This window comes from Streptomyces sp. JJ66 (assembly GCF_019303495.1).
In the GTDB taxonomy this organism is placed as follows: domain Bacteria; phylum Actinomycetota; class Actinomycetes; order Streptomycetales; family Streptomycetaceae; genus Streptomyces.
This window is the reverse complement of record NZ_JAEVFI010000010.1, coordinates 13,995-71,665: the sequence shown is the minus strand read 5'-3', so window position 1 is coordinate 71,665 and position 57,671 is coordinate 13,995. Positions and strand designations below refer to the sequence as shown.

Genomic DNA, 57,671 nt, shown 5'->3' with positions numbered 1-57,671 from the left:
TGATGGTGCTGTGCATCGTCTTCGGGCCGGTCGTCTCCGACATCCCGATGGCCGCCCTGGTCGCGGTGATGATCCTGGTGTCCGTCGCCACCTTCGACTGGCACTCCGTCCGCCCGCGCACGCTGCGCAAGCTGCCGGTGAGCGAGACCGTGGTGATGGCGGTGACCGTCGCCGTCGTCGTCGCCACGCACAACCTGGCCATCGGCGTCGTCGTCGGCGTCCTCACCGCGATGGTCGCCTTCGCGCGCCGGGTGGCCCACCTGGCGGAGGTCTCCGGCGTGGTGGACCCGGACGGCAAGCAGGCCGTCTACGCGGTCACCGGCGAGCTGTTCTTCGCCTCCTCCAACGACCTGGTCACCCAGTTCGACTACGCGAACGACCCCGACGACGTCGTCATCGACCTGTCCGACGCCCACATCTGGGATGCCTCCTCGGTGGCGGCGCTGGACGCGATCGAGACGAAGTACGCGCAGCGCGGGAAGAAGGTCACCATCGTCGGCCGCAACGAGCCCAGCGCGGCCCTGCACGACAAGCTCGCGGGCCAGCTCACCGGCGGCCACTGACGGCGTGGGGCGTGCGGGCCGCGCCGCCCGCACGCCCCCTGGCAGCACCCCCTGGCAGCACCCCGCCCCGCACCCCCGGCCGCGCCGTCGCGGAGGAGGTGGCGGAGGAGTTGGTGTCCTCCGCGTGTATCCGGCCAGTTGTGGGCACAAGGAGAGTGCACTACGACGAAAGGGACGCCCCATGGAAATCTCCGGCCTGCTCACGGCCATCGTGATCGGCATCGTCATCGGCGTGCTCGGTCGGCTCGCGCTACCCGGCCGCCAGCGCATCGGCGTGATCTGGACCATCCTCGTCGGCATCGCCGCCGCGCTGCTCGGTACGGCCATCGCCGCAGGGCTCGGCGTCGCACAGACCGAGGGCATCGACTGGTGGGAGCTGTTGATCCAGGTCGCGCTGGCGGCTGGTGGCGTGGCGCTCGTGGAGCGCCTCAAGGGCGGTCGGTGAGCCGCAGCAGGGGCAGGAACTCCTTCACCGGTCCGGGCGTTGCGTAGTCGTCCCGTGACGGGACGCACACGCGGCCCTCGCGTGCGCACACCACGGACCAGGTGAAGGAGAGTGAACGCCACCATGGTGTTCAAGCGGTTGCTCGGCTCGCTCGGCATGGGTGGGCCCACGGTGGACACGGTGCTGGAAGCCGGGCCCGCACTGCCGGGAGGTGAGCTGCGCGGCGAGGTGCGCATGCGCGGCGGCGGCACCGACTACGAGATCGAACAGGTCGAGCTGGAGCTGGTCGCCCGCGTCGAGGCAGAGCACGAGGAGGGCGAGGAGCACGGCATCGTCGGCTTCGCCCGGTTCACCGTAGGCGGCGGTTTCCGGCTCACCGAAGAGGCCGAGGAGAGCGTGCCGTTCGCGGTACCGCTGCCGTGGGAGACACCACTCACCGAGCTGCACGGCCAGCCGCTGGGCATCGCCTTGGGCCTGCGGACCGCCCTGCACGTGGCCGGAGCGCGCGACCAGGGCGATCTCGACCCCATCGCCGTCGCGCCCCTGCCCGCACAGGAGGCCGTGCTCGAAGCCCTCGGCCAGCTCGGCTTCGGCTTCACCTCCGCGGACGTGGAGCTGGGCCACATCCACGGCACCGGACAGCAACTCCCCTTCTATCAGGAACTGGAGCTCGCGCCCGCCCCGCGGTTCGCCCACGCGCTGCACCAGTTGGAGGTCACCTTCCTGGCCGCCCCGGGCGGTGTCGAGGTGGTGCTGGAGGGAGACAAGCGCAGCTCCGGGCTGTTCGGCGGCTCCACGGACGTGCTGCACCGGCACGTCATCGCGCACGAGGACGTCGCCCGCCGCGACTGGGTCGCCGAGGTGGACTCGTGGGTGTCCGCACTGGCGGAGCACCACGCCGGGCCCGGGCACCCCGTACAGCACGGCGGCACCCACCACTCCGGTCTCGGCGCGGGCGCGGTCGGCATGGGCGCGGTCGGGCTGGCCGCCGGTGTGGCCGGGGGTCTGGTGGCGGCCGAGATCGTGGACGAGATCGGCGACGCCTTCGAAGATGACGAAGCAGAGGACGGCGAAGCAGGCGACGAGGACTGAGGCCCGGCCCCCGGCCAGGCGTCCCCGGCGGGTATCCGTACGCCCAGCCGAGCCATGAGCGTAGGCGACTCAAGTTTGTGTATGCTGGATGCGTCAGGATGGAGCCGCCGGTATGAAGGAGGAGCGCCGCACGTGGATGCCGAGCTGACGAACAAGAGCCGGGACGCGATCAACGCGGCCAGCAGCCGCGCCCTGACCGACGGGCACTCCGACTTCACCCCGGCCCACCTGCTCCTGGCCCTGCTGGAGGGCGAGGACAACGAGAACATCCAGGACCTGCTGGCGTCGGTGGAGGCCGACCAGGCCGCACTGCGCTCCGGTGCCGAGCGGCTGCTCGGCGCGCTGCCCCGGGTGCAGGGCAGCACCGTCGCCAAGCCACAGCCCAACCGGGAGCTGCTCGCCGTCATCGCGGACGCGGCCCAGCGCGCGAAGGAGCTGGGGGACGCGTACGTCTCCACCGAGCACCTGCTCATCGGCGTCGCCGCGAAGGGCGGGCAGACCGGTGAGGTGCTGGAGGGGCAGGGCGCGAGCGCGAAGAAGCTGCTGGCCGCGTTCCAGGAGGCGCGCGGTGGCCGCCGCGTCACCACCGCCGACCCGGAGGGCACCTACAAGGCGCTGGAGAAGTTCGGCACGGACCTCACCGCCGCCGCGCGGGACGGCAAGCTGGACCCGGTCATCGGCCGGGACCAGGAGATCCGCCGCGTCGTGCAGGTGCTCTCGCGCCGCACCAAGAACAACCCGGTGCTCATCGGTGAGCCCGGCGTGGGCAAGACGGCCGTCGTCGAGGGCCTGGCGCAGCGCATCGTCAAGGGCGACGTGCCGGAGTCGCTGCGCGACAAGCGGCTGGTCAGCCTGGACCTGGGCGCGATGGTCGCCGGGGCGAAGTACCGTGGCGAGTTCGAGGAGCGGCTGAAGACGGTCCTGGCCGAGATCAAGGACAGCGAGGGCCAGATCGTCACGTTCATCGACGAGCTGCACACCGTCGTCGGCGCGGGCGCTGGTGGCGATTCGGCGATGGACGCGGGCAACATGCTCAAGCCGATGCTGGCCCGTGGCGAGCTGCGCATGGTCGGCGCGACGACGCTGGACGAGTACCGCGAGCGGATCGAGAAGGACCCGGCGCTGGAGCGGCGCTTCCAGCAAGTGCTGGTCGCCGAGCCCACGGTGGCCGACTCGATCGCGATCCTGCGCGGGCTCAAGGGGCGCTACGAGGCGCACCACAAGGTGCAGATCGCCGACAGCGCGCTGGTGGCCGCCGCCACCCTCTCCGACCGCTACATCACCTCCCGCTTCCTCCCCGACAAGGCCATCGACCTGGTGGACGAGGCCGCGTCCCGGCTGCGCATGGAGATCGACTCCTCACCGGTGGAGATCGACGCGCTCCAGCGCTCGGTGGACCGGATGCGCATGGAAGAGCTGGCGCTGGCCAGCGAGTCCGACGCGGCCTCCGTCGAGCGGCTGGAGAAGCTGCGCCGCGACCTGGCCGACCGGGAGGAGGAGCTGCGCGGCCTGATCGCCCGCTGGGAGAAGGAGAAGCAGGCGCTCAACGCGCTCGGTGAGCTGAAGGAGCGCCTGGACGAACTGCGCGGCCAGGCCGAACGGGCCGAGCGGGACGGCGACTTCGACACCGCGTCCAAGCTGCTCTACGGCGAGATCCCGGCCGTCGAGCGGCAGTTGGAGGAGGCCGCGCGGGCCGAGGCGGAAGCGGAGGCGGCCCCGGCGAAGGACGCCATGGTCAAGGAGGAGGTCGGCCCGGACGACATCGCCGACGTCGTCGCCTCCTGGACGGGCATCCCGGCCGGCCGCCTGCTGGAAGGTGAGACGCAGAAACTCCTGCGCATGGAAGAGGAGCTGGGCCGCCGTCTGATCGGCCAGAGCGAGGCCGTGCGGGCGGTGTCCGACGCCGTCCGCCGCACCCGCGCGGGCATCTCCGACCCCGACCGGCCCACCGGCTCGTTCCTCTTCCTCGGCCCCACCGGCGTCGGCAAGACGGAGCTGGCGAAGGCGCTCGCGGACTTCCTGTTCGACGACGAGCGGGCGATGGTCCGCATCGACATGAGCGAGTACGGCGAGAAGCACTCGGTGGCCCGCCTGGTCGGCGCCCCGCCCGGATACGTCGGCTATGAGGAGGGCGGCCAGCTCACCGAGGCCGTGCGGCGCCGCCCGTACACCGTCGTCCTGCTGGACGAGGTGGAGAAGGCGCACCCGGAGGTCTTCGACATCCTGCTCCAGGTGCTGGACGACGGACGCCTCACCGACGGCCAGGGCCGCACCGTCGATTTCCGCAACACCATCCTCATCCTCACCTCCAACCTCGGCAGCCAGCACCTGATGGACCCCCTGTCCAAGCCCGAGGACCAAAAGGAGAAGGTGCTCGCGGCGGTGCGCGCCGCGTTCCGCCCGGAGTTCCTGAACCGGCTGGACGACATCGTCGTCTTCCAGGCGCTCAGCGGCGACGAGCTGGAGCGCATCGCGCAGCTGCAGATCGACGCGCTCCAGCGGCGCCTGGCCGACCGGCGGCTTACGCTGGAGGTGACCGAGACCGCCCGGCACTGGCTGGCGGTCGAGGGCAACGACCCGGCGTACGGCGCGCGCCCGCTGCGCCGCCTGGTACAGACCGCGATCGGTGACCAGCTGGCCCGGGAGATCCTGAGCGGCGGGGTGCGCGACGGCGACACCGTCCGGGTCGATGTCACCGGTGACGGGCTGGTCGTCGCACCGGCCGCCACGGACTGACCGCGCAGCCCGGCCGGGCACCCGCCGCACGGGGCGGCTGCCGTCGCAAGGGGCGGGCGCGCCGCACCGAGAGGGCGCCCGGCCGGGTTGCGGTGACCGGGCCGTCGTGGGGGAGGATGGCCGAAGCCGTACGAAGGGAACACCTACGTGAGCATCGACCCGTCCTCGATTCCGAACTTCGGGGGCCAGGAACCTCAGCAACCGCAGCAGGGTCCGCCTCAGGGGCCGATCGTCCCGGACCAGAACCTGGTCAAGCAGCTGCTCGACCAGATGGAGCTCAAGTACGTCGTTGACGACGAGGGCGACCTCGCCGCGCCGTGGGAGAAGTTCCGCACGTACTTCATGTTCCGCGGGGAGAAGGAGCAGCAGGTCTTCTCGGTGCGGACGTTCTACGACCGGCCGCACTCGATCGACGACAAGATCAAGATCCTGGAGTCGATCGACGACTGGAACCGCCGCACCCTGTGGCCAAAGGTCTACACCCACACGCATGACGACGGCACCGTCAGGTTGATCGGCGAAGCGCAGCTGCTCATCGGCACCGGCGTGTCGCTGGAACACTTCGTGTCCAGCACGGTGAGCTGGGTGCGTGCGTCGATGGAGTTCGACAAGTGGCTCGTGGACACGCTCGGTCTGGAGAAGGACGCCGAATCCGGCTCCGACGGCACCGGCGGCCCGGACAGCACCCCCGGCACCGGCCCGGACGGCGACGAGAGCTGACCTCCCCGAAGCACCCGCAGCACATCGCGGACGGCCCCGGGCGGGCATGCCCGCCCGGGGCCGTCCGCCGTACCCGGAGAGGAAGCGCCCGCATGCGACGACGCCCCCCTGCCCCCGCCCTGCCCCTGGCCGCGCTGGCCCTGGCCACCGCGCTGACCCTCACCGCCTGCGGCAGCGAACCCGCGTCCGAGGCGGGTTCGGTCTCCACCTCGCCGTCCGCACCGGCGTCGGAACCCGGCCCCCAGACGCACTCCCCCACGGCCCCACCGGCGTCCCCCTCGGTGCCCGCGTCACCGACCACGGAGTTCAGCGCCCAGAAGGTGAGCGGCGAGGGCGACAACTTCACCACCCGCCCGACCCTGCGGAACGTCATGCTCACCGAGCACGACGGCTACGACCGCCTCACCTTCACCTTCGAAGGCGGCACCCCCGGCTACATCGCCCACTACATGGACCCGCTCGCCCACGGCGGTCGCGGTGACGTCACCGAGGTCCCCGGCGAGCACGGCCTCAAGCTGGTCCTCGTCGGCATGCCGCGTGAGGCGAACGTCCCCTTCGACGGCGAGCCGACGGACACCGTGCGCGGCGTGGCGGGCATGGGCGTCTTCGAGGGCGAACTGGGCGTCGCCATCGGCGTCGAGTCGCAGGACGGCTTCCGCGTCACCCCCGCCGCCGGCACCCTCACCGTGGACATCGCCCACTGACACCCGCCCCCGGGGCGGCAGAGGGCCATACCGTCGCGGTTCTCCGGCACCGGCTGTGGGGCGCACGCTCTGTCCGGGCCGTCTGCCGACCGTACCAACGGGCTCGGGGCCGCAGCTCTTTCCGTCCTATCCTGGGTCCACACGGGAAGGAGTCGTTCATGAGCGTCGACGCGATCGTGCACACCGAGTTCCCCGAGGGGTACACGGTCCTGTTCGGGGCCGACGGAAAGGTGATCATGACCCCACAGAGCGAAGAGCACTCCAGCACCATCAGATCAATGCAGATCGACTCCGCTCTGACCCTCGGCCGTCACGCGAAGGTCACCTCCGACGTCTACATCGATTTCCCCGCTGACGAGAACTCCGCCCCCGACCTCGCGATCCTGCGTGAGGACGCGCGTAAGGAAGGCAAGCGCTACAGCTTCGAGGACGTCCTGCTGATCTCCGAGGTCGTCTCGACCTCCTCCGCGCGCAAGGACTACGACGACTGCACCGCGAAGTACGGCCGCTACGGCATCCCGGTCTACCTGGTGGTAGACCCCTACGCCCAGGAAGTCGTCCTGCACACCCAGCCGACCGGCACCGGTTACATCGCGGCGCACACCCACCAGTACGGCACGGGCAAGCTCCCCATCCCCCTGGCCGACGGCCGCACTTTCACCCTCGACCTCGACGAGCTCCCGCACCCCGAGCCCGAGGCGGACGCCCGCTGACCAAGCCCCCCGGTGCGGCCACTCCCGTGCCGCTGCGACGTGTGTGAAGCACTCGGCCGACAGCGGGGAGGCAGCCCGGACGGCGGGAGACATGTCGCGGGTCTCTGACCGCACCGTGGAGATCGGACGGCACCCACACGGGGGACGGCGCTCACGACGGGCGACAGGCTACGAGTTGACCGGGCTTCCGGAGTCGTGTTCCTGCCTCGTGGGCAGTCCGTGAAACCCTGCCCCTTCCCCTGCTCGATCTGCAAGGCGAAGGGGCGGCAGTGAAGCTCTCACACCCTGTCGCCCGCTTCGCTGGTCCGTTTCGCGTTGGCGATCTGAGGGGGCGACAGGGTTTCTGCCGCACGCTTGCCGCGCTCGGCAAGCTCCACTGTCCCCTGCTCCACCGGGGCAGGGTCCACTCACAACGAGGAGAAAGAGAGGGTGACTACATGCCGCTGAACGTGCACACGTACGACGCGCCTCGCTGACGCCGACAGCTGGCGCGGCATCCCCTTCGCTGGGGGCGGAGGGGCGGGGCATCAGTGTGTGCGCAGTTTGGACAGCCTTCTGATGGCTTCTTCCACCACGTCGGTCCGCTTGCAGAAGGCGAAGCGGACGAAGGGGGCGCCTTCGGCGCGGTGGTCGTAGAAGACGGCGTTGGGGACGGCCACCACGCCGCAGCGCTCCGGCAGGGCTCGGCAGAAGGCGACGCCGTCGCTTTCGCCGCCCAGGGGGCGGATGTCGGTGGTCACGAAGTACGTGCCGGACGGCCGGTACACCGTGAAGCCCGCCTCCGCGAGGCCGTCCGCGAGCCGGTCGCGCTTGGCGCGCAGTTCGTCGCGCAGACCGGTGAAGTACGCGTCGGGCAGCGCCAGCGCCTCGGCGATCGCGTACTGGAACGGTCCGGCGGAGACGAAGGTGAGGTACTGCTTCGCCGAGCGGACGGCGGTGAGCAGTCCGGGCTCGGCCGTCACCCAGCCGACCTTCCACCCAGTGAAGGAGAAGGTCTTGCCGCTGCTGGAGATCGTCACCGTGCGGTCGCGCATGCCGGGGAGGGTGGCGATGGGCACGTGGTCGCCGTCGAAGACCAGGTGTTCGTACACCTCGTCGGTGACGACCAGCAGGTCGCGCTCGCAGGCCAGGTCCGCGATCGCCGTCAGCTCGGCGCGGCTGAGCACGGTGCCGGTGGGGTTGTGCGGGGAGTTCAGCAGGAGCAGGCGGGTGCGGTCGGTGACGGCGGCCCGCAGCTTGTCCAGGTCCAGCCGGTAGAACGGCGTTCCGGTGGACGTGTCCGGGTGCAGCGTGACGGGGACGCGGGTGCCGCCCGCCAGGGCGATGGACGCCGCGTAGGAGTCGTAGTAGGGCTCCAGCGCGACCACCTCGTCACCGGGTTCCACCAGGGCCAGCAGCGCGGCGGCGATGGCCTCGGTGGCCCCGGCCGTGACCAGCACCTCGGTGTCCGGGTCCCACTCCAGGCCGTACCACCGCCGCTGGTGCGCGGCCACGGCGTGGCGCAGCTCGGGGACGCCGGGGCCGGGCGGGTACTGGTTGCCCCACCCCTTGCGCAGCGCCCGTACGGCGGCCTCCCGAACCTGCTCGGGGCCGTCGGTGTCCGGAAAGCCCTGGCCGAGGTTGATGGCCCCGGTGCGCTGGGCGAGCGCCGACATCTCGGCGAAGATCGTGGTTCCGAACTCCGCGAGGCGGCGGTTCAGCAGCGGTCGTCCCATACCCGGCATCCTCCGGGAAACCTCTGAGCTTGCTCAAGTGTGCTTTGCCATAGAAGCGGGAGGGGGATGTCCCGGTCAGGTCTGCCCTGTCGGGGGGCGGGGCAGGATCGAGGGGGGAATCGGCATGAACATGTTGTTCGTCATGATCGCCGCATTCAGCATGGTCTTCCTGATGATCGTCATCACGGTAGTCATCTGGGCTGTCCTGAGCGGACGTAACGGGTCACGCGTGGGCGGCAACGGTGCCAGCGGATCGCACGGTGGAGGCTGGAGTAACAGCGACGGGGGCTGGGGCGACTGCGGCGGAGGCGGCGGTGGAGGAGGAGGAGGCTGCGGCGGAGGCGACTGAGGAACCACCCGCACCGGTACCGTCGCCCCGCCCACGCACCCCGGGCGCGTCCTCGGGTGCCTGAGGGTCGCCGCGGTCCGGGAAGGCCGCGTCTCCTCGCGACGGCACGCTCCAGGCGGAGCTGGTCGCCACTGCGGCCGGACGGGGGTTGACCGGCACGGCGTGGAGTCACAGGTCGGTGGGCGCTACCGGGAAGCGTCCGGCCCCAGCGCCGTGCGGAGGGGCTGCGGCGCGTCCCGGCGCGCTCCGCCGACTGCGCCAGCCGCGGGGAACGGCCAGGCTTTCGCGGGCCGCAGCACCGGCGAGAGGTCCCGGCGGTGGCCCCGGGGGTCAGGAGTGGCGGGTGGGCGGGCGATATGCCAGGGACAACTGCCTTGCTGGGTGGGGTGGTTGGGAGTAGCGAGGAGAAGCGGGTGAACACGTGATCAACACCGCCCTCTCGGGTATGGAAACGGCCCGAAGTTGGGTAAAACCGCTGTGAACTTTGCTGGGATCGTGGTTCGGTGATGGTGTGTCAGGAGCCCGTGTGGGCACGCGCCGCCGGCGAACAACTGAGATCCACCTGGCTCATCCCCCGAGGAGTGCCCGGCCACCCTCTACCGGCCCATCCTCCCCACGTGCTTGCGGAGCCGACCATGCTCACCACGCTGAACACCGCCTACACCGACACCCGGGCCGCCGACCTCGCCTGGGCCCTCGGCCATGCGCCACTCCCCGCGCTGGCCACCCTCGACCTGCGGCTCGGTCGCGCGCGGGTGCAGTTGCGTCTGCTGGGGGCGTCGCATCAGGTGCTGCTGGACGAGGACAGCGGCAGCTGTTCGGAGACCGTGGCGTGCATGCCGGGCCGCCGCAGCGGCAGCCCGCTGCCGGTCGGTGTCTCCCGGCGGCTCGGGGCCTGGGAGTACGAGTTCGCCGCGCGGGTGGAGACGCTCTCGCGCAACTCGTTCTCCGGCCGGGCGCAGGAACTGCTCGCGCTGGTCGCCGACCACCCGCACGGGCTGGCCGGAACGTTCCCCGGCGACCCGTACGCGTTCACGGCCCTGCTCGTCCAGCGCGTCGGCCAGCAGGTGTGCTGGCGCACCTGGCACGCCTATCCGCAGGAACGGCGTCTGGTCGCCACCCGCAGCCGCGTCGCCGTCCGCGCGCGGGAGGGGGCGCGGGAAGGCGCGCTGGCCTGACGCGGGCCTGGACGCCCCGGGGTCCCTCGGGGCGCCATCCGCTTCCCGGACTTCGGGAGCGGAAATCCACCCTTGAGGGTGACACTGCGGAGGTTTAGCGTCACGTAGCGTTCCCCGCATGATCGACCAGCCCGTGTCCGGACGGCCGGTGCGGCCCGAGGGCACGCCGGGATCGGCGGCGGACGCGTCGTCCGTGCGGCTGCCGGTGTCAGCGAGGGCCGGCCGCTTCCTCGTCCTGTGCGCGGTGTTCGTCTGCGCCGCGTGCGGGCTGGTCTACGAGCTGGCCCTCGTGGCGCTGGCCACCTACCTCACCGGTGACTCGGTGACGCAGGCGTCGATCGTGCTGTCGGTCATGGTGTTCGCCATGGGCGTGGGCTCGCTGCTGGCCAAGCGGCTGCGCTGCCGGGCCGCCGTCGGCTTTGGGCTGATCGAGTCCCTGCTCGCACTCGTCGGCGGCGGCTCGGCGATGGCGCTGTACGCGTGCTTCGCCTGGTTCGGCGCCTCCCGCCTGGCCCTGGTCGCCTTCTCCCTCACCATCGGCGTGCTGATCGGCGCCGAGATGCCGCTGCTGATGACGCTGATCCAGCGCATCCGGGCGCAGGACGCGGGCGGCGCCGTCGCGGACCTGTTCGCCGCCGACTACGTGGGCGCCCTCGTCGGCGGGCTGGCCTTCCCGTTCCTGCTGCTGCCGCTGTTCGGGCAGCTCACCGGCGCGCTGCTGGTCGGCGGGGTGAACGCCGTCGCCGGGGGCGCGCTCGTGCTGTGGCTGTTCCGGCACGACCTCACCCGCGCCGCCCGCGCCGCGACGGTGCTCGCCTTCGCCGCGACGCTGGCGCTGCTGGCGGCGGCCGCCGTGCTGGCCGGGCCGTTCGAGGACGCCGCGCGCCGCGCGGTGTACGGCGCGGACGTCCGGGTCGCGGTGCGCACCGACGTGCAGGAGATCGTGCTGACCCAGACCGGCGGGCCGCGCCCGGCGAGCGCCTGTGGGCTGGAGCTGTACCTCGACGGGCGGCTGCGCGTCTGCGGCGCGGACGAGGCCCGCTACCACCAGGCGCTGGTCCACCCGGCGATGGCCGCCGGGCCGCGCGGACGCGTGCTCATTTTCGGCGGCGGCGACGGCCTGGCCCTGCGCGAGGTGCTGCGCTACGACGACGTCGGCTCGGTCACCGTCGTGGACCTCGATCCCGGCGTCGTGGCGCTCGCCCGCACCGATCCGCGACTGAGCGCGCTCAACGGGGACGCCTTCGCCGACCCCCGGGTGCGCGTCGTGACCGCTGACGCCTTCCGCTGGGTGCGGGCCTGGCCCGGCACCGGCGAGGCGCCGTACGACGTCGTCCTGTCCGGGCTGCCCGATCCCCGGCTGGCCGAGGCGACGCGGCTGTACTCGCAGGAGTTCTACGGCATGCTGCCGCGTGCCCTGACTCCGGACGGGCGCGTCGCCGTGCACGCCGGGTCGGTACGCGGCTCCGGGCACACCTTCTGGACGGTGGCGGCCACGCTGCGCTCCGCCGGTCTGCACCCCGTCCCGTACGCCGTGGACGGGCGGCTCACCGGCTACCCCGCCGACACCGACCGCGCCCCGCGCACCCGCGCCGACGGCGGCCAGCCACCCGCCGACTGGGGCTTCCTGCTCGCCGCGCCCGGCGGCCCGCCGCCGCTCACCCTCGCCCCCACCGCGCCCGCCGACAGCACCCTCACCCCCGCCGACCTCACCCACGCCGCCGCCACCGCGCGGCGGCACCGCGCCACCGGCCTGCCGCCCTCGACCCTGCTGCACCCGCGCTACGACGGCTGAGTCCACCACCGCCTGACGTGGCGCCCGGTGTGCGGAAAGCGCGCGGGATCGGGCATCAGACCACCCGTACGCAGGTAGGCTCCGGGGCATGGAGCACGAGGTGTACGTACCGTTTCCGGTCGGCCCGGTCCGGGCGGCGCTCGCCGAGCCCGAGCGCGTCGCCCGCTGCGTACCGGGGTTCCAGCCCGACGCGTCCGAGGAGCCCCGGGCTCCGGAGGGGGAGACGGCGGTGACCGGACGCCTGCGGCTCCGCATCGCCGGGTCCACCATCACCTACCGTGGCACGCTGGCGATCGCCGCCGCCGAAGACGGCTTCCACGTCACCGGCGAGGGCACCGAGGCCCGCGGCCAGGGCAAGGCTCACCTCACCCTGACGCTCACCCCGCGCACCGCTTCCTCGCCGGACGCCGGGGCGGGCACCGCGCTCGCCTGCACCGGCGGCGTGCGGGGCACGGGCCGCCTGACCGAGGTCGAGGCCAGGCAGCGCGCCACCGCCGGACGGCGGCTGCTGGAACGGTTCGGCGAGGCGCTGGCGGAGAGTCTGGCCGCCGACCCGCCCGCCGACGACAACGCCCGCGTCATCCCGGGCATCCCGGCCCCGGAGACACCCCCGGGGACGCCGGAGCCGGACCCGGCCGCCGAACCCGCGGGCGATTCCGGCTTCGACCCGCCCGTCCCCGCGTCTTCGCTTGATCCGCTCCCCGCCGAGGAGCCCGCGGGGCTGACGCCGCCCGTGCCCGCCGAGGCGGCGCACGCGCGGCGCACCATGATCGGCCGCAGCGCGGAGGAGGTGGACCACGCGCCGCCGCGCGGGCGTTACGCCCCCGTGCCCGCCCCGGAGACGGTCTCCACCACCGCCGCGCTCCGCTGGGCCGCTCCGGCGGCGGCCCTGGCCCTGGCCTCGGCCGTCGCGGTGACTCGCGTCCTGCGCCGCCGCCGCTGACCACCGCCCGCGCCGCCGCGTCCGTCCCCGTCCCGTGTCGCGTGCCCACCCCGGCCCGCCCCGGAGCCGGGAGCACGCACCACCCGTGCCCGCCGCTGGCAAGGCCCGCCCGTCAGACGGCTGCGGCCTCGGCGAACAGGGCCCGTCCGGCGGAGGCGGGGAACGGGCGGCCCAGGACCCGCCCGTCCCCGCTGCCCACCGACATGACGCCGACCACTGTGCCGGATTCGGTCGCCGTGTCGTAGTCCTGGAGCCAGGGCCCGCCGCTGGCGCCCTGGGTGAGCGGGCACGGCCGCAGCAGCAGCCCGCCGACGTTGGAGGCGTGCGCGGTCTGCTCGGTCAGCAGCTCGGCGCCGCCCAAGCAGTGGGCGAGCGTCTCGCCGTCGTAGGGCGGCGCGGCGGGGTAGCCCATCGGGAGCACGGGTTCGCCCGCGTCCACGGGGGCGAAGGCGAGCCGGTTGGCGCCGTAGGTCTGCTGGATGCTGCGCCCGGCGCGCTCCTCGACCGTCACGAAGGCGTAGTCGTGCGGGAGTATGGCGTCCAGCTCGCGGTTGACGTCCCAGCCTGGCGGCGTGTGGTAGGAGACGACCTTCCACCCCTGGTCCACCACCGCGCTGGGGCCCGCCGGGTCGCCGGGGTAGTCGGGGGCGAACCACGCCTGGCGCGGGACGGCCGGGTGCTCCGGCGAGGTCAGGCAGTGCGCGGCGGTGGCTATGACGCTGCCGCTGGGCGAGTCCACGATCGCGCCGGAGCAGACACCCAGGCGCCCGTCGCCCAGGTCCGTGACCAGTTTGCCGACCGTGGCGACGCTGGGGGACGCCCACGGCTCGCCCTGCGCACCGGCCGCGGTGACGCCCAGGTGTGCGGGCAGGTCCGCGCGCGGGCCGGTGGCCCCGGCCAGGGCCAGCGCCGCGAAGACGGTGGCCAGGCCCGCTGTCGCCGTGCGTATGTGCTCCATCACCTCACCGTGTGCGGTGCGTGGTGCTTCGGCCACCGCTCACGGCCGACCGGGTTACCTGGCAGCGGGCTACCGGCCGCGGGCTCCTTCCACCGGCGGGGCGGACGCTGGCGGCGGCGCGCTCCCGCCGCTCCGGCCCCGGCCTGCGTTCTCCACCCCCAGCCCGCGTTCCCGCCCGTCCGTGTTCCGGCCCCGCCCGCGTTCGCCGCCCGGCCACGCCTTCCTGCCCCTGCCCGTACCATCCCCGGGAGCCCGGAACGCGGGAACAGCTCGTGCGAGGAACGTGCCCTGATCGCGCCCCCGGAGGATGATGGGAGAGGTCACGGCCGACGCGAGGCGGGCGGGAAGGAGGGCGGGGATGAGTCCTGAGGGAGGCTGGCTCCCCGGCTCGGCGGAGCGCATCGGGCAGCGCGGCCGCACGGGGTGGGTGGAGGCGGGTCCGACAGCTCCCGGCGGCCTGCTCGACGTGCTCAGCGTGGCGACGTTCGTCCTCGACGACCAGGGCCGCATCGTCTTCTGGAGCCCGCAGGCCCAGGCCCTGCTCGGCTACCCGCCCGAGGAGGCGCTGGGCCAGTACGCCGCCCGCCTGCTCGTGCCGGAGGAGCACTTCGAGCTGGTGCTGCGCCTGTTCCGCGACATCATGCGGGACGAGCACGGCAGCTGGGATGGCAGCTTCCCCGTGCTCCAGCGCGACGGACAGACCCGCGTGCTGGAGTTCCGCAACATGCGCCTGCTGGACGTCCTCGGCGACACCTACGCGCTCGCCCTGGCCACCGACCAGGCCACCCTGCGCCGCGTCGAACGGGACCTGGCGCTGTCGGTCCGGCTGGTCGAGCAGTCCCCGATCGGCCTAGCGATCATGGACACCGACCTGCGCTACCTCGCCGTCAACCCCGCGCTGGAGCGCATCAACGGCCTGCCCGCCGACAAGCACATCGGCCACCGGGTGGGCGAGACACTGCCGTTCCTGGACGTGGAGGGCATCGAGGCGGCCATGCGCCGGGTGCTCACCACCGGCGTCCCGCTGCTGGACCAGTACACGGTCGGGCGAACGCCGGCCGAGCCGCAGGAGGAGCACGCGTGGTCGGTGTCGTTCCACCGGCTGGAGGACGCCGCCGGCCGCGTGCTGGGCCTGGCCACCTCCGTCGTGGACGTCACCGACCGGCACCGGGCCGCGCGGGAGGCCGACCGGGCCCGGCACCGCCTGGCCGTCGTCGCCGACGCCTCCGTCCGCATCGGCACCACCCTCGACCTGGAGCAGACCGCCCGCGAACTCGCCGACGTCGCCGTGCCCGAGCTGGCCGACGTGGCCGCCGTGGACGTGCTGGACACCGCGCTCACCGAACGCCGCTCACCGCCGACGACCTCGGGCCCCGCGGTGTTCCGCGCCCTGGCCGTCAACGCCGCGTACCCCACGGAGGCGGTGCGCGCCGCCGACCCGCCCGGCGAGCTGGCCCGCTACGACGCCGACCGCCTGGTCACCCAGTGTGTGCGCACCGGACGGCCCGTGCTCGTCACCCACGTGGCGGATGACAACCTGCGCTCCATCGCCCGCGACCCCGAATCCGCCACCCTGCTCGCCCGCGCCGGGGTGCACTCCTACCTCGCGGTGCCGCTCATCGCGCGCGGCGAGGTGCTCGGCGCGCTGGACCTCAAACGCGCCCGCAACCCGCTGCCCTTCGACGCCGACGACGTCGCCCTCGCCTCCGAGCTGGCCGCCCGCGCCGCCGTCTGCATCGACAACGCCCGCTGGTACGAGCGGCAGCGCAACGCCGCGCTCACCCTCCAGCGCAGCCTGCTCCCCCAGCACCCCCCGCACCTGACGGGCCTGGAGGTCGCCTCGCGCTACCAGCCAGCCGGAGCGGCCAGCGAGGTCGGCGGCGACTGGTTCGACACCCTGCCGCTGTCCGACGGCAAGACGGCGCTGATCGTCGGCGACGTGATGGGCAGCGGCATGACCGCCGCCACCACCATGGGCCGCCTGCGCACCGCCACCCAGACCCTGGCCGAACTGGACCTCGACCCCGCCGAGCTGTTGCGCCACCTGGACAAGATCACCGCAGGCATCGACAACTACATTGCCACCTGCCTGTACGCGCTGTACGACCCGCGCACCGGCGCCTGCTGCGTGTCCAACGCGGGCCACCTGCCGCCGGTGCTGCTGCGCGAGGGCTGCCGCCCGGTCCTGGTGGACCTGCCCAGCGGCGCCCCGCTCGGCGTGGGCGGGGTCGGCAGCGTCACCTTCCGCAGCCAGACGATCCCGCTGCACCCCGGCGACCAGCTCGTGCTCTACACCGACGGCCTGGTCGAACGCCGCGACGTGGACATCGACGTCCGTCTGGAGACGCTGCGGCACATTCTGGACGGTCCCCTCCGCCCGCTGGAGGAGACCTGCGACCTGCTGCTGGAACACCTGCGCGGCCGCGACCGGGACCAGGACCACGACGACGCGGCCCTGCTGGTCGCCCGGGTGGCGACGCCCTGACGCGACCGTGACGCCTTGACGTTCGCGACGCGCTGACGCCCGCGACGCCCTGAACCAGCTGCCGCCGCGCGGGTCGCAGTGGCAGCCGTGCCACCGCGCCGCCACCGCGAAACCGCGACGGGTGGGCGGCCGCGCCGGGGCGCCTACTCGCCCCGGCGCGGCGCGGGCCGCCAGACGACGAGCGCCCCCGACTGCTGGACGTCCTCGTAGCGGACCAGATCGCGGCGGTAGGAGGCGTGCACCTGCTGCTCGCGCTGCCGCATGGCCACCGCCGCGCCGTCCACGGCCTGCTGGAGTTCGGCGACGCGCGACCGCAGCGCCGCCACCTGGTTCTCCAGCTCGATGATGCGCTTGATGCCGGCCAGGTTGATGCCCTCGTCCTGGCTGAGCCGCTGCACCTCGCGCAGCAGCTCGATGTCGCGCGCCGAGTAGCGGCGGCCCCGGCCCGCGGTGCGGTCGGGGGAGACCAGGCCGAGGCGGTCGTACTGGCGCAGCGTCTGCGGGTGCAGCCCGGAGAGCTGTGCGGCGACCGAGATGACGTAGACCGGGGTCTCCTCCGTCAGCTCGGGGGCCACCCCGCGAAAGCGGGGACTGTTCGTGCCTCCACCTCGGCCGTCCACCTCAGTCTCCCTTCGCGGCCTGGAACAGCGCCGCCCGCGGGTCCTCACCGGCCATCGCCTCACGGTAGGACTCCAGGGCCTCGCGCGCCTTGTCGTTCAGCTCCTTGGGCACGGCCACCTCGACGGTGACGAGCAGGTCGCCCCGGGAGCCGTCCTTGCGCACGGCGCCCTTGCCGCGCGCGCGCATCGTGCGCCCGCCCGGGGTACCGGCCGGGAGCTTGAGCTTGACCGGCGGGCCGCCGAGCGTGGGCACGCTGATCTCTCCGCCGAGCGCCGCCTCGGTGAACGTCACCGGCACCGTCACCGTCAGGTTGTCGCCGCGCCGCCCGAACACCGGGTGCGGGTCCGCGTGGACGACGACGTACAGGTCACCGTTGGGGCCGCCGCGCTCGCCCGGCGCTCCCTTGCCGCGCAGCCGGATGCGCTGTCCGTCAGACACCCCGGCCGGGATGCGCACCTGCATGGTGCGCGAGCTGGTGGCCCGGCCGCTGCCCCGGCACACCTCGCACGGGTTCTCCGCGATCAGCCCGCGCCCCCGGCAGTCCAGGCACGGGTCGGTGAGCGAGAAGCCACCGCCGCCGCCCCGGCTGACCTGGCCGGTGCCCACGCACGTCGGGCACACCCGGGGCGTGCCGTTCTTGTCACCGGTGCCCGAGCACGCCTTGCACGCCGCGCTGCTGGACATCCGCAGCGGCACCGTCGCGCCGTGCACCGCCTCGGTGAAGCTGAGTGTCACCTCGGACTCGACGTCCTGCCCGCGCCTCGGCTGGGTGCGGGTGCCCGTGCCGCCCCGGTTGAACAGGCCGCCGAAGACGTCTCCCAGGCCGCCGCCGAAGCCGCCGCCGCCCGGGCTGCCCTGCCCGGGGCCACCGCCGAAGAGGTCGCCCAGGTCGAAGGAGAAGTTCCCGCCCGCGCCACCGGGGCCGGGCCGGAAACCGCCGGAGCCGAGCAGGGCGCGCGCCTCGTCGTACTCCTTGCGGGACTTGGGGTCGGACAGGACCTCGTTGGCCTCGCCGACCTCCTTGAACCGCTCCTCGGCCTTGGCGTCGCCCTTGTTGGCGTCCGGGTGGTTCTCGCGGGCGAGCTTGCGGTACGCCTTCTTGATCTCCGCCTCGGTGGCGTCCTTGGGGACACCGAGCACCTTGTAGAGGTCCTTCTCCAGCACCTCTCTGCTGAGGTTCATCCCCGGCGTCCCTCCTTCCGCCTGCCTGCCGCCTCCCGGGCGGGCCACTCACAGCGGCCCGCCCGGGAGCGCGTGCTCACGTCAGCCCTCGTCCGGGCCACCGTCGTCCTTGTCCGTATCCGGCGTGTCCTCCGCCTGCGCGGCCTCCGTGCCGGACTGGCTGCCGGGCTGCGGCTCAGCGACACCGACCCGGGCGGGGCGGATCGTGCGCTCGCCGATGCGATACCCGGGCTGGAGGATCTGCACGCACGTCGTCTCGCTCACGTCGGGCGAGTACGAGTGCATCAGCGCCTCGTGCACCGTCGGGTCGAAGGGCTCGCCCTCCTTGCCGAACTGGTGCAGGCCCATCTTGGCCACCACCGTCTCCAGCGACTCGGCGACCGACTTGAAGCCGCCGACCAGTTCGCCGTGGTCCCGGGCCCGGCCGATGTCGTCCAGCACGGGCAGCAGGTCGGTGAGCAGGTTGGCGACCGCGATCTCCTTGACGGTGACGCGGTCCCGCTCCACCCGGCGGCGGTAGTTGGCGAACTCCGCCTGCAACCGCTGGAGGTCGGCCGTGCGCTCGTTGAGCGCCGACCGCGCCTGGTCGAGCTGCGCGGTGAGCGCTACTTCCTGGAGCTCCTTGGAGTCCCCGGCCCCGGCCGCCGGGCCCGCCTCCTCGGCGGGACCGGCGCCGGCGGCGGCAGCCTCATCGGAGGGGGTGGAGGCGCCGTCGGCGGGGACTTCGGGCTTGTCGTGGTCGAAGCCCGGCGTCTCCTCCGTCACGCGGCACCACCCCGTCCGTCAGCCTTCTCGTCGTCCACGATCTCGGCGTCCACCACGTCGTCGTCGGCCTGCGCGCCCTGCTGGGCACCAGTGCCGCCCGCCTCGCCGCCGGCGGCGGCCTGCTGGGCCTGGGCGTCGGCGTACAGGGCCTGGCCCAGCTTCTGGCTGGTGGCGGCGACCTTCTCGGAGGCTTCGCGGATCGCCGAGGTGTCCTCGCCCTTCAGCTTCTCCTTGAGGTCGCTGACGGCCTCCTCGACCTCCGACTTGGTGTCGGCCGGGACCTTGTCCTCGTTCTCCTGGAGGAACTTCTCGGTCGTGTAGACGAGCTGCTCGGCCTGGTTGCGGGTCTCGGCGGCCTCGCGGCGCTTGGAGTCCTCCTCCGCGTACTGCTCGGCGTCGCGCATCATCCGCTCGATGTCGTCCTTGGGGAGGGCCGAGCCGCCGGTGACCGTCATGCGCTGCTCCTTGCCGGTACCGAGGTCCTTGGCGGAGACGTGCATGATGCCGTTGGCGTCGATGTCGAAGGTGACCTCGACCTGCGGGACGCCGCGCGGGGCGGGCGGCAGGCCGGTCAGCTCGAACATCCCGAGCTTCTTGTTGTAGGCCGCGATCTCGCGCTCGCCCTGGTAGACCTGGATCTGCACCGACGGCTGGTTGTCCTCGGCCGTGGTGAAGATCTCCGAACGCTTCGTCGGGATCGTGGTGTTGCGCTCGATCAGCTTGGTCATGATGCCGCCCTTGGTCTCGATGCCGAGGGACAGCGGGGTGACGTCCAGCAGCAGGACGTCCTTGACCTCGCCCTTGAGCACGCCGGCCTGGAGCGTGGCGCCGATGGCGACGACCTCGTCCGGGTTGACACCCTTGTTGGCCTCCTTGCCGCCGGTCAGGTCCTTGACGAGCTCGGCGACGGCGGGCATGCGGGTGGAGCCGCCGACGAGGACCACGTGGTCGATCTGGTCGAGGCTGATGCCCGCGTCCTTGATCACGCTGTGGAACGGCGTCTTGCAGCGGTCCAGCAGGTCCTGCGTGAGCTGCTGGAACTGCGCCCGCGTCAGCTTCTCGTCAAGGTGCAGCGGGCCCTCGGCGGAAGCGGTGATGTAGGGCAGGTTGATCGTGGTCTCGGTGGACGAGGACAGCTCGATCTTCGCCTTCTCGGCGGCCTCGCGCAGGCGCTGGAGCGCCATCTTGTCCTTGCTCAGGTCCACGCCGTGACCGGACTGGAACTGCTTGACCAGGTAGTCCACGACGCGCTGGTCCCAGTCGTCACCACCGAGGTGGTTGTCACCGTTGGTGGCCTTCACCTCGACCACGCCGTCGCCGATCTCCAGCAGCGAGACGTCGAACGTGCCGCCACCGAGGTCGAAGACCAGGATCGTCTGGTCTTCCTTCTCCATGCCGTACGCCAGCGCGGCGGCGGTCGGCTCGTTGACGATGCGCAGGACGTTGAGGCCCGCGATCTCACCGGCCTCCTTGGTGGCCTGCCGCTCGTGGTCGTTGAAGTACGCCGGGACGGTGATCACCGCGTCGGTGACCTTCTCACCCAGGTACGCCTCGGCGTCCCGCTTCAGCTTCTGCAGCACGAACGCGCTGATCTGCTGCGGGTTGAAGTCCTTGCCGTCCAGGTTGATCTTCCAGTCGGTGCCCATGTGGCGCTTGACCGACCGGATCGTCCGGTCCACGTTGGTGACGGCCTGGCGCTTGGCGACCTCGCCGACCAGCACCTCGCCGTTCTTCGCGAAAGCGACGACGGACGGCGTGGTCCTGGCGCCCTCCGCGTTGGTGATGACGGTGGGCTCACCGCCTTCGAGCACACTGACGACGGAGTTCGTCGTACCCAGGTCGATGCCGACCGCACGTGCCATTTCGGAATCTCCTCCAGCTAAGTCTTGAGTGGGACTGACTCAAGGGTGCACGACACCTCCGCCCGTGTCAACAGAGGTGAGTCGAGCCGACTCAACTTGCCTGTCGGGTGGCGGCGCACGGTGTTCGAAACCCCAGGTCACAGGGTTCGGCATGCGACGGTGTGCCCCTGCGGGGCGGTGACGTGGGCATGCCTCTGCGCCCGCGAGCGAGCCGGCCCAGCACGACGGGCTGCCCGAGCGGCTTTCACACACCGCGACGAACAGGGCCGCAGAATTCGTTTCCCAGGTGGAAACACCCCGGGGAAAGGTCCGGCAGCACACCGACATCACGGCCGAGCGGCCCCAGCCGCCCACCCCAGGAAGGGGCCAACCCACGCGGAGCCGGACCCGGCGGACGCGGAAGACGCGGAAGACGCGGAGGGCCGTGACCCCCCTTCCCCACCACGGGCGCCGGGTGACGCACCGCCAGCACCACGCCCGCCCCACGCACGCGCGCCCGCACGGAAAGCGCAATAGCGGGGAATTCGGCTCGTCATATTACTGCGGCGAGGGAATGAAAAATGTCGCAATTCTCCCGGTTGGCGATTTAACGATCACGGCGCCCGGACAAGGCAGGCAGTGGACTGAAATGACCCCGAGAATCCCTGCCGGACGGGAGCTGATGCCGGTGTTCGCGGTGAGACCCAGGCACACGCCGTGCCGCCCGCCCGCGCTGTCGGCCTGCGCGGCGGCCGCCGCACTCGCCACGGTGCTCGGCGCCACACCCGCATCCGCCGTGCCCGTCCCCCCGCCCGGCGTGCGCGGCACGGCGGCCCACGGCAGCCCAGCGGCGTCCGCCACCCCGCGCGGCCCCGCCGCCCCCACCCAACCCGGACATGACAGCGTGCAACCGCTCCAGTCGCCGCAACAGGCGGTCGAGGAGGCGGCGCGCGTCTACCGCGAGGCCACCCGCGTCGGCAGGCGGTACGAGCGGGCGAAGGCCGCCACGGACCGGCAGCGCGCGACCGTGGGGCGCCTGACGGAGAAGCTGGAGCGCCAGGAAGCGCGCTACGAGGAGCTGCGGGCCGCCGTGGGAGCGGCCGCCGCGGGCCAGTACCGCACCGGCGGCCTGCTCACGGGCGCCCGGGTGGTGCTGGCCGACTCCCCGGAGGCGTTCTTGAGCAGCAGCGCCCACCTGGCCCGCAACAACCGCGCGGCGCTCCAGCTGGCCGAGACCGCCGACGAGGCCCGCATCGAGCTGACCGGCCAGCAGGCGGCGGCCAAGGAGGCGCTGACGGAGCTGCGCGAGAAGGAGAAGGAGCAGCGCGAACTCAAGCGCCGCATCGACGTGGAGCTGGAGCGGGCCAGGAAGCGCGCCGCCCGCCTGGCCGAACGGGCCGCCCAGCAGCCCGCACCGGCGAAGAGCGGCCGGGGCGGCGGGACCGGGAAGCGCGGCGGGACCGGGAAGAGCGCGAAAACCGGGAAGGGCGGCGGAAGCGGCCAGCGGGCGGGCGGCTGGGTGACCCCGGTCGGCTCGTACCAGCTGACGGCCGGGTACGCGGCGACCGGGGCGCTGTGGTCCCGCGGCCACACGGGGCAGGACTTCGCGGTGCGCACGGGCACCCCGGTGCGCGCGGTGGGTGCCGGAACCGTCGTCAAGGCCGGGTACGCCGGTCCGTACGGCTACCAGGTGGTGATCCGGCACGCCGACGGCTTCCACACCGCCTACGCGCACCTGTCGGTCCTCCAGACGGGCGTCGGGCAGCGGGTGGCCGCGGGCGAACAGATCGCGCTGTCCGGCTCGACGGGGAACTCCAGCGGGCCGCACCTGCACTTCGAGGTGCGCCGGGGCTCGGCGAACGGCCCGCCCGTCAACCCGGTGGCGTGGCTGCGCTCGCGCGGCGTACGGGTGTGAGGGCCGGGGGCCGGTCACCCGGGCGGGGGCGCTCGGGTGACCGGCCCGGCGTGCGCCCCTGGGCGAAACGGTGGGCCGCTGGCACGGCGGACGCCCGGAGGTACGCCCGCGCGACACGGCCGGTAAGGGGCCTGGGACGTGGCCCGGGACGTGGCCGTGCCGTCCCCGGAGACATGGCCGGTGACTTAGCCAACCCTCAGCGACACAGATCACCGCATGCCGCGCTACTGCGGCAGGCGGATAGTGGATAGTCTCGTACGGACTGACTAAGTTACTAACTAGTACGCAGGCTTCGCCGGACCCCCTCACGGCCCGGCGCCGCTACCGCCTTCGCAGGCCCGAGGAGCCGTCATGCAACTCGCCGCGATCATCGTCACGCTGAGCCTCACCGTGGTCGCCGTGCCGCTCTTCGTGCGCGCTATCGCCCAGATCGTCCGCTTCGTCCGCATCGGTCAACCCGTGCCCGCGGGCACCCGTACGGACGACTGGAAGGCGCGTACGGCCACGCTGATCAGGGAATTCCTCGGGCACACCCGGATGAACCGGTGGGCGGTCGTCGGCGTCGCGCACTGGTTCGTGGCGATCGGCTTCCTGACCCTGCCGCCCACCCTGGCCACGGCCTACGGCCAGCTCTTCCAGGCCGACTGGACGCTGCCGCTGCTCGGCGGGTTCCTGCCGTACGAGATGTACGTGGAGTTCATCGGCCTGGCGACGGTGCTCGGCATCGCGACGCTGATCGTGATCCGCCTGCTGAACCTGCCCTCGCGCGCCGGACGCAAGTCGCGCTTCACCGGATCGAAGTCCTGGCAGGCGTACTTCGTGGAGTACGTCATCCTCACCATCGGCCTGGCCATCTACGTGCTGCGCGGCCTGGAGGGCGCGCTCCACGGGGTGGACCACTACGAGGCCGCCTACTTCGCGTCCTACCCGCTGGTGGCCGCCTTCAGCGGGCTGGAGATCGCCACGCTGCAGACGCTGGTGTACTTCTGGGCCATGGTGAAGATCAGCGTCTCGCTGATCTGGATGATCACCGTCAGCCTCAACACCAACATGGGTGTGGCCTGGCACCGCTTCCTGGCGTTCCCCAATATCTGGTTCAAGCGCCGCGCGCGGGGCGGCACCGCACTGGGTGAGCTGCTGCCGATGACCTCGGGCGGCAAGCCGATCGACTTCGAGACGGTCTTCGACGAGGAGGAAGGCGCCGAGGAGACCCAGTTCGGCGTCTCGCAGGTCGAGCACTTCTCCTGGAAGGGCATCCTCGACTTCTCCACCTGCACCGAGTGCGGGCGGTGCCAGTCGCAGTGCCCGGCGTGGAACACCGGCAAACCGCTGTCGCCCAAGCTGCTGATCATGTCGCTGCGCGACCACGCCTACGCCAAGGCCCCCTACCTGCTCGCCGGCGGCGGCAAGAACGCCGAGGGCCAGGAGAAGGCGTCCGCCGAGCAGCTGAAGGACGTCCCGGCCGCCGCGCTGGCCGAGGCCGAGCGCCCGCTGATCGGGACGCTGGCGGACGGACCCGAGGGGCTGGGCGGCGTCATCGACCCGGACGTGCTGTGGTCGTGCACCACCTGCGGCGCCTGCGTCGAGCAGTGCCCGGTGGACATCGAGCACATCGACCACATCGTGGACATGCGCCGCTACCAGGTGATGATCGAGTCCGCGTTCCCGTCCGAGGCCGGGACGATGCTCAAGAACCTGGAGAAGAAGGGCAACCCCTGGGGTCTGGCGAAGAAGCAGCGGCTCGCCTGGACGCAGGAGGTGGACTTCGAGGTGCCGATCGTCGGCAAGACGATCGAGGACCTCACCGAGGTGGAGTACCTGTACTGGGTCGGCTGCGCGGGCGCGCTGGAGGACCGGGCGAAGAAGACCACCAAGGCATTCGCCGAACTGCTGCACATGGCGGGCGTGTCGTTCGCGATCATGGGCGGCGACGAGAAGTGCACCGGCGACTCCGCCCGCCGCCTGGGCAACGAGTTCCTCTTCCAGCAGCTGGGCGAGGAGAACGTCAGCACGCTGAACGCGGCGTTTGGTGAGGACGAAGCCGACGAGTCCACCCGCAAGCCCGCGTCGAAGAAGAAGATCGTCGCGACCTGCCCGCACTGCTTCAACACGATCGCCAACGAGTACCCGCAGCTGGGCGGCCACTACGAGGTCATCCACCACACCCAGCTGCTCCAGCACCTCATCGACGAGGGCAAGCTCGTTCCGGTCACGCCGGTCGAGGGGCTGATCACCTACCACGACCCGTGCTACCTGGGCCGTCACAACACCGTCTACACCCCGCCACGCGAGATCATCGGCAAGGTGCCGGGGCTGCGCAACGAGGAGATGCACCGGCACAAGGAGCGCGGCTTCTGCTGCGGCGCCGGCGGTGCGCGCATGTGGATGGAGGAGCGCATCGGCAAGCGCATCAACAACGAACGCGTGGACGAGGCCCTGTCCCTCAACCCGGACATCGTCTCCACCGCCTGCCCGTTCTGCCTGGTGATGCTCACCGACTCGGTCAACGGCAAGAAGAACGAGGGCGCCGCCAAGGAATCCGTGCAGGTCGTTGACGTCGCCCAGCTGCTGCTGGAGTCGGTGAAGACCCCGGCCGGGCCCGACGACGGCGGCGCCGAGGAAGGCGTCACCTCCCCCGAGCCCGACCCGGCTCCGGCCCCGACCCCGGCCAGCTGACGCCGCGCCACGAGGGCCACGGCCGCCCCGGGACCGCCGTCCACGCCGGACGGGCTGATGATTCCGTCAGCCCGTCCGGCGTTACCCGGGCGTCCGACCCGTAGGGCACGTCACCTACGGGTTGTACCGAACCGGCCACAAGCGGGCCGCAGCCCCGCTCCAGCGCCGCGCCGCTCCAAAGAACGCGGTACGTTCGCCTACGTGGCTGGATTCAGGATCGGACGCGGCCGGCACCCGCAGAACGCACAGCAGGGGCAGCACCCGCCCGCCCCACCGGGCTCCCCGCAGGGACACCCGCCGTACGGACAGCACCCGCCGTACGGCCAGCCCGCGCAGCCCCAGCAGGCGCCGTACGGGCAACAGCAGGTGACGTGGGGACAGGGCGGCGGCCCGGACGCGCACGGCGAACCGGAGTACCTGGGCGCCCCGCCGCAAGACCCGTATGCCAACCAGCCGGGGCACACCCGCCAGTTCACCCTCGGCGGCCCCGACGGCGTCCACCAGGGCGTGGACTACGGCGACGGTTCGACGTATGCCGCCGGGCGGCAGGGCGCGCCGCCCAGCGGGCCACGGCTGCCGTGGAAGCAGCTGCTGAGCGGCATCGTGCTGCGGCCGAACGCCACGTTCTGGCAGATGCGCGACCACACCGTGTGGGGCCCGGCGGTCCTCGTCACCTTCCTGTACGGCCTGCTGGCCGTGTTCGGCCTGGACAAGCCGCGCGAGGAGGTGCTGAACTCCACGCTGTCCACCGCCGTGCCGTTCGTGCTGATGACGGGCGTCGCGGTGGTGCTGTCCGGGCTGATCCTCGGTTCGGTGACGCACGCGCTGGCCCGCCAGTTCGGCGGCGTGGGCGCGTGGGCGCCCACGGTCGGCCTGGCGATGCTGATCTCCTCCGTCACCGACGCGCCCCGGCTGCTGTTCGCCTTCTTCCTCGGCGGTGACGCCCCCTTCGTGCAGGTGCTCGGCTGGATCACCTGGGTGGCGGCGGGTGCCCTGTTCGCCTCGATGGTCAGCCGCTCGCACGACCTGCCGTGGCCGCGCGCGCTGGGCGCCAGCTCCATCCAGCTCGTGGCTCTGCTGTTCCTGATCAAGCTCGGCACGCTGTAGGCCGACAGCCGGGCAGAGCGGCAGACGGGCAGAGCGACAGCAGAGCGACAACCGGGCACAGCGGCAGACGGGCAGACGGGAAAGTCGGACCGGCCGCGTGGTGCCGGGGCGGCCGGTCCAGGTGCCCGCCCGTTCGGGTGCCGCGGGTCAGCTGAAGCGCTGGGCCGCGGAGCCGTCGCAGGGCTGGAGCCGGGCGCGCCCGGTCGCCGAGCCGAGGGTGACGCACAACTGCCGTGCGGCGGCGGGACGCAGGGTGCCCTCCGCGCGGACGAAGCGCTGGTTCTCCCCGGTGTGACAGTTCCACAGCGCGAGGCCGGTGCCCGGCTCGTACCGCCCGCCGGGCACGTCCCAGCAGCGGTCGTGCGTCAGCTCGGTGTAGACGTGGCCGCTGTCCGCGTCGTGCCACCAGTCCTGGTTGCGCCCGCCGTGGCAGTCCCAGCCGCGCACCGCCGTGCCGTTGGCGCTCGCGTTGCCGTCGGCGTCCAGGCAGGTGCCGGTGGCGGCGCCACGCAGCGGGACGAACGCGTCGTCCCACGCGCCGGGGTGAAGGCGAGGCTCGCCTGCGCCGTCGAAGTCGGCGCAGGACGCCTGGCGCAGACCGGACGCGGCCAGCTGGGTCAGGCAGGACGCGAAGGCTCCGTGGCCACGGTAGTTGGGGTGGAAGGACTGCCGCACGGAATTGGCGTCGGGCGGGAACGGGTTGGTGACGTCAACGTAGAGGCCGCGCGCGAACGGCGACTCCATGCACACCTCGTGGCCGTGGAAGAGGCGGGACGCGTCGAGATAGGTGGCGCCGGACTGGAGCGCCGCGCTGCGGATGCCCTCCTGGAAGCGCGGCACGGCCGAGTCGCGGCCCCAGCGGGAGTCGGAGGTGTAGCCGGTGCAGCCGCCGGGGAGCTTGCCGGGGTAGCGGGGGTTGTCGTAGATGTCGGGGCCGATGGGGCTCGGGTAGCTCATCACCACGAGGTCGTAGTCGGCGTCGGCGTAGCCCGCGTCGCGCATGACGGTGCGCAGGTCGCCGACGGTCGCGCTCACCTTGGGCACCAGGCCGTCAATGCGGTCCTGCCATCCCGGGTCGTACTTCGGCGCGCACGGTCCCTGGAAGGTGAACCAGCGCACGACGCAGTCGGTCATCACCGGCCCGAACTGGAGGTCGTCGTTGGCGCCGACGACCAGCAACACCATCTCCAGCCGGGTGTTGCGCGCCTTGATCGCCAGGCTGTCGCTCTGCACCAGCTCGTCCGCGTACTGCGGGGTGCCGCCGATGCGGACATTGCGGGTGGACGCCCCGGAGCAGGCGACGTTGTAGGTGACGTCCGCGTCGATACCCGTGCGATGGATGGCCGCGTCCGGCGAACGGTGGCACCAGTTGTCGGGGCCGTCGGTGCCGGGTTCGTACGTGCCGACTCCCTCACCGCTGATCTCGCTGTCGCCGAGTGAGATCAGCGAGGTGCGGCGTTCGTCCATGGGCCGGATCGCCGGATCGCCGTACAGCTCGACGGCTTCGGCCGCCCGTATCTCCTCCAACCCGGCTGGAAGCGGCGCTGGTTGCGCTTGCTGGGGTGTTGCCTGACGGGGTGCGGCCGCCGCGGTGGCGGGGGCGCCGGTCACCAACAGCGCGAGCGTGGCTGCCGCCACCGCCCACACCCGTCCTGCTCTGCCACGTGCCATGGGGTTCTCCGCTCACGCAGACGTCACGGTTACCGGAGGTTGTACTTGCAGGTAACCGCGCTGGGAACCCTTGCGGCAGGCTCAGTTGATGCCACGTAAGGTTCACCCCTGCGCCGTCCGTGCCCATTCCGGCTGGCGCGGCATGCGGGACGCGCCGCGGAGCTGAAGCGCGCTTCCGCCGTGGCGCCCGACGCCGTTACGATGGCCCCGAGCCGGCCAGCACCGCGCCCGCCGCCCGGTTGCCCAGGGGCGTGGGGGGACCCGCACGGCGCGATCTGGCACAACCTCCAGACAGGCCAGGCGGTCAGCCGCTCACCGACCGGCTATGCCCACGGAATATGTTCGGAAGAACTCGTCTGGCACAGCCAGTAGTGCGTGGCCTTCATACCTCTCTGATGATCACGCGGCTGCCGCAGAGCTTCGACCAGTCGTCGCGGTCGGAGGTCAAGACGATCACGGGGGCTGGGGCTCGTAGCGCGAGTGCGGCAACGAGGGCGTCGATCGCGTACTTGTGCCCGTGCAGCCCGCCAGCGTCCCGAAGCAGCGCCACTGCGGTCAGCGAGTCCTCGTGACTGACCGGTTCCACCCGCAGTCGGGAGAGCATCCATTTCAAGCGCGCCAGGTCGGTCTTCTCGTAAACGGCTTCCACGATGGTCAGCGCAGACACCAGGACGGGCACCCCGGCCTGCCGGGATGCCTCGATGCGAGCCGCCATGCCGCGCCCGTTGCGCAGGAGTAGCGAGAGCGCCTCGGAGTCCAGCACCAGCGAGCGGGCCGACTGCTCCTTCACGCAGCGCCCCGCTCGACATTTCCGGCGTTCTCGTCTCCGAACAGTTCGCGACGAGCGGCTTCGACCTCCTGCTCCGTGAGCGCGCCGTGCTCCTCCTCGTGGGCTGCGACGATCTCGGCGAGCCCGTCCATTGCGAGCTGGTGCCGGACGGCCTCGGTGATGTAGCTGGACAGACCACGGCGACCGGTTCGGGAGCGGAGCTCGCTGACCAGATCGGTGGGCATGGACACAGAGATGTTCTCGGTGGTCCCGGCACGAGGCGTCTTCATGACCTCAGTGTAAGACATTGCCTATTACAGAGAGGGGGTTATCGGGATCATCCCCACGACGCGAAGATCATTCGCAGAGAAGCATGACGGGCACGGCCTGTCTGGTTTGCCGGTGCGGACACCGGGCCGCACGCGTCGTGGGACGCACCTGGCCTACGCACCCGTCCACCACCTGACCAGCAAAGAGCCCCGTCACTCCCTACGGAGTGGCGGGGCTCCAGGTGATTGCCGGGCGGTCAGCCGTGCGACTTGGCGAACGCCACCAGCCCCGCGAATCCTTCGGCTGTCAGGCTCAGGTTCGGGCCGTGCGGGTCCTTGCTGTCCCGGACCAGAAACTCACCCGTGGCCACCGCGTGCCCGGGAGCCCACTCGATGCACTGGCCCCCCTGAGCGTCGCTGTACGTGCTACTGACCCAGCGCATGTCACGCGGGTCCGGCGTGCTGCTCATTCGCGTGTTCCTCCATGATTGAGTGGATGAGGCGCAGTGACCGGGCCTCAGACTCGGCCGAAGCCCGTAAGCGATACCTCTTCGGAGAGCGCCGCCAGTGCATCCCGAAGCGCTCTCACCTCTCCCCCGAAGTACGCGGCAGCGTTCGCAGGTACCTTTTGCTGCTCAGCCCTTTCGCTCATGCGTTCAACTCCTCCCGTTTCCATGGTCGTTGGAAAGCCCAGAGCTCTTTTCAGAGTACGCGTTTCAGCGACTGTGTAAGCAGGTAGCCACGCAGAGCACACAGACGAAGGAACGACGACGGCAAGCACACCGGGCGGGACCCAGGCAAGGTGTCTACGTCTTCCGCGTCCATGCCGAGTGTTGTCTTCCGGATGCTGAGTGATCTGGAAGCCGAGTCCGCCTACGCGTGGTGGGCCGCCCAGGGCAAGCCAGAGCCGCAGCGGTTCGGCCTCACCGTGACAGCGGAAGGGCAGACCGCCTGGCTGGACGACCCGGCCGCCTCCTGGCCGGTCTGAGCACCCCGGAACCGCTCCGCCCGTGCGTTGTCCCCAGGGCGCGTGGGCGGGGGTGATCTCCGCCCGCCCGTTACACCCGTGTGGCCGGGACGTTATGGGGTTCGGGGGCATGTGGGGGGCCAGCCGGGGCACGCGTAGGACAAGCGCCCGCGTGGGGATACGCCGACGTCACCGGGCGGCCAACGGGAAGGGGTAGCGTCCGCATATGCACGCGATCACGATTCCTGAGTTCGGTGGGCCGGAGGCGCTGACGTGGGCGGAGGTGCCCGACCCGGAACCGGGCGAGGGCGAGGTGCTGATCGACGTCGCGGCGAGCGCCGTCAACCGCGCGGATCTGTTGCAGCGTCAGGGCCACTACCCGCCGCCTGAGGGAGCGTCACCCTATCCGGGGCTGGAGTGCTCCGGGCGGATCGCGGACGTGGGGCCGGGGGTCAGCGGGTGGGCCGTGGGCGATGAGGTGTGCGCGCTGCTGAGCGGCGGCGGGTACGCCGAGCGCGTCGTCGTTCCGGCCGGTCAGGTGCTGCCGCTGCCCGACGGGGTGGACGTGGTGACGGCGGCCGGGCTGCCCGAGGTGACGGCCACGGTATGGTCCAACGTGTTCATGGTGTGCAACCTGCGGCCCGGCGAGACGCTGCTCGTGCACGGTGGCGCCAGCGGCATCGGCACCATGGCGGTCCAGCTCGCCAAGGCGGTGGGCGCGAAGGTCGCGGTGACGGCGGGCAGCGCGGACAAACTGGAGCGCTGCCGGGAATTGGGCGCTGATATTCTCATCAACTACCGGGAGCAGGACTTCGTCGCCGAGCTGAAGTCCGCGACGGACGGCGCCGGTGCCGACGTGATCCTGGACATCGTGGGCGCCAAGTATCTGGAACGGAACGTCAAGGCGCTCGCGGTGAACGGGCGCATCGTCGTCATCGGCCTGCAGGGCGGTGTCAAGGGTGAACTCCACCTCGGCGCGCTGCTCGCCAAGCGCGGTGCCATCGCGGCGACGTCGCTGCGCGGGCGCCCGGTGGCGGAGAAGTCGGCGATCGTGGCGGCCGTACGCGAGCACGTGTGGCCGCTGATCGGCAGCGGGCGCGTGCGTCCCGTGATCGACAGGACGCTGCCGCTGCGGGACGCCGCCGAGGCGCACCGGGTGCTGGAGGAGAGCGGACACGTCGGGAAGGTCGTGCTGAAACGATGACCTTCCACGCGCGGACGCCTTCGGCCGCGACGACGCCTTCGGTACGCGACGTCGCCGTGCGCGGCGAGCTTGCCCGCGCTGCGACGGCTGCGCGTGCGTTGCGACGGCTGCGTGCGCCGCGACGGCGATGGTCACGCCGCGTGCGAGCTTGGGCACGAGATGCCGGGCAGGGCCACTCGTGTGACCCTGGTCACTGATCGAAGGAGAACGTCACAGCACGGTGAAGAACGGTTCGGACGCGCGGCGAGGGGCGAGAGGAGGGTGACGCGGTGAAGGCACGTGGTGCGGGCGTCGTGGGCCTGCTCGTCAGCGCCGTCGTCTTGGTGCCGTCGGCTCCGGCCGTGGCCGCGGGGTCCTCGGCCCACCCAGGTGCGAGCCCCGGCGGGCACTTTGGCGGGCTTGCCGAGGCGCGCCCCGAGACCGAGCCCCGGGTGAGCCCCGGCCCCTCCCTTGGCGAGCCGGACCGGCCGCCGGGCTGGTACCCCATCGAGGACTTCCCGTTCTGGCCCACACCGGGTCCCGACGGCCCGCCGCCGCCTCGCGGAAAGTGGCCAGTACCGACGCCGTCGGTCCCCTCGCCGTCCGCGGAACCGGCTTCGCCGTCCCCGGTCGGCACCCCTTCGCCGAGCGCCTCCCCCTCCCCGTCCCCGACGCCCACCGGGCAGGAGCAGGCCGCCGCGCAGGAACCCCTCGCGCCCCGGGACGCACCGGAGCGGCAGGGGGACGCGCACCGCTGGGTGCCGCTGCCGGGCGGACCGCCAGAGACCTTCGGCTCCTACGACCTCTACGCCGAGTACGCCGATCAGACCGAGCCCCGGGCCGAGCAGCCGGTGGCGGCCGACGCCCCGACCGGGCCCGTCCTGCCCGTGCTCTCCCTCGGCGCCGGTCTCACCTCGCTCGGACTGGGCCTGGCGTTCATCGCCCTCCGCCTGCGCCGGGGCTGACGCCCCCGCACAGGGTTTCCTGGGGCTTCACGGGTCAGGGATACCGGCGGTTACGCAGGGCAGGCGGTCACAGGTAGGGGCCGCTGCGGCCCGCCTGGCCCGGGCCGGGGTCCTCCGGCAGGGAGCCGGGCGGCAGGGCGCGGCGCATCTGCTCCAACTGCGCCCGCGCCGCCATCTGCTGCGCGAACAGCGCCGTCTGGATGCCGTGGAACAGCCCCTCCAGCCAGCCGACGAGCTGGGCCTGCGCGATGCGCAGCTCCGCCTCGCTCGGTACGGCGTCGTCGGTGAAGGGCAGCGAGATCCGCTCCAGCTCCTCGATCAGCTCGGGGGCCAGACCGTCCTCCAGCTCCTTGACGGAGCTGTGGTGGATCTCCTTCAGCCGGGCGCGGCTCGCCTCGTCCAGCGGGGCCGCCTTCACCTCTTCGAGCAACTGCTTGATCATGCTGCCGATGCGCATGACCTTCGCGGGCTGCTCGACCATCTCCGTCAACGGCGTCTCCTGCGACTCCTCGCCGCCGTCGCCGCCGGGCTTGCCCAGGGCCATTCCGTCCGGGCCGACCACCAGGACGTGCGAACTCTCCTGCGGCTGTTCGTTCATCGGCTGACTCATGCCCCCATTCTGCATGGCGTGGCGGGCTTCCCGGCGGGTGTGCCCCCTGCCCGCTCCTCACCGGGGCAAGGGCTCCGTCCCAGCGACCGCGAGCGGCTTCCCCGCTGTCGGCAAACGCCGTGCGGGCCGGACTTCCAGCCCGCACGGCGCCTGCGGAGCCAAGCCGGTTACGCCCAGGTGATCAGGCGCCCCGGGCGTTCCAGGATCGCGGCCACGTCGGCCAGGACGCGGGAGCCGAGTTCGCCGTCCACCAGGCGGTGGTCGAAGGAGAGGGCCAGCGTGGTGACGTGGCGCGGCTTGACCTTGCCCTTGTGCACCCACGGCTGTTCCCTGACCGCGCCGAAGGCGAGGATCGCGGGCTCACCCGGGTTCAGGATGGGCGTGCCGGTGTCCACGCCGAAGACGCCGACGTTGGTGATGGTCACCGTGCCGCCGGTCATGTCACCGGGCGGGGTCTTGCCCTCGCGGGCGGTGGACACCAGGTCGCCCAGGGCGCGGGACAGCTCCGGCAGGGTCTTGGCGTGCGCGTCCTTGATGTTCGGCACGATCAGACCGCGCGGGGTGGCCGCCGCGATACCCAGGTTGACGTAGTCCTTGTAGACGATCTCCTGGTTCTCCTCGTCCCAGGAGGCGCTGATGTCCGGGTTGCGCCGGATCGCCACCAGCAGCGCCCTGGCGACCAGCAGCAGCGGGTTGACCCGCAGCCCGGCCATGTCCTTGTCCTGCTTCAGCTTCTCGACCAGCCGCATCGTGCGGGTGACGTCCACGGTGACGAACTCCGTCACGTGCGGCGCGGTGAAGGCGCTGGAGACCATGGCCGAGGCCGTGGCCTTGCGCACGCCCTTGACCGGCACCCGGCGCTCGCGGATCGCGGCCATGGACTGCGGCTCGACGCCGGCGGGCGCACCCGGGGCCTGAGCCGAGGGAGCCGCAGGGGCGGCGGGCGCGGGCGCCGGAGCGGCTGGCGCGGCGGCGGCGTGCACGTCCTCGCGAGTGATGATCCCCTCCGGCCCGCTGGGCGTGACCAGTGCGAGGTCCACGCCCAGGTCCTTGGCCAGCTTGCGCACCGGCGGCTTGGCCAGTGGCCGGGTGGCGGCGGGCGCCGTGGGCGCGTCCGGAGCGGGCGCGCCCGGCACGGTGCCGTTGAGTTCCGCCTGCAGGGCCTGTTTCGCGCCCTCCTGGGGTGAGGCGGCGGCCTGCTTGCGGGGGCGGCGCTTGGTGGAAGCGGTGGACACGCCATACCCGACCAGCACCGGCTGCCGCTTGGCCTCCTTGGGAGCCTCGGGCTCGGGCTCGGGCTGCGGGACGGCGGGCTCCGCCTCAGCGGCGGGCTCAGCGGCCAAAGCGGCGGCCGGGGCGGCCGGTCCAGCGGCCGGGTCGGTGTCCACGGTGATGATCGGCGCACCGACATCCACCGTCGTGCCCTCGTCGAAGTGCAGCTCGCTGACCGTCCCGGTGAACGGGATCGGCAGCTCGACGGCGGCCTTGGCCGTCTCCACCTCGCACACGACCTGGCCGTCGGTGACCTCGTCACCGGGCTTGACATGCCAGGACAGGATTTCCGCCTCGGTCAGGCCCTCGCCGACGTCGGGCATCTTGAACTCGCGGAAGCGCTGCGCGTTCGCGGTCATCGTCACGACTCTCCTCAGCCCTCTCAGTACGCCAGGGCACGATCGACGGCGTCGAGTACCCGGTCAAGGCCCGGGAGGTACTCCTCCTCCAGCCGGGCCGGCGGGTACGGCGCGTGGAAGCCGCCGACGCGCAGCACCGGGGCCTCCAGGTGGTAGAAGCACCGCTCGGTGATACGGGCGGCGACCTCCGCGCCGGCGCCGAGGAAGACGGGCGCCTCGTGCACGATCACCAGACGGCCGGTCTTCTCCACCGAGCGCTGCACGGTGTCGAAGTCGAGCGGGGAGATCGAGCGCAGGTCCACGACCTCCAGCGAGCGGCCCTCCTCCCCGGCGGCCTGCGCGGACTCCAGGCAGGTCTTGACCATCGGCCCGTACGCGGCCAGCGTCAGGTCGGTGCCCTCGCGCACGACCTGCGCCTGGTGCAGCGGGGCGGGGATCGCGGCGGCGTCCACAGGCGCCTTGTCCCAGTAGCGCCGCTTGGGCTCGAAGAAGATCACCGGGTCGTCGGACTCGATGGCCTGGCGCATCATCCAGTAGGCGTCGTTCGCGTTCGACGGCGAGACGCACTTCAGGCCCGCGACGTGCGCGAACAGCGCCTCGGGCGACTCGCTGTGGTGCTCGACGGCGCCGATGCCGCCACCGTAGGGAATGCGGATGACGACGGGCAGCTTCACCTTGCCCAGCGCGCGGGCGTGCATCTTGGCGAGCTGGGTGACGATCTGGTCGTAGGCGGGGAAGACGAAGCCGTCGAACTGGATCTCCGCCACCGGCCGGTAACCGCGCAGCGCGAGGCCGATGGCGGTGCCGATGATGCCGGACTCCGCGAGCGGGGTGTCGATCACCCGGTCCTCGCCGAAGTCCTTCTGGAGGCCGTCGGTGACGCGGAAGACGCCGCCGAGCTTGCCGACGTCCTCGCCCATGATGAGGACCTTCGGGTCGGCGTCCAGCGCCGCGCGCAGGGAGTCGTTGATCGCCTTCGCGATCGGCAGCTGGCCGGAACTCTTCGCAGCAGCCATGGTCAGTTGCCCCTCTCGGCGGCGCGGTCTTCGGGGGAGTCGTCGGCGAAGGACGCGAGGTACTCGGCGAACTGTGCGCGTTCCTCGTCGATGAGCGCGTGCCCGTCGGCGTAGGCGTTCTCGAAGATCGCCATGGTGTCCGGGTCGGGCATGGTGCGGATCTTCTCGCGCACGCCCCGGCCCAGCTCCTCGCTTTCCCGCTCCAGCTCCGCGAAGAACGCCTCGTCGGCCAGGCCCTCCTGCTCCAGGTAGGTGCGCAGCCGCAGGATCGGGTCCTTGGCCTCCCAGGCCGCCCGCTCGTCGTCGCTGCGGTAGCGGGTGGGGTCGTCGGAGGTGGTGTGCGCGCCCATGCGGTAGGTAAACGCCTCCACCAGCATCGGGCCCTGGCCGGAGCGGGCGTGCTCCAGCGCCGCCCGGGTCACGGCCAGGCACGCCAGCACGTCGTTGCCGTCCACCCGCACGCCCGGGAAGCCGTACCCGGCGGCGCGCTGGTAGATCGGCACCCGCGACTGCTTCTCCGTCGGCTCGGAGATCGCCCACTGGTTGTTCTGGCAGAAGAACACCACCGGCGCGTTGTAGACGGCGGAGAAGGTGAACGCCTCCGCGACGTCGCCCTGGCTGGAGGCGCCGTCACCGAAGTAGGCGACGACGGCCGAGTCCGCGCCGTCCTTGGTGATGCCCATCGCGTAGCCGGTGGCGTGCAGCGTCTGGGAGCCGATGACGATGGTGTAGAGGTGGAAGTTGTTGCTGGCCGGGTCCCAGCCGCCGTTGTTGACGCCACGGAACATGCCCAGCAGGTTCGACGGGTCCACGCCCCGGCACCAGGCCACACCGTGCTCGCGGTAGGTGGGGAAGACGTAGTCGTCCTCGCGCAGCGCCCGGCCGGAACCGATCTGCGCGGCCTCCTGGCCCAGCAGCGACGCCCACAGGCCCAGCTCGCCCTGGCGCTGGAGGGAGGTCGCCTCGGCGTCGAAGCGCCGGGTGAGCACCATGTCGCGGTACAGGCCGCGCAGCTCGTCGGCGCTCAGGTCGATGGCGTAGTCCGGGTGCTCGACGCGCTCGCCCTCGGGGGTGAGCAGCTGCACCAGCTCCGGCTGGGCGGCCGCGCCGGACGGGGCGGCTGCGGTGGCCCCAGTGGCCCCAGTGGCCTTGGGGGCCGCCTTCCGCTTCGCGGGCGCCTTCTTCGCGGGCGCCTTCTTGGCGGGCGCTGCGGGCGCTTTGGCCGCCGTGCGCTTCCCGCTGCTGCGCGTCGTCCCGCGCGCGGCAGTGCTTTCCACGGTCACGTGTGCTCCTCCGTCTGTCCGGCCCCCGGGGTCTCCGGATGAGCCAGTGCGGCTCGCCCGGTGCCGCTACGGCGCACGGGGTGGGGTGCGGCGCGGTCGGCCCGAGCGGTGACAGCTTGTCCCGTTCGACGGCCCGCTCGAAGCACGTTACCCAGTCTTCCCGCATGGGTGCGAAGCACCGCTGACCTGCAATTTTCCTTGGAAATCCAAGTAAACCGCGATGCGGTCGGCGGTCAGCCGGGAACGTCACTGGTCACAGCCTTGCAGGCCCCAAGGACAAGCGCACGTTATCCGAGGGGAACCGGCTTCGGGAAGAGCAAGCGGGGGATCAGTATGTGAGACTGACATCGTGGGCAAACCGGGTCAGATCAGGGTGTTTCTCCTGGACGATCATGAGGTCGTCCGGCGCGGCGTACACGAGCTGCTGGCCACCGAGCCCGACATCGACGTCGTCGGCGAGGCCGGAACAGCCGCTCAGGCGCTGGCGCGCGTGCCCGCCGTCCGCCCGGACGTCGCCGTACTGGACGTCCGCCTTCCCGACGGCAGCGGCGTCGAGGTCTGCCGCGAGATCCGGTCGCGGTACGAAGGCGTGCGGTGCCTGATGCTGACGTCGTACGCCGACGACGAGGCGCTGTTCGAGGCGGTCATGGCCGGAGCCTCCGGGTACGTGCTGAAGGCGATCCGCGGCACGGACCTGGTGGGCGCCGTCCGCGACGTCGCCGCCGGACGCTCCCTGCTCGACCCCCTGGCCACGCAGCGCGTGCTGGACCGGCTGCGGACCGCACCGGCCACCGGTCCGCTGGCCGGGCTGACCGAGCAGGAGCGGCGCATCCTCGACCTCATCGGTGAGGGTCTCACCAACCGCGCGATCGGCACGCGGCTGCACCTGGCGGAGAAGACGGTGAAGAACTACGTCTCCGGGCTGCTCGCCAAGCTGGGCATGGAACGCCGCGCCCAGGCGGCGGCCTACGTGGCGCGGCTCCGCGCGGACGACAGCCGGCGGTAACCCGCTCGCCCGGCGGTCCCCCCACCTTGGGGCACGGCCCACCTCGGGCACGGCCCACCTCGGGGCACGGCCCGCCCCGGGGTTCCGCGCGGGGGCTGCCGGGGGTGAGCTGGGGCCGATGCGGCAGCCGCGCCGGGTGCCCCGTGCCGGGGCCGGGGAGAGGCGCCCGCGTTACAGCTGCGGGTCCGCGCCGCCGTCGCCGCCACCGCTCTGAGCCGCGCCACCGGCACCGCCACCGGCGTCCCCGGTGCCGCCCGAATCACCGCCGGCCGCGTCGCCGCCGCCACTCGCGTCGCCACCGCCGCCGCTGTCTCCGGTGCCGCCGGGGTCACCGCCGCCCGTGTCGTCACCGCCGGTCGTGCTGCCCGGGTCGCCGCCCGAGCCGTCGGTGGTGCTCCCGTCGGTACCGCCGTCCGTGGTGCCGCCGTCCGTCGCCGGGTCGGTGGGCTCGTCGGGCTCGCCGGTGGTGCCGCCGTCCGTGGGCTCCTGCGGGGTGGTGGGCGGGTCGTAGGTGTCCTCAGGGGGCGGCGGCGGGACGTTGCCGCCGGTCTCCTTCTCGGTGGGCGCCTTCCGGGTGGGCGACTCCTCCGGCTCCTCGGAGGGCGTGGTCTTCTTCTCCGTCGGCGTGGCGGTGGACGTCTCCGGCACCGGGTTCGGCCCGGACTCGTCCTCGCCCAGGTTGCTGAGCGCGAACAGGATGCCCGCCGCGACGGCGAGCACGGCGAAGAACGAGACCAGCGCGTACTTCAGCCCGCTGCCGCGACGGCCACCGTCCTCGCGGGGGCCGCCTTCGAAGCCCCCGTCGTCCCGGTCCGGCCGCCCGAGCAGCATGCCGGGCTGCGCCGCCGTGTCCCCGATCCGCGCGGTGGCGTCGAACGCGCCGGCCGCCGCCCCGGCACCCAGGGCCGCCGTCGCGGCCGTGGTGGCGACCGGACCGGTGTTCCACAGACCGCCGGTGTGGCTGCCCTGCTGCTCCAGCTGGCGCAGCGCGTACTGGATGAGGCCGCGCATCTCCTCGGCGGACTGGAAGCGGTCGTCCGGGTCCTTGGCCAGGGAGCGCATGACCAGGCCGTCCAGCTCCGGCGGCACGCCGTCGGTGACCTGGGAGGGCGGCACCGGATCGTCCTGCACGTGCTGGTAGACCACCGACAGCGGCGTCTCGCCGGTGAAGGGCGGACGGCGGGTCAGCAGTTCGTAGAGCAGGCAGCCGGTGGCGTACAGGTCGGAGCGGGCGTCCACCGTCTTGCCGAGCGCCTGCTCGGGGGAGAGGTACTGCGGCGTGCCCATGACCATGCCGGTCTGCGTCATCGTCGTGGAGACGCCGTGCAGTGCGCGGGCGATGCCGAAGTCCATCACCTTGACCGCGCCGGTGTCGGTGATGATGACGTTGGCGGGCTTGATGTCCCGGTGCACGATGCCGTGCTGGTGGCTGTAGGCCAGCGCCTCCAGCACCCCGGAGACGATGATCAGCGCCTGGTCCGGCGGCGGGGGCTCCGCAGTGAACAGCAGGTCACGGATGGTGCGGCCCTCGACCAGCTCCATGACGATGTACGGCACGGTGTTGCCGTCGATCACGTCCTCGCCGGAGTCGTACACGGCGACGACGGCGTGGTGGTTGAGGCCCGCGACGGACTGGGCCTCACGCGTGAAGCGGGCCTTGGCCGTCGGGTCCTCGGCGAGGTCGGCGCGCAGCAGCTTGACCGCGACGGTGCGGCCCAGGCGCACGTCCTCGGCGGCGAAGACCTCGGCCATGCCGCCCCGGCCCAGGCGCCGCGTCAGCCGGTAGCGGCCGTCGCCGACGAGACCGTTGTTCCCCCAGGCTCCGGTTCCGTTCGGCGGGGTGTTCGACGGGGTGGAAGCGCCGCCACCGGGCTCGTCGGGGCCCTCGGGGCCTCCCGGGGTCTGCGTCTGTCCCATCAGTCCTCGCCATGTCTGGAACCCGCCGGGCGCGGGCGCGCGTGTGGGGGGATGGAAAGACCATCCAAGCCGCTGAGGGGTAGGCGTGGCAAGTTGCGTCCACGGCGGCGGCACCGCCCCGCGCCGGGCCCGCCACATCCCGCGCAACGCGTCACGGAACGGGCACGCGGCTTGACTCGCCCACCCCCTGAGGCAGACTTGGGCTGGCGTTCGGGGAGCCCGAGCAGCTACCGCAACCGTACACGCGCAGAGCCTGGTCCGTTCGGGGCCTGCGGCGCCGAGGGGGAGACAGGCACCATGAGCCAGGTCGGCGGCGCACAGCCGGGTCATTTCGAAGGCCGCACCGTCGGAGGCGGCCGCTACCAGCTGCGCGAGCTGCTCGGCGCGGGCGGCATGGCCTCCGTCCACCTCGCCTATGACACCGTGCTGGACCGCCAGGTGGCGGTCAAGACGCTGCACTCCGAACTGGGCCGCGAGGCCGCTTTCCGCGAGCGGTTCCGCCGTGAGGCGCAGGCGGTGGCGAAGCTCGCGCACACCAACATCGTCTCCGTGTACGACTCCGGTGAGGACACGATCGAGGGCGCCGTCGTCCCCTACATCGTCATGGAGTACGTCGATGGCAGGCCCCTGCGCAACGAGCTGGACGACGCCATCCGCCAGCACGGCGCGATGCCCACCGATCAGGCGCTGAAGATCACCGCCGACGTGCTGGCGGCGCTGGACGCGAGCCACGAGCTCGGTCTGGTGCACCGCGACATCAAGCCAGGCAACGTGATGCTGACCCGCCGTGGCGTGGTGAAGGTCATGGACTTCGGCATCGCCCGCGCCATGGAGTCCGGCGTGACGTCGATGACGCAGACGGGCATGGTCGTCGGCACCCCGCAGTACCTCTCCCCCGAGCAGGCGCTCGGCCGTGGCGTGGACGCCCGCTCCGACCTCTACACCGTCGGCATCATGCTGTTCGAGCTGCTGACCGGGCGACTCCCGTTCGACGCCGACTCCCCGCTGGCCATCGCCTACGCCCACGTGCAGGAGGAGCCGCCCACGCCCTCCGCGATCAACCGCTCGGTACCCCCGGCCGCGGACGCGCTCGTCGCCCGCGCGCTGCGGAAGAACCCGAACGAGCGATTCCCCACCGCCGAGTCGATGCGCGAGGAGTGCGTGCGCATCACCGGTTCGGGTGCGGCCTCGGGCGCGGCGCCGGTGATCGTCAGCGGCGGTCCGGCGCCCGGCAGCGGCGCGGGCGTCGCGCAGTCCGTCTTCCCGCCGGTCAGCGCCACCGGCACCCCGCCGCCGCCCAGCACCATGCCGGTGGGCCAGCCGGTTCCCGGTCAGGGCGTGCCGGGGCAGGGTGTTCCCGGTCAGGGCGTCCCGGGGCAGGGCGTTCCCGGCCAGGGCGGGTACGCGGCGCCGTACGGGCAGCCCCAGGGCGGTTTCGGCCCGTCCACCCCGCCGCCCGGCCACCCGCAGGGCTACGCCACGCCGCCCCCGGCCTACGGCTACCCGCACCCGCAGGGCCCGGCCGGGCACCCCACCCCGGCCCCGGGGCCGCACGGCAAGGGGTCCGGAAGCAACCGCAACGTGCTGATGATCGCGGTGGCCGCCGTCACGGCGCTCGTCATCGTCGCCGCTATCGCGCTGATCAGCCAGCTCGGTGCGGACGGGGGCGGCGGGAAGGACCCGGTGGCCGGGGACACCCAGGGCGCCACGGACGGCGGGTCCACGGCGGGCGGCACCGAGGGCAGCGGCACCGAGGGCAGCGGCGCGGACGGCACGGACCGCGAGACGGACGCGAAGCCGGAGCCCAGCAAGGACGAGAACGACGGCTTCAAGGACGAGGACAAGACGAAGACCGTGGACGCCGAGGAGTGCACCGAGGCGTACGACTACACGTGGGGCGAGGAGAAGGAGAAGGACGACAACCGCGTCTCCATGCCCGACCTCACCTTCCACCACATCGACTCGGTCAAGGACTGCATCCGGGAGGCGGGCTGGGTGCTCGACACCGACCTGTCCTACGAGGACGAGAACATCTACGGCAAGAACACCGTCCTGGAACAGTCCCCGAAGCCCTACCGGCCGTTCGACCCGGACAAGGACGAGGTCAAGCTCGTCGTCTCCACCGGCAAGGCAGGCTGACCCACCCCGGACCGTCCCGGCTCCCGCTAGCCGGCGTCCGCCCCGGGCTCCCGCCCCAGCACGGCGTCCACCTCCAGGACGAGCCCCTCCGCCAGATCGCCGGGCAGCGTGAACGTCTCCCCGGGCCGGTACGCGGCCCGGGCCCGGTACTCGCCGCCGCGCGGTTCGCTCAGCACGATGACCTCGCCCTGCCGACGGTCCCCGACGACGTACACCGGCACGCCCGCCCGCGCGTAGGCCGTCGGCTTCTTCACGGTGTCGTCAGCCCAGTTGGACGAGGTGATCTCCACGACCAGGTGGCAGATGGCGGGGTCCACGCAGTGGAAGCGCACGACGTGCTCGCGGTGGTCGGCGTCCACGACGGCGAGATCGGGCACCGCGTAGTCGTCGTTGCCGGTGGGGAGCCACAGCCCGACAGCCTGGATGACGCGGGTCTCCTTGCCGTGCAGCGGCGCGAGCGCCATCGTCAGGTCGGTCAGCGCGTCCCCGTGCGGCGGGTCGGCAGGCGGCGTCACGGTCAGTTGTCCTGCGAGCACTTCCACCCGGTGCCCGGGGAACTCCCGGTACACCATCTCAGCGATGTCGAGCAGGCCCATGGGGCGTTCCCGCGGCACGGTGTGAGCCTGGCGTTCCGGGGCGATGGTCATATCGCTTCTCCTGCCTGACGATTCGGTCACACGGCCTCGTTTCATCGTAGAGGTGGCTCAGAAACGATTCTGCGCGTCGGTGAGCGGGGAAGCGAGCAGGGTGTGGCGTCCGCATCGCGGACGGGGGCCGGGGCGCCTGCCTGTTGTCTCTACGGTGTATCCATGCCCGCGCCGCGCCCGCTCGTCCCGTGACCGCCGCCGGGGTGCGGCTGCCCGGTGACCCGCCCGGCGGCCCCCGGGCCGTGGCGATGTGGGGCCTGGGTGTGGCCGTCTACTTCCTCGCCGAGGGCTACCCCGCCGCGCTGGCCTGCCGCGCGCTGCTGGGCTGCGGCGACGCGATGACGTTCATCAGCGTGCTGCGGCTGGGCGCGCGCTGGTTCCCCGCGCGGCGCGGACCGCTCGTCGCGCAGCTGGCGGGGCTCATCGGCATGGCGGGCAGCCTCGTCAGCACGCTCGTCCTCGCCCGCGTCCTGGCCGCCTTCGGCTGGACGCCGACGTTCGCGGGCAGTGCCATCGGCGGTCTCCTCGCGCTGCTGCTGGTGCTGGTGTTCCTCAAGGACCAGCCCGCCGGGCACGAGTCCGCACCGGTGCGGCACACCGGCCCCGGGTACGTGCGGCGGCAGCTCGCCGCCGCGTGGCGCGAGCCGGGCACCCGCCTGGGCATGTGGGTGCACTTCACCACCCAATTCCCGGCGATGGTGTTCCTGCTGCTGTGGGGCCTGCCGTTCCTGGTACGCGCGCAGGGGAGGTCCACCGAGGGCGCGGGCGGGCTGCTGACGCTCGTCGTGCTGTCCCACATGGTGGTCGGTCTGGTGTACGGGCAGACGCTGGCGCGGCACCACGGGGCGCGGGCCCCGCTGGCGCTCGGCACGGTCGGCGCCACCGCGCTGCTGTGGGGGGCAGTGCTGGCCTGGCCCGGGCAAGCGCCGCTGTGGCTGCTGGTGACGCTGTGCCTGGTGCTGGGGGCCTGCGGCCCGGCGTCCATGATCGGCTTCGACTTCGCCCGTCCCGCGAACCCGCCGGAGCGTCAGGGCACGGCCTCGGGCATCGTCAACATGGGTGGTTTCACCGCGTCCATGACGACGCTGCTAGCCGTCGGCGTGCTGCTCGACGCGACCGGGGACAACTTCCGGGTCGCCTTCGCCGCCGTGTTCGTGCTCCAGGCGCTCGGGATCAGCCAGATCCTGCGGCTGCGGCGCCGCGCGGACCGCCGGGAGCGGGAACGCGTCGTCGCCCGCCGCGTGGAGGCCGTGCACGTCCCGGTGTGACGGCGGCTCCCGAAGCGTGCCCGGGGCAGCTCCGCCGGGGAGCCGCCACGGGGTCACGGGCTCACCAGCGTCACGGCGTCACCGCGAAGTGGGCCAGGATCGCCCCGGCCAGCCGCTCGTCGCCCTCCACCTTCACCTGGTCGGCCACCGCCTGCGGACGCACCCGGCCGCAGGCCAGGCGGACGTACGTCTCCCAGTCCAGGGTGAAGGTCACCACCGGTCCCAGCGACGGGGTGCTGCTGACCGCGCCCTTGCCCTCCGCGTCCACCCGCACCGTGCACAGGAACTCCACCGGCCCGTGCACGTCGAAGACGACCGCCGAGCCCGCCGGAGCCGACGCCCGGTGCGCGACGACCTCCGGCAGCGCCTCGATCAGCACGTCCCGCGCCACCAGCGCGCCCGGCGCGTCCAGGTGGCCCGGCGCGCCCAGCGCGCGTCGCAGGTCCTGCTCGTGCGCCCACACATCGAACGCCCGCTCCCGCAGCATGGCCTCCGACGTCACCGTGTGACCCAGCGGGTGACGCAGCGTCTTGTCCGGCCCACGCTTGTCGTTGCGCAGCTGCCGGGCGCGGCGGATGATCGTGTACTCCAGCTCCGCCGTCATCTCCGCTCCCGTGTGGTGCCGCCGCACGTCCACCTGCACCTCCATGCGGCGGCTCGTCTCGTCCGTGACGTGGTAGAGGTCGCGCGGAAGGGTGTGGATGGGCCGGGGGTCGCCCAGCAACTCACACTCCAGGCCGATGACATGGGAGACGACATCCCGCACCGACCAGCCCGGGCACGACGTCGCCCGGTTCCACTCACGCTCCGCGAGCGGCCGCACGAGGGCGGATATCGCCTCGATCGAGTGAGTCCAGGCGTCGGCGTAGGGCTGAAGGCTCGGGTGGTCGGACACGGAACCCCTCGTGGCAGCGGTACGGATCTTTCGCGGGCGGGCGCCCTTCAAGTTAGTCTGCGCACGGGCACCCGGGCACTGCTTTTGGGTGACGATCGTAGGGGTTTTGACGTACGGTGCGGCCCCCGGAGCGGACTTGTGGAGCGAAGGAGGCCCACCCCGTGCGTGCAGCACTGATCCAGATCGACGTCGATCCGGACGAGCCGGTTCATTCCCGCCGTGCCAGGGCGGCTTCACTGGTCCGCGCGCAAGCGGACGCCGACCTGGTACTGCTGCCCGAACTGTGGACCGTTGGCGCCTTCGACCACCAGCGCTTCGCGGCCGAGGCCGAACCGGTGCCCGGCGGACCGACCGCGAAGGCCATGGCTCAGGCCGCGCGCGACGCGGGCGTGTGGCTGCACGCCGGGTCCGTCGTCGAGCGCGCGATCGACGACGCGCTCTACAACACCTCGCTCGTCTTCTCCCCCGAGGGCCAGCTCACCGCCACCTACCGCAAGATCCACCGGTTCGGCTTCGACCAGGGTGAGGCGACGCTGATGTCCGCCGGTACCGCCCCGGTCACCGTCGCGGCCGCCGGGACGACGGTGGGCCTGGCCACCTGCTACGACCTGCGCTTCCCCGAGCTGTTCCGGGCGCTGACGGACGCCGGGGCCCACCTGCTCGCCCTCCCCGCCGGCTGGCCCGCCGCCCGCGCCGCCCACTGGGACCTGCTCGCCCGGGCCCGCGCGGTGGAGAACCAGTGCTACGTCCTGGCCTGCGGCACCGCGGGCACCCACGCGGGCGTCCCCCAGGCCGGACGCACCGCGGTCATCGACCCCTGGGGCGAGACCCTGGCGGCCGCCGACGACGCGACGGAACAGGTCGTCACCACGGACCTCGACCCGGCCCGGGTGACCGCGATCCGCGAGGAGTTCCCGGTACTCAAAGACCGCGTGCTGTAACGCTGCCCCGGGCCGCGCCGACGTGGTGGTGCGCCGCCGTCTCCCGGCTCCTCCGCCGGGTCGGGCGCAGTGGCACCCTGGACGGCATGACGAAGCGTGCGCGGGTCCGCGCTCCTGAGCTGCAAGGGCGAGGCTGGCTGAACACCGGCGGCAAGGAACTGTCCCTCGTGGACTTCCGGGGCCGCATAGTGATCCTGGATTTCTGGACGTTTTGCTGCATCAACTGCCTGCACGTGCTGGACGAGTTGCGGGAGCTGGAGGAGAAGCACCGGAACAGCGTGGTCGTCGTCGGGGTGCACTCGCCGAAGTTCGCGCACGAGGCCGAGCCGCAGGCGGTGGTGGACGCCGTCGAGCGGTACGCGGTGCACCACCCGGTGCTCGACGATCCGGAGCTGGCCACCTGGAAGAGTTACGCGGTGCGGGCGTGGCCGACGCTGGTGGTGATCGACCCGGAGGGGTACGTCGTCGCGCAGCATGCCGGGGAGGGGCACGCGCACGCGATCGAAGCGCTGGTGGGCGAGCTGGAGGCCGAGCACGCGGCGAAGGGCACCCTGCGGCGCGGAGAGGGCCCGTACGTGCCGCCGGAACCCGAACCGACCGACCTGCGGTTCCCGGGCAAGGCGCTGGCGCTGGACGGCGGCGGCTTCCTCGTCAGCGACTCCACGCGGCATGCCCTGGTGGAGCTGGCGCCGGACGGGGAGAGCGTGGTGCGCCGTATCGGCACCGGTGAGCGCGGGCTGGCCGACGGCGCGGCGGACATGGCGCGGTTCAGCGAGCCGCAGGGGCTGGCGGTGCTGCCGTCCGGTGAGGTGGTCGTCGCGGACACCGTGAACCACGCGCTGCGCGGTCTCGATCTGGCCACCGGCACGGTGCGCACGCTGGCGGGCACCGGGCGGCAGTGGTGGCAGGGTGAGCCGACGTCGGGCGCGGCGCGCGAGGTGTCGCTGTCCTCGCCGTGGGACGTGGCGTGGTTCGGCGGGTTGCTGTGGATCGCCATGGCGGGCGTCCACCAGCTGTGGACGTTCGACCCGGAGACCGAGACGGTGCGCGCCGCCGCCGGTACGACGAACGAGGGCCTGGTGGACGGGCCCGCCGCCGAGGCGTGGTTCGCGCAGCCCTCGGGCCTGGCGGCCACCGGGGAGCGGCTGTGGGTTGCCGACTCCGAGACCTCCGCCCTGCGCTGGCTGGATGCCGACGGCACCGTGCACACCGCCGTCGGCACCGGTCTGTTCGACTTCGGCCACCGCGACGGGGCGGCCGGGCAGGCGCTGCTCCAGCACCCGCTGGGCGTCACCGCGCTGCCGGACGGCTCGGTGGCGATCAGCGACACCTACAACCACGCCCTGCGCCGCTACGACCCGGCCACCGGTGAGGTCAGCACGCTGGCGACGGACCTGCGCGAGCCGTCCGGCGCCGTGCTGCCCGCCGACGTGGAGGAGGGCGCTGGGGGCGCTGGCGGCGCTGGGGGTGAGATCGTCGTCGTGGAGTCGGCGCGGCACCGGCTGACCCGGCTGCGGCTGCCCGAGGAGGCGGTGCCGGTGGCCGCCGTCGCGCACCGGACCCAGCGCGCGGCCACGCCCGTGGCGCCCGGCACGCTGGCGGTGGACGTGGTGTTCAGCCCGCCGCCCGGGCAGAAGCTCGACACCCGGTATGGACCGGCGACGCGCCTGCTGGTCAGCGCCACCCCGCCGGAGCTGCTGGAGAACGGCACCGGGGCCGGGCCGGAGCTGCGGCGCGAGGTGCGGCTGAACCCGGAGGTCTCCGAGGGCGTGCTGCACGTCTCCGCGATGGCCGCGTCCTGCGACGACGACCCGGCGGTGGAGTACCCGGCGTGCCACATGCACCAGCAGGACTGGGGCGTCCCGGTGCGCCAGACGCCGGACGGTCAGGCACGCCTGCCGCTCGTGCTGGCGGGGATGGACGCGTAAGCCGCGACCCACGCGGAAGAGGGGCCTCACGCGGAAGAGGGGCCTCACGCGGAAGAGCCGCCGCCCACGCGGAAGAGGGGCGCACCGCGCGGTGCGCCCCTCTTCCCGTTCCCCCCTCGGAGCACCCCCCAGCGCCCCTGTTTCTTGTGCTCCCCCGGCTCCCCCGCCGTGGAAGTAACTCTGGCGGGGGAGTTTCACAGCGGTGTCACAGCGGCGGCCCCGTACCGTCACAGCCGGTGCGCGGTGGCGGCGCCGTGCGGCGGGGCGGTGGGTGCGGGATCATGGAGCACGGCGAAGCCGCGCCGCGAATGGGGTGTGTCGTCGATGTCCAGTTCCGCCGAGCGTGCGTCCCTCCAGCAGTTCGCCGTGTCGAGCCTCGCGGCGGCGGTGCTGGACGGCGAGGGCACGATCGTCTCCTGGGCGGACACGGCGCAGCGGCTTCTGGGCCTGCGGTCCGAGGAGGTGTGCGGGCGCCCGGCGCGCACCCTGCTGGCCGATCCGGAGGACTGGGAGCGGCTGCGGCGTGAGCGCCGGGAGCCGGGCTGGGAGGGTGAGGCGCGGCTGCGGCACGCGGACGGGCGGGAGGTACTGGTCGGTGTCCGGGCCATCGCGCTGCGGGCGCCGGGCGGCCCCGGGGGCGGGAGCGGGGACGGCGCCGGGGACGGGCTCGGGGACGGGACGCGGCTGTACCTGGTGCTCGGCGCCGAGGTCGGTCTGCTGCGGCTGTGGCGGCAGAACCACTCGCTGGTGGAGGAGCTGTTCGCGCAGGACCGCATCGGGCTGGCCGTCTTCGACACCGACCTGCGCGTCGTGCGCACCAACACCGCCCTCTTCCCCTACACCGGTCTGCCGGACGCACTGGCCGGGGCGCGGCTGGGGGACTTCCTCGCCCCGCAGGACGCCACGGCCATCGACGACATGCTGAGCAAGATCATGCGCAGCGGCGAGCCGGAGGTGGGCGTCACCATGCGGGTGCGGACGCTGACCGACCCGCGCGCGGGACGGCTGCTGGCCATGTCGGCGTTCCGGCTGCACAGCCCGCACGGGTTGCCGATGGGCGCGGCCGCGGCCTTCACCGACGTCACCGAGCACGAGGCGGCCGGGGAGCGGCTACAGCTGCTGCACCGGGCGACGTCGGTCCTGGGCGGCTCGCTGTCCATCACCCGTACGTGTGAGGATCTGGCCCGGGTGCTGGTGCCCGCGCTGGCCGACTGTGTGCTGGTGGGGCTGGCCGAGCCGGTGCTGATCGGTGACGAACCGGTGCTGGACCGCAACGGGCAGGCGGTCCTGCTGCGCACCGCCGTCGCCGGGGCTGACCCGCTGGAGCTGCCGGAGTCCGCCCGCGTCACCGCGCTGCCGCCGCCCGGGCGCGGGCGGGACGGCGGCGTCGTCCTGGGCGACCTGTCCGGGCGGGCGGCCGGGGACAGTGCCGAGCCCGGGACGGAGCCCGGGACCGAGGAGCGGGCGCCGCGCTGCTGGGCGCCCCCGCTGCCCGGCGCGCACTCCGCGCTGAGCGCCCCCCTGCGCGCCCGCTCCGCCTTCCTGGGCACGGTGACCCTGTGGCGCACCGAGCAGACCGTGCCCTACTGCGAGGAGGACCTCGCGCTGCTGGAGGAGATCGCCGCCCGCGCCGCGCTCGCCGTGGACAACGCCCGCCGCTACACCCGCGAGCACCGTGCCGCCGTCAGCCTCCAGCGCAGCCTGCTGCCGCCCTCCACGGCGCGGAACGCGGCCGTGGAGACCGCCAGCGTCTACCTTCCCGCCGACGCGGGCGGTGGCGTCAGCGGCGACTGGTTCGACGTGATCCCGCTGTCGTCGGCCCGGGTGGGCCTGGTCGTCGGCGACGTGGTGGGGCACGGGCTCCAGGCGACGGTCACGATGGGCCGCCTGCGCACCGCCGTCCGCACGCTCGCCGACCTCGACCTGGACCCGGAGGAGCTGCTGTCCCACCTGGACGACCTGGTCACCCAGCTCGACGTCGCCACCAGCGACGAGGCGCGGAGCACGGCGCGCGACTCCCTCGGCGCTACCTGCCTGTACGGGGTGTACGACCCGGTGACGCGCCGGTGCGTGTTCGCCAGCGCCGGGCACCCGCCGCCCGCGCTCGTCACCCCAGGCGGGGCCGAGTTCGTCGAGGTGCACCCGGGGCCGCCGCTCGGGGTGGGCGGGCTGCCGTTCGAGCCGGTGGAGGTCACCGTTCCGCCCGGCAGCGTCCTCGCGCTGTACACCGACGGCTTGGTGGAACTGCGGCGCGGTGACATCGGGGCGGGCATGGCCGAGCTGCGCGACCGGCTGGTCGCCTCCGGCGTGCTGGACCACCCGCTCACGCGGACCGCCGAGTCGCTGGTCGCCACCATTCCGCCGGATTCGCTGTCGGACGACGTGACGCTGCTGCTCGCCCGCACCCGCGCGGTGCCGCCACGGGACACCGCCACCTGGAGCATGGCCGCCGAGCCCGCCGCCGTCCCGCGCGCTCGCGAACTGGCACTGGAACAGCTGTCGGCCTGGGACCTGGACATGCTGGCCTTCACCACCGAGCTGGTCACCAGCGAGCTGGTCACCAACGCCGTGCGCTACGGGGGCGGCGACACGATCGAGCTGCGGCTCACCCGGGCGGACACGCTGATCTGCGAGGTGTCCGACGTGAGCAGCACCCAGCCGCGCATGCGGCGGGCCCGGCTGACCGACGAGGGCGGGCGCGGCCTGTACCTCGTCGCGCAGCTCACGCACCGCTGGGGCAGCCGCTACACGCGCCGTGGCAAGACGATCTGGACGGAGCAGCTGCTGACGCCGCCCCTCGGGTGAGCCCCCGCCTACCGCCCCGTCACGCGCCGCCCGTCAGGCCGCCCCGTGCCGCCCGTCAGGCCGTCGTGTCTGCCATGCCGTCGTGTCTGTCACGCCGTCAGGCCGTCACGCCGTCAGGAACGCCGACAAGGCGCCCGCCAGCAAGTGCGGGTCGTCGGCGCCCGCCAGTTCGCGCGTCGAGTGCATCGACAGGATGGCGACGCCGATGTCCACCGTCGCGATGCCGTGCCGGGCGGCGGTGAGGGGGCCGATCGTGGTGCCGCACGGTACCGCGTTGTTGGAGACGAACGCCTGCCACGGCACCCCGGCCCGCTCGCAGGCGGCGGTGAACACCGCGCGCCCCGTGCCGTCCGTCGCGTAGCGCTGGTTGACGTTCACCTTGAGGATCGGGCCACCGTTCGGCATCGGGTGGTGCGTGGGATCGTGCCGCTCCGCGTAGTTCGGGTGCACGGCGTGCCCGGTGTCGGAGGACAGGCACACGGTGCCCGCGTAGGCGCGCGCCCGGTCCTCGTAGCCGCCGCCCCGGGCGAAGACGGAACGTTCCAGCACGTTGCCGAGGAGCGGCCCGTCCGCCCCGGTGTCGGACTGGCTGCCGTTCTCCTCGTGGTCGAACGCCGCCAGCACCGGGATGTGCGGCAGCGCCGCGCCCTCCTCGGCCGCGCGGACCAGCGCCGCCGTGCCCGCGTGCACGGACAGCAGGTTGTCCAGCCGGGGGCCGGTGATCAGCTCGCGGTCGCGGCCCAGGTAGGCGGGCGGCTCCACGGCGTGCAGCATCAGGTCCCACCCGGCGATGTCGGACTGCTCCAGCCCGCTCTCCTCGGCCAGGAACCCCAGCAGATCACCCTCGCGGCCCTCACCCAGGCCCCACAGCGGCGTCATGTGCCGCTGCCGGTCCAGCTTCAGCCCGTCGTTGACGCCACGGTCCAGGTGGATGGCCAGCTGCGGGACGCGCAACAGCGGACGGTCGGCGTTGACCAGCCGGGTGGAGCCGTCGCGCAGGGCGAGCCGCCCGGCCAGGCCCAGGTCGCGGTCGAGCCAGGTGTTGAGCAGGGTGCCGCCGTAGATCTCCACGGCGAGCTGCCGCCAGCCGTGCGCCCCGGTGTCCGGCCGGGGCTTGATCCGCAGGTTCGGTGAATCCGTGTGCGCCCCGACGACCCGGAACGGGGTGGCCGCCGTCGCGCCCTCGGGCACGTACCAGGCGATGATCGCGCCGCCGCGCAGCACGTACCGGCCGCCGCTCGCGCCGTCCCACTCCTCCGTCTCCGACACCGCCCGGAACCCGGCCTTCTCCAGCCGCTCGGCGGCGTTCGCCACGGCGTGGTACGGCGTGGGGGACGCGGCGAGGAAGGTGAGCAGCTCGTCGGTATGCCGACGGTCAAACGCGGGGAGGGCACACATGCGCTCAGCATACGGACACCCACCCCATCCGGCTCACGGACGGTGAGGCTTCCCCATGCGCGGCCCCATGCCCGGGCACGCGGAAGGGTCCGCTCCCCTCGCGGGGATGCGGACCCTTCGTCACGCTGGTTCGGCTCAGAACGCCGACTCGTCCAGCTCCATCAGGGACAGGTCCACGGACTCGGCCATCTCGCGCTGGACGCCGACGCCCGGGAGGATGTTCGCCGCGAAGAACTTCGCCGCGGCGATCTTGCCCTCGTAGAACGCCTTGTCCTTGGCGGCCGCCGTCGGCAGCTTCGCCGCCGCCACGGCGGCGCCGCGCAGCAGCAGGTAGCCGACCACGACGTCACCGGAGGCAAGCAGGAAGCGGGTGGTGTTCAGGCCCACCTTGTACAGGGACTTCACGTCCTGCTCGGTGGCGGCCAGGTCGGTCAGCATCGTGCCGACCATCGCCTCCAGGTCACCGGCGGCCTTGGCCAGGTGCTCGCGGGAGGACGCCAGGCCCTCGCCGCCAGCCGACTCGGCGAGGAACTTCTTGATCTCCTCGGACAAGGTGGTCAGCGCCTGGCCCTGGTCGCGGACGATCTTGCGGAAGAAGAAGTCCTGGCCCTGGATCGCCGTGGTGCCCTCGTAGAGGGTGTCGATCTTGGCGTCCCGGATGTACTGCTCGATCGGGTACTCCTGGAGGTACCCGGAGCCGCCGAACGTCTGCAGGGACTGGGCCAGCTGCTCGTAGGACTTCTCCGAGCCGTAGCCCTTGACGATCGGCAGGAGCAGGTCGTTCAGGCGGTGCGCGGCCGACGCGTCCTCGCCAGCGGCCTCCTTGACCAGGATGTCGTCCTGCACGGAGGCCGTGTAGAGCACCAGGGCGCGCATGCCCTCGGCGTACGCCTTCTGCGTCATCAGCGAGCGGCGCACGTCGGGGTGGTGGGTGATGGTAACGCGCGGGGCGGTCTTGTCGGTGAACTGGGTGAGGTCGGCGCCCTGCACCCGCTCCTTGGCGTACTCCAGCGCGTTGAGGTAGCCGGTGGAGGCGGTGGCGATCGCCTTCGTGCCGACCATCATCCGCGCGAACTCGATGATCTTGAACATCTGGCGGATGCCGTCGTGCTTCTCGCCCAGCAGCCAGCCCTTGGCCGGGTGCTTGTCGCCGAAGGTCATCTCGCAGGTGTTGGACGCCTTCAGGCCCATCTTGTGCTCGACGTTGGTGGCGTAGACGCCGTTGCGCTCGCCGAGCTCGCCGCTCTCCCAGTCGAAGTCGTACTTGGGCACGATGAACAGCGACAGGCCCTTGGTGCCGGGGCCAGCGCCCTCGGGGCGGGCCAGCACGAAGTGCACGATGTTCTCGGACATGTCGTGCTCACCGGAGGTGATGAACCGCTTCACGCCCTCGATGTGCCAGCTGCCGTCGGCCTGCTGGGTGGCCTTGGTGCGGCCCGCGCCGACGTCCGAGCCCGCGTCCGGCTCGGTCAGCACCATCGTGGAGCCCCACTGGCGGTCCACCATGCGCTGCGCGATCTTGTGCTGCTCCTCGGTGCCCTCCTCGTACAGGACACCGGCGAAGGCGGGGCCGGAGGAGTACATCCACACGGCCGGGTTGGCGCCGAGGATGGTCTCGGCGAAGGCCCACAGCAGGGAGCGCGGCGCGGTGGTGCCGCCGATCTCCTCCGGGATGCCCAGCCGCCACCACTCGGCGTCCATGTACGCCTGGTAGCTCTTCTTGAAGGACGCCGGGACAGGCGCGGTGTTGGTCTCCGGGTCGAAGACCGGCGGATTGCGGTCGGCGTCCTCGAAGGAGGCGGCCAGCTCGTTCTCCGACAGCCGGGCGATCTCGGAGAGCACGCTCTTGGCGGTCTCCACGTCCATCTCGGCGAACGGCCCGTTGCCGTACACCGTCTCGCGGCCGAGCACCTCGAAGAGGTTGAACTCCAGGTCGCGCAGGTTCGACTTGTAGTGGCCCATGGGCGCAGGCTCCGTAGGGACGGGGAGGCAGGGTCCTCCAGTGCGTACCAGTTAGTAGCTCCCATCATGCTACCGACGGGTAATAACGGCAACCCCGGACCGCCGGATGTGACCGGACTGGCACGAATTCGCCCGGGGCGGGCGCGTGAGCCGGGTCCCCTCCGCCCAGCATGCCCTACACCCGGTTCCCGTCCCGCCCGGCCTCACACCCGGTTCCCGTCCCGCCCGCGCCCGGCCGCCCCGCCTCGACCCGCGCCCGTTCACCTCAGCCCCGAGCCCGGGCCCGGACCGGCGCCCGGTTACCCCTTGCCCCGGCGCGCGTGGGCCGCTCCGCCCGCCCGGCGCGCTTCGGCCCCGCCCACCCCGGGATACGTCCGCCGGGGGATACGTCCGCGCGGGCTTTGGGCGGGTGACGTCCGACGCGTGCGTCGGGTCCGGGCCGGTCGTGGCGGGGGTGCCTCCCGGCCCGGGCGGGGTTCCGGGCAGCGTGCTCCGGTTGCCCGCCCAGAGCAGGTCCCGGCGTCCGCACACGGGACGGGCGGGACTCAGTACCCTTGGGGCGTGTACGGATACGAGCAGAACGCGTCCGCGGGGCACCAGCAGTACGGCGCCCCGCCGCCCGGGTACGGGCAGGCTCCGCACGGTGCTCCTCCGCACGGGGCGCCCGGACCGCACGGGGCGCCACCGCCCCAGGCGCACTACCCGGAGCCCTCACCACCCTCGCTCGCCGAAGCGGTGCGCGGATTCGCCACCGGCGCGCTCTCCCCAGAAGACTTCCAGGGCATCTTCCACAACGCCCGCGTGTACTGCCCGCGCGGCGAGACGCCGGGCTTCCTGGCGCTGCACAACACACAGCAGCCGGTGATCCCGATGTTCACCTCGCTGAAGGAGCTGCGCGCCTACGCGGGCAAGGAGTCCCGCTACTTCGTCATCACCGGGGCCGAGGTGCTGGACCTGCTGCCGACGGGGTACGGCTTCGTGCTCGACATGGAGGGCGACCACCGGGTCGTCTTCGACGCGAAGGCCGTCGAGGAGATGGTCAACTTCGCCATGCACCGCATGTACGGCTGACCCGCGCCGACCACCCGCCCATCACAACTGCCAGCTCGGCGGGTCGCGAGGACGTGGACGGCTGAGTGACAGCGGCGACGGTCATGAGGGTCTGACGCTGTTCAATGGCCTGCGAAGGCGGAGGCGGACGGCCAGGTCGCGTAAGAGAAGTCATCTTGCCGAGGTCCGCGAGGGCGTACGGCCTTGAGCGAGGTGGTACGCCCGCCCGGCGTGCCCACGTGGAGGTGAGGAGCTGGAGTGGATGTATCCCGTCTGTGCAGGACCGCGAGTAGATGTGGCCGAAAACAGCGTTGCCCCTCTGGCCTCTGGCCTGGACACTCATGCGTCCATTCGTTCTCATGGAGGGCTGCCATGTCTCTTCCCTCACGCCCCGGTGGCACGCTGGAAGAAGCGAGCGATAAGACCACTACAGAGCAATTGGCACACATCATGGTTCGCACCTTGCCAGAAGGGGGGCTGGACCGAATCACACCAGAACGCGTCGAAGAGATGTTGTCGGTCCCGGCGCTCACGGCACACATCTAGCCTTTCCCTCCCTGAGCCATCACGTCGCCGTAAGAGTCAAAGTGGGGTCACCTTTTGACTAGCTGGGAAAATTGCACGCTGCTATTTTCTGCTGGCGCTCGGCCATTGAAGGACGCCCGGGACCTGACCCTGGGAGAGCTATTGCTGGCAAATCGCTTCCCTCCTTCGCTGTTCCAGGCGTATGAGGTGCCCGGGGACGGCTCGCTGAACCCCGTGCCCATGTCACGATCCCTCGGTGATTTTCCTGAAGGGCGGAAGGTCGTACTCCAGTGCGTGCGAAATACAGACATCGACGCATTGCAGCCTGCCGAGGTGGAGCCGGTGTGGCATGCCGAGACACCGGTGACGGAAATATACGACTTTCAGTACGCCGAGGACTCCAAGGAACCCCGCCATCGGGTCCATCTGATGGACGCAGCCACCATGCGGGAGGTGATCTTCGGAAAGATCAGCGAATTCCTGGTGCGGGCAGGTGACCCACTACCTCTGGTAGCCGGGATTTCCGGTGGTGGTGACAGTAACACGCTCGTGCATGGCCTGAGTCGTTACCTTGCAAACCGCCAACTGGGCGCATCCCGAGTCACTTGCTTTACGTTGGTGATGGAGCCCATGTGGCCCGAATCAGCGGCCCACCGTGCACAAACTTTGTGTTCGCAAGCCGACCTTGAGCACCGCGTACTTCACCCCGAGGATATAGCGCAGACTCTGCGTATGAGCAGTTCTCCACAACTCCTATGGGAAGACCTTTCGAAGCTCTACGGTACTGATCTCGCTCATTTCTTCGGGACTTTTTTGATCAACTTAGTCGGGCGGGCGATCTCTCAAGAGGTCGGAGCGTCCAGTCTTCTGATGGGATATAATCGCGAAGACGTCATGGCTGAACTGATGTTCTGTCTGATGAACGGGCGCCGCCCGCTGGAGTATCCCAGGAAAATGACAGGCGACACAGAAGTGCTCATGCCGGTATGGGATGTTCCTAAAGTCATGCTCGACTCCTGCCACCCGGACTTCAGCGAAGCCAACTACACTGAGCGAGTGGATACCACAGCCGTGCGCCGGTCATCGATCTACTACATGGCACACTGCCTGGACGCACTCGTACCACAAATGTCGATTTCGCTCTTGAACGGAACAGCCAAGTTGATGGACGAGTTGTCTGGCTGGCAGGAATTGACTCCCATCGGGGGTACTCCGCTGCTGCACACCGGGTACGGTGACGCCGAAGAACAGCACAAAATCCTTACCCTCCTCAAAGGATACTTCCCGGACTGGCAGCTGTGAGGGTGACGGCGCAGTAGGATGACGGCTGACCCAGATGCCGTAGCACGCCAGACCAGGGGAGTAACACCAGTATGGGGCAGGCCGCGAAGGCTCCGTCGGGGACCAGGGACCTCCTGGCCGATGAGGTACGCCGCCGGAAGGCAGCGTTTGACACGCTGTCCCGGATCTTCGACAGCTTTGGGTTCGACCCGCTGGAGACACCGGCTTTCGAAAATCTGGACGTCATCACCGGCAAGTACGGGGAAGAGGCGTCGAAGCTCGTCTTCAAGATTCTCAAACGGGGGGTGCACGAGGCGTCGGGGCAGGCGGACCTCGCGCTGCGCTATGACCACACCGTTCCGCTGGCCCGGGTGATCGGCACGCACGGGGCGAAGCTGCCCACTCCGTTCAAGCGTTCCGCGATCGGGCCGGTGTGGCGGGCGGACCGGCCGCAGGAAGGCCGCTTCCGGGAGTTCACGCAGTGTGACATCGACACGGTGGGCTCGCACTCCCCGCTGGCCGATGCCGAGATCGTGCTGGCGCTCGCGCAAGGGCTGGAATCCCTGGGCGTGAGGGAGTTCACCTTCATGGTCAACTCGCGTAAGGCGCTCTACGCCCTGCTGGAGGTGCACGGCATCGCCCACGCGTCCGGGGCAGGTGTGCTCGCCGCGCTGGACAAGCTGGACAAGATCGGTGCGCAGGCTGTGGCCAGGGAACTCACCGCCGAACGCGGGCTCGCCCACGAGGTGGCCACCGCGCTCGTGGAGGATGTCAGTGCTGCGAGCGTCGAGCGGGTCAGGAAGCGGCTGTCCGCCACGGACGCGGGCCGGGCCGGGCTGGCCGAGGTGGACCGGCTCATTGAGCTGACCACCAGTGCGGGGCTGGAGCCGGAGCGTATCGCCTACGTGCCGCGCATGGTCCGGGGGCTGGACTACTACACCGGGACGATCTACGAGGTGGAAGCCGCCGGTTATCCGGGTTCGGTCGCGGCCGGGGGGCGGTACGACGGCTTGGTGGCCGCGCTGGGCGGGCCGGACGTGCC

General features: G+C 72.0%; 46 protein-coding genes (2 of these 46 cut by a window edge). 27 read left to right on the top strand and 19 right to left on the bottom strand.

Translation table 11 applies throughout. From position 1 onward, the window contains the following. From JJV70_RS09435 to JJV70_RS09405, 7 genes are all read left to right on the top strand, one after another. Positions 1-563 carry the 3' portion of a SulP family inorganic anion transporter gene (locus tag JJV70_RS09435; RefSeq protein WP_219047337.1) on the top strand. The gene continues 940 nt to the left of window position 1, outside the view, so the window shows 563 of its 1,503 coding nt (coding positions 941-1,503); its start codon lies beyond the left edge, outside the window; the stop codon is at positions 561-563. Positions 564-744: 181 nt separating this feature from the next. Then, positions 745-1,008: a GlsB/YeaQ/YmgE family stress response membrane protein gene (locus JJV70_RS09430; RefSeq protein ID WP_219047336.1), complete on the top strand. Its 264-nt coding sequence runs from the start codon at positions 745-747 to the stop codon at positions 1,006-1,008. A 123-nt stretch (positions 1,009-1,131) separates the two neighbouring features. Continuing rightward, a complete protein-coding gene (locus JJV70_RS09425) occupies positions 1,132-2,100 on the top strand; it encodes a sporulation protein (protein WP_219047409.1) in 969 nt (322 codons plus the stop codon). A gap of 132 nt (positions 2,101-2,232) precedes the next feature. Then, positions 2,233-4,836, top strand: coding sequence for an ATP-dependent chaperone ClpB (gene clpB / locus JJV70_RS09420; protein WP_219047335.1), 2,604 nt, complete (start codon positions 2,233-2,235; stop codon positions 4,834-4,836). A 147-nt stretch (positions 4,837-4,983) separates the two neighbouring features. Then, positions 4,984-5,556 (top strand): YbjN domain-containing protein, encoded by a 573-nt coding sequence (locus tag JJV70_RS09415; protein ID WP_219047334.1) that lies wholly within the window; start codon positions 4,984-4,986, stop codon positions 5,554-5,556. Between the two features lie 92 nt (positions 5,557-5,648). Beyond that, on the top strand, positions 5,649-6,260 hold the full coding sequence (locus JJV70_RS09410) for a hypothetical protein (protein WP_219047333.1): 612 nt from the start codon (positions 5,649-5,651) through the stop codon (positions 6,258-6,260). A 158-nt stretch (positions 6,261-6,418) separates the two neighbouring features. Further along, entirely contained in the window at positions 6,419-6,973 is a 555-nt protein-coding gene (locus JJV70_RS09405) for a Uma2 family endonuclease (protein ID WP_219047332.1), read from the top strand. A gap of 527 nt (positions 6,974-7,500) precedes the next feature. On the opposite strand, the gene JJV70_RS09400 is transcribed toward JJV70_RS09405, so the two are convergent. Then, complete coding sequence (locus tag JJV70_RS09400) at positions 7,501-8,697, bottom strand: pyridoxal phosphate-dependent aminotransferase (RefSeq protein WP_374227267.1); 1,197 nt, start codon at positions 8,695-8,697, stop codon at positions 7,501-7,503. Between the two features lie 115 nt (positions 8,698-8,812). Here JJV70_RS09400 and JJV70_RS09395 point away from each other — a divergent pair, with 115 nt between their 5' ends. The 4 genes from JJV70_RS09395 (at position 8,813) to JJV70_RS09380 (ending at position 12,953) form a co-directional block, all read left to right on the top strand. After that, the gene (locus tag JJV70_RS09395) at positions 8,813-9,037 is read left to right on the top strand and encodes a hypothetical protein (protein ID WP_219047330.1); all 225 of its coding nucleotides are present in this window, start codon (positions 8,813-8,815) and stop codon (positions 9,035-9,037) included. A gap of 635 nt (positions 9,038-9,672) precedes the next feature. Beyond that, entirely contained in the window at positions 9,673-10,215 is a 543-nt protein-coding gene (locus tag JJV70_RS09390) for a DUF2617 family protein (protein WP_219047408.1), read from the top strand. Positions 10,216-10,333: 118 nt separating this feature from the next. Beyond that, a complete protein-coding gene (locus tag JJV70_RS09385) occupies positions 10,334-12,010 on the top strand; it encodes a polyamine aminopropyltransferase (protein WP_219047329.1) in 1,677 nt (558 codons plus the stop codon). 88 nt (positions 12,011-12,098) lie between these two features. Next, complete coding sequence (locus JJV70_RS09380) at positions 12,099-12,953, top strand: carbon monoxide dehydrogenase subunit G (RefSeq protein WP_219047328.1); 855 nt, start codon at positions 12,099-12,101, stop codon at positions 12,951-12,953. A gap of 112 nt (positions 12,954-13,065) precedes the next feature. Here the strand turns inward: JJV70_RS09380 and JJV70_RS09375 are convergent, their stop codons facing one another. Further along, entirely contained in the window at positions 13,066-13,911 is an 846-nt protein-coding gene (locus tag JJV70_RS09375) for a serine protease (protein WP_219047327.1), read from the bottom strand. 358 nt (positions 13,912-14,269) lie between these two features. Here JJV70_RS09375 and JJV70_RS09370 point away from each other — a divergent pair, with 358 nt between their 5' ends. Beyond that, the gene (locus JJV70_RS09370) at positions 14,270-16,396 is read left to right on the top strand and encodes a SpoIIE family protein phosphatase (RefSeq protein WP_219047326.1); all 2,127 of its coding nucleotides are present in this window, start codon (positions 14,270-14,272) and stop codon (positions 16,394-16,396) included. Between the two features lie 143 nt (positions 16,397-16,539). On the opposite strand, the gene JJV70_RS09365 is transcribed toward JJV70_RS09370, so the two are convergent. The 4 genes from JJV70_RS09365 to dnaK all read right to left on the bottom strand — a co-directional run bounded on the left by JJV70_RS09365 (position 16,540) and on the right by dnaK (position 20,826). Then, positions 16,540-17,016 (bottom strand): heat shock protein transcriptional repressor HspR, encoded by a 477-nt coding sequence (locus tag JJV70_RS09365; protein ID WP_374227266.1) that lies wholly within the window; start codon positions 17,014-17,016, stop codon positions 16,540-16,542. A 1-nt stretch (position 17,017) separates the two neighbouring features. Further along, complete coding sequence (gene dnaJ / locus JJV70_RS09360) at positions 17,018-18,199, bottom strand: molecular chaperone DnaJ (RefSeq protein WP_219047324.1); 1,182 nt, start codon at positions 18,197-18,199, stop codon at positions 17,018-17,020. 81 nt (positions 18,200-18,280) lie between these two features. Beyond that, positions 18,281-18,964: a nucleotide exchange factor GrpE gene (gene grpE / locus JJV70_RS09355; protein WP_219047323.1), complete on the bottom strand. Its 684-nt coding sequence runs from the start codon at positions 18,962-18,964 to the stop codon at positions 18,281-18,283. Next, positions 18,961-20,826 carry a molecular chaperone DnaK gene (gene dnaK, locus JJV70_RS09350; RefSeq protein WP_219047322.1) on the bottom strand — a complete coding sequence of 622 codons (1,866 nt, stop codon included), beginning with the start codon at positions 20,824-20,826 and terminating at the stop codon, positions 18,961-18,963. Before dnaK ends, grpE begins: the two co-directional genes overlap by 4 nt. 628 nt (positions 20,827-21,454) lie before the next feature. On the opposite strand from dnaK, the gene JJV70_RS09345 reads away from it, so the two are divergent. The 3 genes from JJV70_RS09345 (at position 21,455) to JJV70_RS09335 (ending at position 26,503) form a co-directional block, all read left to right on the top strand. Then, positions 21,455-22,720, top strand: a complete 1,266-nt coding sequence (locus JJV70_RS09345; RefSeq protein WP_219047321.1) for a M23 family metallopeptidase — start codon at positions 21,455-21,457, stop codon at positions 22,718-22,720. 351 nt (positions 22,721-23,071) lie between these two features. Beyond that, a complete protein-coding gene (locus JJV70_RS09340) occupies positions 23,072-25,396 on the top strand; it encodes a (Fe-S)-binding protein (RefSeq protein WP_219047320.1) in 2,325 nt (774 codons plus the stop codon). 201 nt (positions 25,397-25,597) lie between these two features. Beyond that, the gene (locus JJV70_RS09335) at positions 25,598-26,503 is read left to right on the top strand and encodes a YIP1 family protein (RefSeq protein WP_308294758.1); all 906 of its coding nucleotides are present in this window, start codon (positions 25,598-25,600) and stop codon (positions 26,501-26,503) included. 147 nt (positions 26,504-26,650) lie between these two features. On the opposite strand, the gene JJV70_RS09330 is transcribed toward JJV70_RS09335, so the two are convergent. The 4 genes from JJV70_RS09330 to JJV70_RS09315 form a co-directional block, all read right to left on the bottom strand. Further along, the gene (locus tag JJV70_RS09330) at positions 26,651-28,174 is read right to left on the bottom strand and encodes a ricin-type beta-trefoil lectin domain protein (protein WP_219047318.1); all 1,524 of its coding nucleotides are present in this window, start codon (positions 28,172-28,174) and stop codon (positions 26,651-26,653) included. Positions 28,175-28,556: 382 nt separating this feature from the next. Beyond that, a complete protein-coding gene (locus JJV70_RS09325) occupies positions 28,557-28,964 on the bottom strand; it encodes a PIN domain-containing protein (protein ID WP_219047317.1) in 408 nt (135 codons plus the stop codon). Next, positions 28,961-29,233, bottom strand: a complete 273-nt coding sequence (locus JJV70_RS09320; RefSeq protein WP_219047316.1) for a hypothetical protein — start codon at positions 29,231-29,233, stop codon at positions 28,961-28,963. Before JJV70_RS09320 ends, JJV70_RS09325 begins: the two co-directional genes overlap by 4 nt. Positions 29,234-29,469: 236 nt before the next feature. After that, on the bottom strand, positions 29,470-29,682 hold the full coding sequence (locus JJV70_RS09315) for a DUF397 domain-containing protein (RefSeq protein WP_219047315.1): 213 nt from the start codon (positions 29,680-29,682) through the stop codon (positions 29,470-29,472). 332 nt (positions 29,683-30,014) lie between these two features. On the opposite strand from JJV70_RS09315, the gene JJV70_RS09310 reads away from it, so the two are divergent. The 3 genes from JJV70_RS09310 (at position 30,015) to JJV70_RS09300 (ending at position 32,327) form a co-directional block, all read left to right on the top strand. Beyond that, positions 30,015-30,200: a hypothetical protein gene (locus tag JJV70_RS09310; protein ID WP_219047314.1), complete on the top strand. Its 186-nt coding sequence runs from the start codon at positions 30,015-30,017 to the stop codon at positions 30,198-30,200. A 205-nt stretch (positions 30,201-30,405) separates the two neighbouring features. Next, positions 30,406-31,383 (top strand): NAD(P)H-quinone oxidoreductase, encoded by a 978-nt coding sequence (locus JJV70_RS09305; RefSeq protein WP_219047313.1) that lies wholly within the window; start codon positions 30,406-30,408, stop codon positions 31,381-31,383. 269 nt (positions 31,384-31,652) lie between these two features. Further along, complete coding sequence (locus JJV70_RS09300; protein ID WP_219047312.1) at positions 31,653-32,327, top strand: hypothetical protein; 675 nt, start codon at positions 31,653-31,655, stop codon at positions 32,325-32,327. Between the two features lie 67 nt (positions 32,328-32,394). Here JJV70_RS09300 and JJV70_RS09295 read toward each other — a convergent pair whose 3' ends face one another. From JJV70_RS09295 to pdhA, 4 genes are all read right to left on the bottom strand, one after another. Beyond that, the gene (locus tag JJV70_RS09295; protein WP_306823432.1) at positions 32,395-32,937 is read right to left on the bottom strand and encodes a bacterial proteasome activator family protein; all 543 of its coding nucleotides are present in this window, start codon (positions 32,935-32,937) and stop codon (positions 32,395-32,397) included. A 167-nt stretch (positions 32,938-33,104) separates the two neighbouring features. Further along, positions 33,105-34,568: a dihydrolipoamide acetyltransferase family protein gene (locus JJV70_RS09290; RefSeq protein WP_219047311.1), complete on the bottom strand. Its 1,464-nt coding sequence runs from the start codon at positions 34,566-34,568 to the stop codon at positions 33,105-33,107. A 23-nt stretch (positions 34,569-34,591) separates the two neighbouring features. Then, complete coding sequence (locus JJV70_RS09285; RefSeq protein WP_219047310.1) at positions 34,592-35,584, bottom strand: alpha-ketoacid dehydrogenase subunit beta; 993 nt, start codon at positions 35,582-35,584, stop codon at positions 34,592-34,594. Positions 35,585-35,586: 2 nt separating this feature from the next. After that, positions 35,587-36,867 (bottom strand): pyruvate dehydrogenase (acetyl-transferring) E1 component subunit alpha, encoded by a 1,281-nt coding sequence (pdhA, locus tag JJV70_RS09280; protein ID WP_219047309.1) that lies wholly within the window; start codon positions 36,865-36,867, stop codon positions 35,587-35,589. A 349-nt stretch (positions 36,868-37,216) separates the two neighbouring features. On the opposite strand from pdhA, the gene JJV70_RS09275 reads away from it, so the two are divergent. Then, positions 37,217-37,873 (top strand): response regulator transcription factor, encoded by a 657-nt coding sequence (locus tag JJV70_RS09275; protein ID WP_308294757.1) that lies wholly within the window; start codon positions 37,217-37,219, stop codon positions 37,871-37,873. 171 nt (positions 37,874-38,044) lie between these two features. Here the strand turns inward: JJV70_RS09275 and JJV70_RS09270 are convergent, their stop codons facing one another. Beyond that, on the bottom strand, positions 38,045-39,790 hold the full coding sequence (locus tag JJV70_RS09270) for a protein kinase (protein ID WP_219047307.1): 1,746 nt from the start codon (positions 39,788-39,790) through the stop codon (positions 38,045-38,047). A gap of 297 nt (positions 39,791-40,087) precedes the next feature. Here JJV70_RS09270 and JJV70_RS09265 point away from each other — a divergent pair, with 297 nt between their 5' ends. Further along, positions 40,088-41,929 carry a protein kinase gene (locus JJV70_RS09265; protein WP_219047306.1) on the top strand — a complete coding sequence of 614 codons (1,842 nt, stop codon included), beginning with the start codon at positions 40,088-40,090 and terminating at the stop codon, positions 41,927-41,929. A 26-nt stretch (positions 41,930-41,955) separates the two neighbouring features. Here JJV70_RS09265 and JJV70_RS09260 read toward each other — a convergent pair whose 3' ends face one another. Beyond that, positions 41,956-42,576 carry a Uma2 family endonuclease gene (locus JJV70_RS09260; RefSeq protein WP_219047305.1) on the bottom strand — a complete coding sequence of 207 codons (621 nt, stop codon included), beginning with the start codon at positions 42,574-42,576 and terminating at the stop codon, positions 41,956-41,958. A 248-nt stretch (positions 42,577-42,824) separates the two neighbouring features. On the opposite strand from JJV70_RS09260, the gene JJV70_RS09255 reads away from it, so the two are divergent. Next, complete coding sequence (locus tag JJV70_RS09255) at positions 42,825-43,844, top strand: nitrate/nitrite transporter (RefSeq protein ID WP_219047406.1); 1,020 nt, start codon at positions 42,825-42,827, stop codon at positions 43,842-43,844. 70 nt (positions 43,845-43,914) lie between these two features. On the opposite strand, the gene JJV70_RS09250 is transcribed toward JJV70_RS09255, so the two are convergent. After that, positions 43,915-44,739, bottom strand: coding sequence for a maleylpyruvate isomerase family mycothiol-dependent enzyme (locus tag JJV70_RS09250; protein ID WP_219047304.1), 825 nt, complete (start codon positions 44,737-44,739; stop codon positions 43,915-43,917). Between the two features lie 161 nt (positions 44,740-44,900). On the opposite strand from JJV70_RS09250, the gene JJV70_RS09245 reads away from it, so the two are divergent. The 3 genes from JJV70_RS09245 to JJV70_RS09235 all read left to right on the top strand — a co-directional run bounded on the left by JJV70_RS09245 (position 44,901) and on the right by JJV70_RS09235 (position 50,413). Beyond that, positions 44,901-45,680: a carbon-nitrogen family hydrolase gene (locus JJV70_RS09245; protein ID WP_219047303.1), complete on the top strand. Its 780-nt coding sequence runs from the start codon at positions 44,901-44,903 to the stop codon at positions 45,678-45,680. Between the two features lie 86 nt (positions 45,681-45,766). Continuing rightward, complete coding sequence (locus tag JJV70_RS09240) at positions 45,767-47,608, top strand: NHL domain-containing thioredoxin family protein (protein WP_219047302.1); 1,842 nt, start codon at positions 45,767-45,769, stop codon at positions 47,606-47,608. A 324-nt stretch (positions 47,609-47,932) separates the two neighbouring features. Further along, a complete protein-coding gene (locus tag JJV70_RS09235) occupies positions 47,933-50,413 on the top strand; it encodes a SpoIIE family protein phosphatase (RefSeq protein ID WP_219047301.1) in 2,481 nt (826 codons plus the stop codon). Between the two features lie 105 nt (positions 50,414-50,518). Here JJV70_RS09235 and JJV70_RS09230 read toward each other — a convergent pair whose 3' ends face one another. Both JJV70_RS09230 and JJV70_RS09225 read right to left on the bottom strand, forming a co-directional pair. Further along, positions 50,519-51,811, bottom strand: a complete 1,293-nt coding sequence (locus JJV70_RS09230) for a M18 family aminopeptidase (RefSeq protein WP_219047300.1) — start codon at positions 51,809-51,811, stop codon at positions 50,519-50,521. Between the two features lie 135 nt (positions 51,812-51,946). Then, positions 51,947-53,773 carry an acyl-CoA dehydrogenase gene (locus JJV70_RS09225; protein WP_219047299.1) on the bottom strand — a complete coding sequence of 609 codons (1,827 nt, stop codon included), beginning with the start codon at positions 53,771-53,773 and terminating at the stop codon, positions 51,947-51,949. A gap of 561 nt (positions 53,774-54,334) precedes the next feature. Between JJV70_RS09225 and JJV70_RS09220 the strand changes: the two genes are divergently transcribed. The 3 genes from JJV70_RS09220 to JJV70_RS09210 form a co-directional block, all read left to right on the top strand. Next, positions 54,335-54,844, top strand: a complete 510-nt coding sequence (locus JJV70_RS09220) for an SseB family protein (protein ID WP_219047298.1) — start codon at positions 54,335-54,337, stop codon at positions 54,842-54,844. A gap of 579 nt (positions 54,845-55,423) precedes the next feature. After that, entirely contained in the window at positions 55,424-56,650 is a 1,227-nt protein-coding gene (locus tag JJV70_RS09215) for a hypothetical protein (protein WP_219047297.1), read from the top strand. Between the two features lie 71 nt (positions 56,651-56,721). Further along, a protein-coding gene (locus JJV70_RS09210) for a HisS family protein (RefSeq protein WP_257573665.1) crosses the window boundary here: on the top strand, positions 56,722-57,671 show its 5' portion. 88 nt of this gene lie beyond the right edge of the window; only the first 950 of its 1,038 coding nucleotides appear in the window; the start codon lies at positions 56,722-56,724; its stop codon lies beyond the right edge, outside the window.

What these genes read in the sequence shown, in the direction of transcription:
- JJV70_RS09430 (WP_219047336.1), top strand. Translation starts at nt 745, where the DNA reads ATGGAAATCTCCGGCCTGCTCACGGCCATCGTGATCGGCATCGTCATC.
- JJV70_RS09425 (WP_219047409.1), top strand. Translation starts at nt 1,132, where the DNA reads ATGGTGTTCAAGCGGTTGCTCGGCTCGCTCGGCATGGGTGGGCCCACG.
- JJV70_RS09410 (WP_219047333.1), top strand. Translation starts at nt 5,649, where the DNA reads ATGCGACGACGCCCCCCTGCCCCCGCCCTGCCCCTGGCCGCGCTGGCC.
- JJV70_RS09405 (WP_219047332.1), top strand. Translation starts at nt 6,419, where the DNA reads ATGAGCGTCGACGCGATCGTGCACACCGAGTTCCCCGAGGGGTACACG.
- JJV70_RS09400 (WP_374227267.1), bottom strand. Translation starts at nt 8,697, where the DNA reads ATGCCGGGTATGGGACGACCGCTGCTGAACCGCCGCCTCGCGGAGTTC.
- JJV70_RS09395 (WP_219047330.1), top strand. Translation starts at nt 8,813, where the DNA reads ATGAACATGTTGTTCGTCATGATCGCCGCATTCAGCATGGTCTTCCTG.
- JJV70_RS09390 (WP_219047408.1), top strand. Translation starts at nt 9,673, where the DNA reads ATGCTCACCACGCTGAACACCGCCTACACCGACACCCGGGCCGCCGAC.
- JJV70_RS09385 (WP_219047329.1), top strand. Translation starts at nt 10,334, where the DNA reads ATGATCGACCAGCCCGTGTCCGGACGGCCGGTGCGGCCCGAGGGCACG.
- JJV70_RS09380 (WP_219047328.1), top strand. Translation starts at nt 12,099, where the DNA reads ATGGAGCACGAGGTGTACGTACCGTTTCCGGTCGGCCCGGTCCGGGCG.
- JJV70_RS09375 (WP_219047327.1), bottom strand. Translation starts at nt 13,911, where the DNA reads ATGGAGCACATACGCACGGCGACAGCGGGCCTGGCCACCGTCTTCGCG.
- JJV70_RS09370 (WP_219047326.1), top strand. Translation starts at nt 14,270, where the DNA reads ATGAGTCCTGAGGGAGGCTGGCTCCCCGGCTCGGCGGAGCGCATCGGG.
- dnaJ (WP_219047324.1), bottom strand. Translation starts at nt 18,199, where the DNA reads ATGAACCTCAGCAGAGAGGTGCTGGAGAAGGACCTCTACAAGGTGCTC.
- dnaK (WP_219047322.1), bottom strand. Translation starts at nt 20,826, where the DNA reads ATGGCACGTGCGGTCGGCATCGACCTGGGTACGACGAACTCCGTCGTC.
- JJV70_RS09345 (WP_219047321.1), top strand. Translation starts at nt 21,455, where the DNA reads ATGACCCCGAGAATCCCTGCCGGACGGGAGCTGATGCCGGTGTTCGCG.
- JJV70_RS09340 (WP_219047320.1), top strand. Translation starts at nt 23,072, where the DNA reads ATGCAACTCGCCGCGATCATCGTCACGCTGAGCCTCACCGTGGTCGCC.
- JJV70_RS09330 (WP_219047318.1), bottom strand. Translation starts at nt 28,174, where the DNA reads ATGGCACGTGGCAGAGCAGGACGGGTGTGGGCGGTGGCGGCAGCCACG.
- JJV70_RS09320 (WP_219047316.1), bottom strand. Translation starts at nt 29,233, where the DNA reads ATGAAGACGCCTCGTGCCGGGACCACCGAGAACATCTCTGTGTCCATG.
- JJV70_RS09315 (WP_219047315.1), bottom strand. Translation starts at nt 29,682, where the DNA reads ATGAGCAGCACGCCGGACCCGCGTGACATGCGCTGGGTCAGTAGCACG.
- JJV70_RS09305 (WP_219047313.1), top strand. Translation starts at nt 30,406, where the DNA reads ATGCACGCGATCACGATTCCTGAGTTCGGTGGGCCGGAGGCGCTGACG.
- JJV70_RS09295 (WP_306823432.1), bottom strand. Translation starts at nt 32,937, where the DNA reads ATGAGTCAGCCGATGAACGAACAGCCGCAGGAGAGTTCGCACGTCCTG.
- JJV70_RS09290 (WP_219047311.1), bottom strand. Translation starts at nt 34,568, where the DNA reads ATGACCGCGAACGCGCAGCGCTTCCGCGAGTTCAAGATGCCCGACGTC.
- JJV70_RS09285 (WP_219047310.1), bottom strand. Translation starts at nt 35,584, where the DNA reads ATGGCTGCTGCGAAGAGTTCCGGCCAGCTGCCGATCGCGAAGGCGATC.
- JJV70_RS09270 (WP_219047307.1), bottom strand. Translation starts at nt 39,790, where the DNA reads ATGGGACAGACGCAGACCCCGGGAGGCCCCGAGGGCCCCGACGAGCCC.
- JJV70_RS09265 (WP_219047306.1), top strand. Translation starts at nt 40,088, where the DNA reads ATGAGCCAGGTCGGCGGCGCACAGCCGGGTCATTTCGAAGGCCGCACC.
- JJV70_RS09260 (WP_219047305.1), bottom strand. Translation starts at nt 42,576, where the DNA reads ATGACCATCGCCCCGGAACGCCAGGCTCACACCGTGCCGCGGGAACGC.
- JJV70_RS09255 (WP_219047406.1), top strand. Translation starts at nt 42,825, where the DNA reads ATGTGGGGCCTGGGTGTGGCCGTCTACTTCCTCGCCGAGGGCTACCCC.
- JJV70_RS09240 (WP_219047302.1), top strand. Translation starts at nt 45,767, where the DNA reads ATGACGAAGCGTGCGCGGGTCCGCGCTCCTGAGCTGCAAGGGCGAGGC.
- JJV70_RS09235 (WP_219047301.1), top strand. Translation starts at nt 47,933, where the DNA reads ATGTCCAGTTCCGCCGAGCGTGCGTCCCTCCAGCAGTTCGCCGTGTCG.
- JJV70_RS09230 (WP_219047300.1), bottom strand. Translation starts at nt 51,811, where the DNA reads ATGTGTGCCCTCCCCGCGTTTGACCGTCGGCATACCGACGAGCTGCTC.
- JJV70_RS09225 (WP_219047299.1), bottom strand. Translation starts at nt 53,773, where the DNA reads ATGGGCCACTACAAGTCGAACCTGCGCGACCTGGAGTTCAACCTCTTC.